Origin of the sequence: Alcaligenes sp. DN25 (assembly GCF_023674485.1) — a bacterium.
GTDB classification, from domain to species: domain Bacteria; phylum Pseudomonadota; class Gammaproteobacteria; order Burkholderiales; family Burkholderiaceae_B; genus Alcaligenes; species Alcaligenes phenolicus.
Map to the genome: position 1 here is coordinate 1,822,642 of NZ_CP098408.1, position 56,874 is coordinate 1,879,515.

General features: G+C 54.2%; 53 protein-coding genes and 1 riboswitch (2 of these 54 cut by a window edge). Of the genes, 29 read left to right on the forward strand and 24 right to left on the reverse strand.

The window, feature by feature from the left end:
* A protein-coding gene (gene purL / locus NBV64_RS08405; protein WP_250757075.1) for a phosphoribosylformylglycinamidine synthase crosses the window boundary here: on the forward strand, positions 1-476 show its final stretch. The gene continues 3,586 nt to the left of window position 1, outside the view; the window shows 476 of its 4,062 coding nt (coding positions 3,587-4,062); the start codon falls outside the window, past its left edge; its stop codon occupies positions 474-476.
* 43 nt (positions 477-519) lie between these two features.
* The gene (guaB, locus tag NBV64_RS08410; RefSeq protein WP_009457979.1) at positions 520-1,980 is read left to right on the forward strand and encodes an IMP dehydrogenase; all 1,461 of its coding nucleotides are present in this window, start codon (positions 520-522) and stop codon (positions 1,978-1,980) included.
* A 474-nt stretch (positions 1,981-2,454) separates the two neighbouring features.
* Here the strand turns inward: guaB and NBV64_RS08415 are convergent, their stop codons facing one another.
* Positions 2,455-3,360: a DMT family transporter gene (locus NBV64_RS08415; protein ID WP_250757076.1), complete on the reverse strand. Its 906-nt coding sequence runs from the start codon at positions 3,358-3,360 to the stop codon at positions 2,455-2,457.
* Between the two features lie 85 nt (positions 3,361-3,445).
* On the opposite strand from NBV64_RS08415, the gene NBV64_RS08420 reads away from it, so the two are divergent.
* Positions 3,446-4,252, forward strand: a complete 807-nt coding sequence (locus tag NBV64_RS08420) for an AraC family transcriptional regulator (RefSeq protein WP_250757077.1) — start codon at positions 3,446-3,448, stop codon at positions 4,250-4,252.
* Here the strand turns inward: NBV64_RS08420 and NBV64_RS08425 are convergent.
* On the reverse strand, positions 4,249-5,136 hold the full coding sequence (locus NBV64_RS08425; RefSeq protein WP_250757078.1) for an alpha/beta fold hydrolase: 888 nt from the start codon (positions 5,134-5,136) through the stop codon (positions 4,249-4,251). The genes NBV64_RS08420 and NBV64_RS08425 overlap by 4 nt on opposite strands.
* Before the next feature lie 161 nt (positions 5,137-5,297).
* Between NBV64_RS08425 and guaA the strand changes: the two genes are divergently transcribed.
* From guaA to NBV64_RS08440, 3 genes are all read left to right on the forward strand, one after another.
* Positions 5,298-6,884, forward strand: a complete 1,587-nt coding sequence (gene guaA / locus NBV64_RS08430; RefSeq protein WP_009457973.1) for a glutamine-hydrolyzing GMP synthase — start codon at positions 5,298-5,300, stop codon at positions 6,882-6,884.
* A 214-nt stretch (positions 6,885-7,098) separates the two neighbouring features.
* Positions 7,099-8,133, forward strand: a complete 1,035-nt coding sequence (locus NBV64_RS08435; protein WP_250757079.1) for a hypothetical protein — start codon at positions 7,099-7,101, stop codon at positions 8,131-8,133.
* Entirely contained in the window at positions 8,126-9,148 is a 1,023-nt protein-coding gene (locus tag NBV64_RS08440; protein ID WP_250757080.1) for a DUF262 domain-containing protein, read from the forward strand. The genes NBV64_RS08435 and NBV64_RS08440 overlap by 8 nt, the downstream gene beginning before the upstream one ends.
* A gap of 209 nt (positions 9,149-9,357) precedes the next feature.
* On the opposite strand, the gene NBV64_RS08445 is transcribed toward NBV64_RS08440, so the two are convergent.
* On the reverse strand, positions 9,358-10,251 hold the full coding sequence (locus NBV64_RS08445) for a LysR family transcriptional regulator (protein WP_250757081.1): 894 nt from the start codon (positions 10,249-10,251) through the stop codon (positions 9,358-9,360).
* A 119-nt stretch (positions 10,252-10,370) separates the two neighbouring features.
* Here NBV64_RS08445 and metE point away from each other — a divergent pair, with 119 nt between their 5' ends.
* From metE to NBV64_RS08470, 5 genes are all read left to right on the forward strand, one after another.
* A complete protein-coding gene (gene metE, locus NBV64_RS08450) occupies positions 10,371-12,662 on the forward strand; it encodes a 5-methyltetrahydropteroyltriglutamate--homocysteine S-methyltransferase (protein ID WP_250757082.1) in 2,292 nt (763 codons plus the stop codon).
* A 240-nt stretch (positions 12,663-12,902) separates the two neighbouring features.
* The gene (locus NBV64_RS08455; protein WP_009454665.1) at positions 12,903-13,880 is read left to right on the forward strand and encodes a DUF1852 domain-containing protein; all 978 of its coding nucleotides are present in this window, start codon (positions 12,903-12,905) and stop codon (positions 13,878-13,880) included.
* Positions 13,881-13,909: 29 nt separating this feature from the next.
* Positions 13,910-14,938 carry a methionine synthase gene (locus NBV64_RS08460; RefSeq protein ID WP_247965528.1) on the forward strand — a complete coding sequence of 343 codons (1,029 nt, stop codon included), beginning with the start codon at positions 13,910-13,912 and terminating at the stop codon, positions 14,936-14,938.
* A gap of 252 nt (positions 14,939-15,190) precedes the next feature.
* Positions 15,191-15,838: a TetR/AcrR family transcriptional regulator gene (locus NBV64_RS08465; protein WP_250757083.1), complete on the forward strand. Its 648-nt coding sequence runs from the start codon at positions 15,191-15,193 to the stop codon at positions 15,836-15,838.
* Between the two features lie 21 nt (positions 15,839-15,859).
* On the forward strand, positions 15,860-17,572 hold the full coding sequence (locus NBV64_RS08470; protein ID WP_250757084.1) for an acyl-CoA dehydrogenase family protein: 1,713 nt from the start codon (positions 15,860-15,862) through the stop codon (positions 17,570-17,572).
* 412 nt (positions 17,573-17,984) lie between these two features.
* Here the strand turns inward: NBV64_RS08470 and NBV64_RS08475 are convergent, their stop codons facing one another.
* Together NBV64_RS08475 and NBV64_RS08480 are read right to left on the reverse strand one after the other, a co-directional pair.
* Positions 17,985-18,554, reverse strand: a complete 570-nt coding sequence (locus NBV64_RS08475; RefSeq protein WP_250757085.1) for a hypothetical protein — start codon at positions 18,552-18,554, stop codon at positions 17,985-17,987.
* 165 nt (positions 18,555-18,719) lie between these two features.
* Positions 18,720-19,385: an EcsC family protein gene (locus NBV64_RS08480; protein ID WP_250757086.1), complete on the reverse strand. Its 666-nt coding sequence runs from the start codon at positions 19,383-19,385 to the stop codon at positions 18,720-18,722.
* Positions 19,386-20,295: 910 nt separating this feature from the next.
* On the opposite strand from NBV64_RS08480, the gene zigA reads away from it, so the two are divergent.
* From zigA to hisI, 7 genes are all read left to right on the forward strand, one after another.
* The gene (gene zigA / locus NBV64_RS08485) at positions 20,296-21,513 is read left to right on the forward strand and encodes a zinc metallochaperone GTPase ZigA (RefSeq protein WP_031232153.1); all 1,218 of its coding nucleotides are present in this window, start codon (positions 20,296-20,298) and stop codon (positions 21,511-21,513) included.
* A 63-nt stretch (positions 21,514-21,576) separates the two neighbouring features.
* Positions 21,577-22,518: a GTP cyclohydrolase FolE2 gene (gene folE2, locus NBV64_RS08490; protein ID WP_250757087.1), complete on the forward strand. Its 942-nt coding sequence runs from the start codon at positions 21,577-21,579 to the stop codon at positions 22,516-22,518.
* A 130-nt stretch (positions 22,519-22,648) separates the two neighbouring features.
* Entirely contained in the window at positions 22,649-22,924 is a 276-nt protein-coding gene (gene yidD, locus NBV64_RS08495) for a membrane protein insertion efficiency factor YidD (RefSeq protein ID WP_137430932.1), read from the forward strand.
* Positions 22,821-23,378: a SufE family protein gene (locus tag NBV64_RS08500; protein ID WP_250757088.1), complete on the forward strand. Its 558-nt coding sequence runs from the start codon at positions 22,821-22,823 to the stop codon at positions 23,376-23,378. The genes yidD and NBV64_RS08500 overlap by 104 nt, the downstream gene beginning before the upstream one ends.
* Positions 23,375-24,769 carry a dihydroorotase gene (locus NBV64_RS08505; protein ID WP_250757089.1) on the forward strand — a complete coding sequence of 465 codons (1,395 nt, stop codon included), beginning with the start codon at positions 23,375-23,377 and terminating at the stop codon, positions 24,767-24,769. The genes NBV64_RS08500 and NBV64_RS08505 overlap by 4 nt, the downstream gene beginning before the upstream one ends.
* Positions 24,770-24,794: 25 nt before the next feature.
* Complete coding sequence (gene fur, locus NBV64_RS08510) at positions 24,795-25,253, forward strand: ferric iron uptake transcriptional regulator (protein WP_115635190.1); 459 nt, start codon at positions 24,795-24,797, stop codon at positions 25,251-25,253.
* A gap of 28 nt (positions 25,254-25,281) precedes the next feature.
* A complete protein-coding gene (gene hisI / locus NBV64_RS08515; protein ID WP_250757090.1) occupies positions 25,282-25,758 on the forward strand; it encodes a phosphoribosyl-AMP cyclohydrolase in 477 nt (158 codons plus the stop codon).
* A 277-nt stretch (positions 25,759-26,035) separates the two neighbouring features.
* On the opposite strand, the gene NBV64_RS08520 is transcribed toward hisI, so the two are convergent.
* The 8 genes from NBV64_RS08520 to NBV64_RS08555 form a co-directional block, all read right to left on the reverse strand.
* Positions 26,036-27,556, reverse strand: coding sequence for a tripartite tricarboxylate transporter permease (locus NBV64_RS08520; protein ID WP_250757091.1), 1,521 nt, complete (start codon positions 27,554-27,556; stop codon positions 26,036-26,038).
* Positions 27,557-27,559: 3 nt separating this feature from the next.
* The gene (locus tag NBV64_RS08525) at positions 27,560-28,009 is read right to left on the reverse strand and encodes a tripartite tricarboxylate transporter TctB family protein (RefSeq protein ID WP_026482781.1); all 450 of its coding nucleotides are present in this window, start codon (positions 28,007-28,009) and stop codon (positions 27,560-27,562) included.
* Between the two features lie 141 nt (positions 28,010-28,150).
* A complete protein-coding gene (locus tag NBV64_RS08530) occupies positions 28,151-29,515 on the reverse strand; it encodes a sensor histidine kinase (RefSeq protein ID WP_250757092.1) in 1,365 nt (454 codons plus the stop codon).
* Positions 29,508-30,227, reverse strand: coding sequence for a response regulator transcription factor (locus tag NBV64_RS08535; RefSeq protein WP_035268013.1), 720 nt, complete (start codon positions 30,225-30,227; stop codon positions 29,508-29,510). Before NBV64_RS08535 ends, NBV64_RS08530 begins: the two co-directional genes overlap by 8 nt.
* Positions 30,228-30,496: 269 nt before the next feature.
* Positions 30,497-31,378: a bifunctional hydroxymethylpyrimidine kinase/phosphomethylpyrimidine kinase gene (gene thiD, locus NBV64_RS08540; RefSeq protein WP_250757093.1), complete on the reverse strand. Its 882-nt coding sequence runs from the start codon at positions 31,376-31,378 to the stop codon at positions 30,497-30,499.
* Positions 31,375-31,848 (reverse strand): NUDIX hydrolase, encoded by a 474-nt coding sequence (locus NBV64_RS08545; protein ID WP_009454635.1) that lies wholly within the window; start codon positions 31,846-31,848, stop codon positions 31,375-31,377. The genes thiD and NBV64_RS08545 overlap by 4 nt, the downstream gene beginning before the upstream one ends.
* Positions 31,849-31,892: 44 nt before the next feature.
* A riboswitch (TPP riboswitch) is annotated at positions 31,893-32,011 on the reverse strand.
* Between the two features lie 45 nt (positions 32,012-32,056).
* On the reverse strand, positions 32,057-32,446 hold the full coding sequence (locus NBV64_RS08550) for a tautomerase family protein (RefSeq protein WP_009454633.1): 390 nt from the start codon (positions 32,444-32,446) through the stop codon (positions 32,057-32,059).
* A gap of 6 nt (positions 32,447-32,452) precedes the next feature.
* Complete coding sequence (locus NBV64_RS08555) at positions 32,453-32,830, reverse strand: globin family protein (protein WP_250757094.1); 378 nt, start codon at positions 32,828-32,830, stop codon at positions 32,453-32,455.
* Positions 32,831-33,422: 592 nt separating this feature from the next.
* On the opposite strand from NBV64_RS08555, the gene NBV64_RS08560 reads away from it, so the two are divergent.
* Together NBV64_RS08560 and NBV64_RS08565 are read left to right on the forward strand one after the other, a co-directional pair.
* Positions 33,423-33,968 carry a cytochrome b gene (locus NBV64_RS08560; RefSeq protein ID WP_009454631.1) on the forward strand — a complete coding sequence of 182 codons (546 nt, stop codon included), beginning with the start codon at positions 33,423-33,425 and terminating at the stop codon, positions 33,966-33,968.
* 3 nt (positions 33,969-33,971) lie between these two features.
* Positions 33,972-34,904, forward strand: coding sequence for an NAD(P)H-dependent flavin oxidoreductase (locus NBV64_RS08565; protein ID WP_250757095.1), 933 nt, complete (start codon positions 33,972-33,974; stop codon positions 34,902-34,904).
* Between the two features lie 57 nt (positions 34,905-34,961).
* Here NBV64_RS08565 and NBV64_RS08570 read toward each other — a convergent pair whose 3' ends face one another.
* Both NBV64_RS08570 and NBV64_RS08575 read right to left on the reverse strand, forming a co-directional pair.
* Positions 34,962-35,870 carry a LysR family transcriptional regulator gene (locus NBV64_RS08570; protein WP_250757096.1) on the reverse strand — a complete coding sequence of 303 codons (909 nt, stop codon included), beginning with the start codon at positions 35,868-35,870 and terminating at the stop codon, positions 34,962-34,964.
* A gap of 99 nt (positions 35,871-35,969) precedes the next feature.
* A complete protein-coding gene (locus NBV64_RS08575; RefSeq protein ID WP_035267993.1) occupies positions 35,970-36,758 on the reverse strand; it encodes an AraC family transcriptional regulator in 789 nt (262 codons plus the stop codon).
* Between the two features lie 93 nt (positions 36,759-36,851).
* Here NBV64_RS08575 and NBV64_RS08580 point away from each other — a divergent pair, with 93 nt between their 5' ends.
* Together NBV64_RS08580 and NBV64_RS08585 are read left to right on the forward strand one after the other, a co-directional pair.
* Positions 36,852-37,106, forward strand: coding sequence for a hypothetical protein (locus tag NBV64_RS08580; protein ID WP_009454626.1), 255 nt, complete (start codon positions 36,852-36,854; stop codon positions 37,104-37,106).
* 156 nt (positions 37,107-37,262) lie between these two features.
* The gene (locus NBV64_RS08585) at positions 37,263-37,649 is read left to right on the forward strand and encodes a hypothetical protein (RefSeq protein WP_031232143.1); all 387 of its coding nucleotides are present in this window, start codon (positions 37,263-37,265) and stop codon (positions 37,647-37,649) included.
* 88 nt (positions 37,650-37,737) lie between these two features.
* On the opposite strand, the gene NBV64_RS08590 is transcribed toward NBV64_RS08585, so the two are convergent.
* From NBV64_RS08590 to NBV64_RS08630, 9 genes are all read right to left on the reverse strand, one after another.
* A complete protein-coding gene (locus NBV64_RS08590) occupies positions 37,738-39,360 on the reverse strand; it encodes a copper resistance CopC/CopD family protein (RefSeq protein ID WP_250757097.1) in 1,623 nt (540 codons plus the stop codon).
* A 47-nt stretch (positions 39,361-39,407) separates the two neighbouring features.
* Positions 39,408-39,944 carry a YcnI family copper-binding membrane protein gene (locus tag NBV64_RS08595; protein ID WP_250757098.1) on the reverse strand — a complete coding sequence of 179 codons (537 nt, stop codon included), beginning with the start codon at positions 39,942-39,944 and terminating at the stop codon, positions 39,408-39,410.
* Positions 39,945-39,995: 51 nt separating this feature from the next.
* Positions 39,996-40,421: a DUF2946 family protein gene (locus NBV64_RS08600; RefSeq protein ID WP_336972337.1), complete on the reverse strand. Its 426-nt coding sequence runs from the start codon at positions 40,419-40,421 to the stop codon at positions 39,996-39,998.
* A 209-nt stretch (positions 40,422-40,630) separates the two neighbouring features.
* Positions 40,631-41,251: a glutathione S-transferase family protein gene (locus NBV64_RS08605; RefSeq protein WP_035267982.1), complete on the reverse strand. Its 621-nt coding sequence runs from the start codon at positions 41,249-41,251 to the stop codon at positions 40,631-40,633.
* Positions 41,252-41,272: 21 nt separating this feature from the next.
* A complete protein-coding gene (locus NBV64_RS08610) occupies positions 41,273-41,875 on the reverse strand; it encodes an ATP-dependent Clp protease proteolytic subunit (protein ID WP_009454612.1) in 603 nt (200 codons plus the stop codon).
* A gap of 454 nt (positions 41,876-42,329) precedes the next feature.
* Entirely contained in the window at positions 42,330-43,775 is a 1,446-nt protein-coding gene (locus NBV64_RS08615; protein ID WP_250757099.1) for a surface lipoprotein assembly modifier, read from the reverse strand.
* Positions 43,776-43,932: 157 nt separating this feature from the next.
* Positions 43,933-44,811 carry a Slam-dependent surface lipoprotein gene (locus NBV64_RS08620; protein ID WP_250757100.1) on the reverse strand — a complete coding sequence of 293 codons (879 nt, stop codon included), beginning with the start codon at positions 44,809-44,811 and terminating at the stop codon, positions 43,933-43,935.
* Positions 44,812-44,875: 64 nt separating this feature from the next.
* Positions 44,876-48,061, reverse strand: coding sequence for a TonB-dependent receptor domain-containing protein (locus NBV64_RS08625; RefSeq protein WP_250757101.1), 3,186 nt, complete (start codon positions 48,059-48,061; stop codon positions 44,876-44,878).
* Positions 48,062-48,377: 316 nt separating this feature from the next.
* Positions 48,378-49,355 carry a helix-turn-helix domain-containing protein gene (locus tag NBV64_RS08630; RefSeq protein ID WP_021446683.1) on the reverse strand — a complete coding sequence of 326 codons (978 nt, stop codon included), beginning with the start codon at positions 49,353-49,355 and terminating at the stop codon, positions 48,378-48,380.
* Between the two features lie 175 nt (positions 49,356-49,530).
* Here NBV64_RS08630 and NBV64_RS08635 point away from each other — a divergent pair, with 175 nt between their 5' ends.
* From NBV64_RS08635 to NBV64_RS08665, 7 genes are all read left to right on the forward strand, one after another.
* The gene (locus NBV64_RS08635; RefSeq protein ID WP_009454606.1) at positions 49,531-50,565 is read left to right on the forward strand and encodes a class I SAM-dependent methyltransferase; all 1,035 of its coding nucleotides are present in this window, start codon (positions 49,531-49,533) and stop codon (positions 50,563-50,565) included.
* A gap of 5 nt (positions 50,566-50,570) precedes the next feature.
* Positions 50,571-51,806 (forward strand): MFS transporter, encoded by a 1,236-nt coding sequence (locus NBV64_RS08640; protein WP_250757102.1) that lies wholly within the window; start codon positions 50,571-50,573, stop codon positions 51,804-51,806.
* Between the two features lie 160 nt (positions 51,807-51,966).
* Entirely contained in the window at positions 51,967-53,139 is a 1,173-nt protein-coding gene (moeB, locus tag NBV64_RS08645) for a molybdopterin-synthase adenylyltransferase MoeB (protein WP_009454603.1), read from the forward strand.
* A 19-nt stretch (positions 53,140-53,158) separates the two neighbouring features.
* Complete coding sequence (locus tag NBV64_RS08650) at positions 53,159-53,566, forward strand: M67 family metallopeptidase (RefSeq protein ID WP_009454601.1); 408 nt, start codon at positions 53,159-53,161, stop codon at positions 53,564-53,566.
* Between the two features lie 74 nt (positions 53,567-53,640).
* On the forward strand, positions 53,641-53,913 hold the full coding sequence (locus NBV64_RS08655; protein ID WP_009454599.1) for a MoaD/ThiS family protein: 273 nt from the start codon (positions 53,641-53,643) through the stop codon (positions 53,911-53,913).
* A gap of 83 nt (positions 53,914-53,996) precedes the next feature.
* Positions 53,997-55,814: a CoA transferase gene (locus tag NBV64_RS08660; protein ID WP_250757103.1), complete on the forward strand. Its 1,818-nt coding sequence runs from the start codon at positions 53,997-53,999 to the stop codon at positions 55,812-55,814.
* Positions 55,811-56,874, forward strand: partial view of an AMP-binding protein gene (locus tag NBV64_RS08665; RefSeq protein ID WP_250757104.1) — the 5' portion only. It continues 598 nt past the right edge of the window; 1,064 of the gene's 1,662 nt are visible here — the first part of the coding sequence; it begins with the start codon at positions 55,811-55,813; its stop codon lies beyond the right edge, outside the window. Before NBV64_RS08660 ends, NBV64_RS08665 begins: the two co-directional genes overlap by 4 nt.

A 56,874-nucleotide genomic window follows, 5' to 3' on the forward strand; every position in this document is an offset into this window, starting at 1 on the left:
CCATGATTCCAGGTGCAGAATTCTGGCCACGCTTTACCCGTAACCAGTCGGAAAAATACGAAGCTCGTTTCTCCAGTGTGGAAATTGCCTCTTCGCCATCCTTGTTCTTCAAGGGTATGGAAGGGACCCGTCTGCCAGTAGCCGTGGCTCACGGTGAAGGCTTTGCCAACTTCCAGCGTCAAGGCGATGCGTCCAAGGTCGCCGCTGCGGTTCACTTTGTGGATCATCGCGGTCAGCGCACCGAACAGTACCCGCTGAACCCCAACGGCAGCCCTTACGGTTTGACCGGCGTAACCACGGCAGATGGCCGCTTTACCATCATGATGCCTCACCCGGAACGCGTGACGCGCAACGTCATGATGTCCTGGACTCCAGAGCAGTGGGGCGCCGCCGATCAGGGTGCTGATCAGATGGCAAATGGTGGGTTTACTCCCTGGATGCGGATGTTTCGCAACGCTCGGGTCTGGATTGCGTAATTGCTTACGCGTATAATCGATTTTTGGACGGAGTTATAAAAGCATGCGTCTCATCAAGAAAGCACTGACCTTCGACGATGTGTTGTTGGTTCCCGCTTACTCCGAGGTTCTGCCTCGCGATACATCCTTGCTCACCCGCTTTACGCGGGACATCACCCTGAATATCCCGCTGGTTTCGGCTGCCATGGACACGGTAACCGAAGCGCGTCTGGCTATTGCCATGGCACAGGAAGGCGGTATCGGGATCATCCACAAGAACCTGACGGCGGATGCTCAAGCACGTGAAGTTGCACGTGTGAAGCGCCACGAGTTCGGTATCGTGATTGACCCGGTTACTGTTACGCCCACCATGAAGGTGCGCGATGCCATCAACCTGCAGCGTCAGCACGGTATTTCCGGTTTGCCTGTGGTTGAGGCCGGCAAACTGGTGGGTATTGTTACCAACCGCGATCTGCGCTTTGAAGACCGCCTGGATCTGCCTTTGCGTGATGTCATGACGCCTCAAGAGCGTCTGATCACCATGCATGAAGGCGCCACGCTGGACGAAGCTCAGGCCCTGATGCACCGCCACCGTCTGGAGCGCGTGCTGATCGTTAACGATCAGTTCCAGCTGCGTGGTCTGGCAACGGTTAAGGATATTGTCAAAAACACCGAGCACCCTCTGGCCAGCAAAGACAGCCACGGTCAGCTGCGCGTCGGCGCTGCGGTTGGTGTGGGTGACGGTACCGAAGAACGTGTCGAGAAACTGGCCGCAGCCGGTGTGGACGTGGTGGTGGTGGACACTGCCCACGGTCACTCCCGTGGTGTTATCGAGCGCGTTCGCTGGGTCAAGAAGAATTTTCCTCGCATTCAGGTTATTGGTGGCAACATTGCTACCGCTGATGCCGCTCGCGCTCTGGTCGAGGCCGGTGCAGATTGTGTCAAGGTCGGTATTGGCCCTGGCTCTATTTGTACGACTCGTATCGTAGCCGGTGTGGGTGTACCTCAAATTACGGCTATTGCTGACGTTGCCAAGGCTTTGGAAGGTACGGGCGTACCTCTGATCGCTGACGGTGGTATCCGCTTCTCCGGCGATGTGTCCAAGGCTTTGGCTGCTGGCGCTTCCGCTTGCATGATGGGCGGTATGTTTGCTGGTACTGAAGAGTCTCCGGGTGAAGTGGTGCTGTTCCAGGGCCGTTCGTACAAGTCCTACCGCGGTATGGGTAGCTTGGGCGCCATGGTCGATGGTTCGGCTGATCGCTACTTCCAGGATCCTTCGAACAACGCTGACAAGCTGGTTCCAGAAGGTATTGAAGGCCGCGTGCCTTACAAGGGCAGTGTGATTGCCATTATTTACCAACTGGTTGGCGGCATCCGTGCTTCCATGGGCTACTGCGGTTGCAAATCCATCGAGGAATTGCACGCCAAGGCCGAGTTCGTGGAAATTACGGCTGCTGGTGTACGTGAGTCCCACGTGCATGATGTGCAGATCACCAAGGAAGCGCCTAACTACCGCGCTGACTGATCTTAGCCAGTCTCTTGCATGCCAGAAACCGCCAGCCTTTGGGTTGGCGGTTTTTTTTGTGTATCGCCTTTGTGTTGTGGGGTAGGGGGTAGTCTCAGGATAGACGCCTCTTGCGGCCTGAGTGGGGCGTGGGGCGGACCGCTTGCCGGTGCTGCGCACCGGTGCCCTTGGCGGTGTCGAGATACGGGCGCACTCTGAACTCACCCGGTGATTGGTCCCCCGGACCAATCACAAGCGTCGGGTTCAAACAGCAGAGTGCTTGCATCCCGTATCCCGACACCGCCCGCGGCAAGCAGTCTGACTCGCCCCACGCCCCCACCCAGGCCGCAAGAGGCTCAGATCGAGAAATACTTAGCCCCGCCTGATTTTTGTGCTTAGGATTTTTGTTGCTGTGTTGGGTTAATTCGCAAACTAATGGCCGATAGCTGGCAAATCAGTTCATAGCAGGAGTTGGGTATAAAACTCCCATATTTCTTATTTGGCAGGGGCTGCTTTGGTTTTGAACAGCCATTGTTGAGGCGGCCATTGAGCCAAAATCACCCCTGCCAGAGTCAGCAATCCACCGCTCACATGGTGTGCGCCCAGTTGTTCGCCCAGCAATGGGATGGCCAGCATGGCGGTCATGAAGGGCAGGATATTCAGGAACAGGCTGCATCGGGCCGGGCCCAAGCGTGTGATGCCTTGGATCCAGCAGTAGGGCAGCAGGACGGAGGCCAGGATGCCTGCGTACAGGATCAGGGGGACTGTTTGCTCATTCAATTGCGTTTGTTCTGCTGGCAGCCAAAAGAAGACAGGCAGCAGGGTGATCAAGGCGCCCCAGGCTTGCAGATAGGTTGATTGCCAGGCTGGCACAGTGATATGCCATTTCTTCAAAAAAACACTGTAGAAGGCATAGCTCAATGCCGCTGTCAGCATCAGCAAGTCGCCAGAGCGGACTCCTTGGCTTAGCAGTTGCATGGGATGGCCGCTGCTAATCAACCAGACTGTTCCAAACAAGGCCAGCAGGGCGCCGGGCAGCATGCCGCGAGGGCCAGAGCCTGGCAGCAGCAGACGTGTGGTCAACAGGGTCAGTAGGGGTGTCAGTGCGGTAATCACGGCCATATTGGTGGCACTGGTGCTGGCTGCTGCCCAATAAGACAGGCACTGATAAAACGCCATACTCAGAAATCCCAGAAACAGCAGTTTGGGTAGTTGAGGACGGATCGAGTGCCAGTGTCGCCAGACAGGGCGAGCGGCAAACAGGCTCATGATGGCCAGCGCCAGCACGACTCGATAAAAACTCATGGCAGGTGCGGCGATCAGGCCGTGCGCCATTTTGGAAACAATGACATTGCCGGACCACAACAGCATGGTCACCAGCGGATAAGCATAGTTGCGCATTGGAAGCATCCATCAATAAGGAAGACGTATGCTCGCTGTAGACCGACTTGCCTGTCTTTCGCTAAACTGACTTGAATTAGCGCAAATGGGACAGCTTGTGCTTGATCCTCTTATTCATATTCCGGTTGAGCTGGCCAAGATGCCTATTAGTGGTTTGGCAGCAGACTATCCGGACGGCCATCTTATTCACGAACATCAGCATGTACGTGCGCAGTTCTTGTACGCCGTGCAAGGGGTGATGGTGATTGATGCCCAGGAAGGGCGCTGGGTGGTTCCTCCTAGCCGTGGCGTTTGGCTGCAACCGGGTCGTCCTCATACGGTTCGCATGCGCGGGCAGGTCAAAATGCGCACGATCTTTGTGGATGAGGATGCTGCTCCGGGCTTGCCGGCGCGTAACTGCGTGCTGGATGTCAGCCCCTTGCTACGGGAGCTGATTCTGGAGGCCAGCCGAATTCCTTTGGTGTATGCGCAAGACAGTCGCGATGGCCGCTTGATGCGTTTATTGCTGGATGAACTGCGCGAGTTGCCTGTATTGCCGTTTCATCTGCCCTGGCCCGAAGAGCCGCGCTTGCTACTGGTGTGTCGACAGCTGGAGGCTAGCCCCGATGATGATAGAGATGCAGATGCCTGGGCCAGGCAACTGGCCATGAGCGTCAAAACTTTCCACCGCCTGTTTCGTCGCCATACCGGCATCAGCTTTGGGCAATGGCGTCAATTCGCTCGATTGTTGGGGTCTTTGGAGGGCTTGGCAGCTGGTGAGCCTGTTGTGCAAGTGGCTTTGCAGCACGGTTACGCCAGCCAAAGCGCATATGCCGCCGTTTTCCGGCGGTATTTTGGGGTTACTCCCAGAGAGTTTTATCGCTCTAAAGACAGCGCGGGCGACGCAGTTTAGTCCGCTAGCTCCAGTAAAAGCCGGGCCAGCATGTCGGGGTGTGTCATCAACGCGCAGTGCCCACTTTCCAACTCTCGGAATTCCCAGTCTTTCTGCTGACGGGCCCATTCGCGCGAGGTATCCACCCCCCTGAACGTAGGCTGTGTGCAGGAGATATAGGAGCAAGGGCGGCCATTGCCGATGACGGGGTTCTGTAAGCGCAGGGAAGAGCGGTAGACGCTAAGCGGCTGTGGTGTCAGGCGGTTACCGACAAAGTGCAGATCTTCTGTGGCATGCAGGCCCAAGGCGCTTAGTGGAGGAGGGGGGACGGCAGGAATGGCGCTTTTCCCGGCAGAGGCCACCATGCTGTCGACAATCTTTTCTGGCAGGGTGTCGAAGGTGCTGGTGCCGCTGGGCAGGATAAAGGCGTCCAGGTAAATCAGTTGTTGAATGCAGCGTGGCATGACGTCGGCGACGCCGCTAATGACCAGTCCTCCAAAGCTGTGGCCCACCAGAACCACGTTGGAGAGTTCCTCCCAACGTATCAAATTAGCGACATCATCTACAAAGGTGTTCAGGGTGATGTCCGCGCTAAGCAAGTGGCTGCGTTCGCCCAGGCCTGTCAGTGTGGGGGTATAGACTTTATGCCCCTTGGCCCGTAGCCGGGCAGCCAGTCTGGACCAGCACCAGCCACCGTGCCAGGCACCGTGAACCAGCACAAAGGTCAGGCTGTCGGAGACTTCGTCCGTATCTTCCTGACATTCGTAGGCAAAGCTGTGCGAGCGGGCACCGGAGGGGCCGGGAGCAGGGATATAGCTGCCGCCTTGTTGTTGTGTGGCCTGTGCAGGTCGGGATTCCTGGTGTTCATTAAGTTCGCTCGGACGAGGGGTACGACTCGAAGACATGCTGAAACTCCCAAAATGGCTGCATGTACTGTAGCTGCCTTGCCGCATGAATGCCAGTGATGCAAGACAATTTCGGCCTGGAGTATTTCTGCGACTCCCTAAGCGGCGCTACACAGCGTAAAATAGATCCTTTACCGCTTTATTATTGGCTCGATACTTTCATGCACCAGCGAATTCTGATTCTTGATTACGGCTCCCAGGTCACCCAGCTTATTGCGCGTCGCGTACGCGAAGCCGGTGCGTACTGTGAAATTCACCCCGGTGATGTCAGCGATGAATTCATCCGTTCCCAAGAAGGCCTGAAAGGGATCATTCTGTCTGGCAGCCATGCCTCGGTCTACGCCGAAGACGCTCTGCAAGTTCCTGCCGCCGCGTTTGAAGCCGGCGTACCCGTTCTGGGCATTTGCTACGGCATGCAAGCCATGGCCCGCCAACTGGGCGGCGTTACCGAAGGTTCGGACAAGCGTGAATTCGGTTACGCCGAAGTCCGCGCCCACGGCCACACCAAGCTGCTGGACGGTATTCAGGATTTCGCTACGGCAGAAGGCCACGGCATGCTCAAAGTCTGGATGAGCCACGGCGACAAAGTTACCGCCTTGCCTCCCGGCTTCAAGCTGATGGCTTCCACGCCTACATGCCCCATCGCCGGTATGGCCGATGAAGATCGCGGCTTCTACGCGGTTCAGTTCCACCCCGAAGTCACCCACACTGTCCAAGGCGCTGCTTTGTTCGAGCGCTTTGTACGCGACATCTGCGGCTGCGTGGGTGATTGGAACATGCCTGACTACGTGCAAGAGGCTATTGCCAATATCCGCGAACAAGTCGGCGACGAAGAAGTTATTCTGGCTCTGTCCGGTGGTGTGGATTCCTCGGTTGCTGCCGCTCTGATCCACCAGGCTATCGGCGACAAGCTGACCTGCGTATTCGTGGACCACGGCCTGCTGCGTCTGAATGAAGCCCAGCAAGTCATGAGCACCTTCGCCGACAATATGGGTTTGAAGATCATCCATATCGACGCTTCCGACCGCTTCCTGGGCAAACTGGCCGGTGTTACCGATCCAGAAGCCAAGCGCAAGATCATTGGCCGTGAATTCGTGGAAATCTTCCAGGAAGAAGCCGCCAAACTCAGCAACGCCCGCTGGTTGGCCCAAGGCACAATCTACCCGGACGTAATCGAGTCCGCCGCCGCTAAATCCGGTAAAGCCACTGGCATCAAATCCCACCACAACGTGGGCGGCCTGCCAGATACGCTGAACCTGAAACTGCTGGAACCCCTGCGCGAGCTGTTCAAGGACGAAGTGCGCAAACTAGGCGTAGCCCTGGGCCTGCCGCCAGCAATGGTCTACCGTCACCCCTTCCCAGGCCCAGGCTTGGGTGTCCGTATTCTGGGTGAAATCAAGCGCGAATACGCAGATCTGCTGCGTCAAGCCGATGCCATCTTCATCGAAGAGCTGCGCAACACGGTTGACGAAGAAACCGGCAAGAACTGGTACGACCTGACTTCCCAGGCCTTCACCGTCTTCCTGCCTGTGAAGAGCGTGGGCGTGATGGGTGATGCGCGTACCTATGAGTACGTTGTTGCCATGCGTGCCGTGCAGACAACAGACTTCATGACGGCTGACTGGGCTGAACTGCCATACTCGTTGTTGAAGCGTACTTCTGGCCGCATCATCAACGAAGTGCGCGGCATTAACCGTGTGACCTACGACGTAAGCAGCAAGCCGCCAGCGACGATTGAGTGGGAGTGATCCATTTATAGTTAAGATGCAATAATGTGTAGTATAAGACCGTTAGGCCTATATAAATGGGTTTAACGGTTTTTTTATTAGCAAGCGATAAGCTGTTGTGAGTAAATTCGCGTGCAGGGTTTTGTCCTACTGATGATATTAGGAGGGGGTTAGCTTCTCTAAGCCTGCGGTTATGACTAAATTATAAAAATATTCTTTAAATGACGGAGAGGTAATGAAGTACTTGTTCGTGTTGGGTAATGGCTTTTCAATGGATTTATTTAACCATTTGGGGAAAAGTACAGATTATCCATTAGGGAATTTAATTTCATATGGTGATAAGCTTTGTTGGCCGTCTAATGGGAGAAGTGCTTTTATCTCATTTAGAAATACGCCTAACTTGTGGTTGCTAGGTGTCAGGTCGAGTAACTCTAATGAGAAAAACACAAAAATAATAGAGAATATAATTACATGCGCAAATGCAATGTATATGAAAAAAGGAAAAGATGGGTTAAGGTCAAAAAATAAAAAAGGGGAAGTCTATAGAAATGCTTATAAAGAACTTGTTTCTTTTCTTAAGTTTTTATTTATTCAGTTTGATGAGGAGGTTGTTTTCGAAAGAAAAGATATTGAAAATTGGCATTGGGCAAGAGTATTTAAAGCAATTTCGGAAAATGAGGAGGTTGAGGAGGTTAATATAATTACGTTTAATTATGATCTTTGGGTGGAGAAAGTGTTAAATGCAATGGGTGTGGATTTTAGAGTTACGGTAATAGAAAATGATGGGGGAGGTAAGTTTTCGATTACTAAGCCTCATGGATCTATTTCTTTCATTCATAAAGCAAGTAGTGATATTTTAGAGTTTAATATAAATTACAATAATGAAATTTCTATATTGGAGGGAGGGGAGGATGATTTTGAATATTCTATGGAGAATTTAAGGCGACACTCCCCTATTATCCCTTTGATTCCACCTGCTGGGGATAGTAGTAGATTTGCCTTAACTTGGGCAGGAAAATTAAAGGCTGAGGCTAATAGAATTGCTGAAGATATAAATGAGAATGATAAAGTTGTTCTTTGCGGGCTGTCATATTGGCATGTGGATAGAAATGAAATAGACGAGATATTATTAGGGATTAATAGTCAATGTGAAATATCATATATAAACCCAAACCCACCAGAAGCTCTTGATGCGGTTTTAACTTCTTTGTTTGATAATTACGAACATTACATTAGTTCTGAAAGATTTGCGGGAGGCCAATATGTCTGATTTTCTTCAACGTGAAAGCAATACCATTACGATTGCTAACTTTTATGAGGCTTATAAATTAGGTAAATATAATTTTGAGCCAGAATATCAAAGGAAAAGCATCTGGTCAGAAGAGAAAAAATCTTTTTTGATTAATAGTATAGTGAGAAATTTTCCGATTCCGCCTATATTCTTACATCAAAAAATAGATAATGAAACAGGATCGACTAAATATGATGTTATCGATGGAAAGCAAAGGCTGACCGCGATAATAGAATTTCTTGATAATCAATTGGCGATTTCTGATGAGGATGATGATGAAAAATTAGCAGGACTTTATTTTGAAGACTTAGGGAAGCCCCAGTATGCAGAGTATAAGAAAAGATTCTGGAGATATACTCTGTCTATCGAATATATAGACACAGCTGATAGAAATATAATCGATTCTATATTTGATCGCTTAAATAGAAACGGCGAGCCTCTCACAGGGCAGGAGTTAAGAAATGCGAATTATTACAATTCTCAACTACTGAAAAAAGTTGAGAATGCTAGCAAGATCGTATTTTGGGAAAATAGACTGGAGGTTGTGGATAGGGCAAGAATGGAGGATTTAGAGTTTATTAGCGAGCTTTTCTTCTTTATAGCTGAGGGAGTGGAGTTGACTGCTAATCAAGCTCAGATGGATGATATGTATAGGAAATATTCAGAAAAAAGTGAAGATGAAATAAATAATATATATATGCAGTTTTGCGAGGTTACAGGCTTTTTGGAAAATCTAAATTTGGACTATTCTGGATTTAAGATTGGTGGGGTTAGTCATCTTTATGGATTATTTGCATTTTCTAAATATTGCATAGATGAGAATATTGATGCTGGGGTTGTTGCTGAGAAATTAAAGAGATTTTATTCTGAGCTTCGTGATAGAAGTTTTAAAGACGAAAATATTCAAAAGTATAAAAACAGTATGTCAGCAAGAACGAAAGATTCTTTTTCAAGAAGAAAAAGAAAAGAATCGCTTATTGCTTATTGCCAATAGTTTATTGTGAGGTTTGGTTTATTTGGGGTGGTTTTAATAGATTTGTGGCTTTTTGGGGCGTATTGTTTTTGTTTCACGCAGGGATGCTTATTGTTGATCTGCGTGATTGTTTCTAGTTTTTTGTTGTTCTTGGTTTCTTGGGATATTATCTATGATTTGATATTCAATGTATGGCAATATGCAAGGGGAGATATTATTTCGATATTAGGCTATAAAGAATTAGAAGGGGTTCGAGCCAGCTCCATAAACGCCTGCAGATAATCAATCACCGTTTCCGTCTCCCTCATCCCCAGAAAAATCTGCTTGGCGATGCCGTGCTTGCCTAACTTGACCGGCACCACATCCAGCTTCTCTGCATATTCTTCCACCAGCCATCGCGGCAGCGCCGCTACGCCACGGCCACTGGCAACCATCTGCATCATGATGTCCGTCGTCTCAATCGTTTTATGACGTCGGGGGGCGATACCAGCAGGCAGCAGAAACTGGTTGTAGATATCCAGCCGGTCTATGTCCACCGGATAGGAAATCAGTATTTCCCTGTCCAGGTCCTTAGGCTTGGCATAGTCCACATTCGCCAGGGCATGGGCCTTGTTCACTACCAGCACCTGCTCGTAGTCGAAGACGGGCTCGAATTTCAGGCCTGGCTTATAGAGCGGGTCTGGGGTGACCAGCAGATCAATTTCATACCCAAATAGCGCACCGATCCCGCCAAACTGAAATTTCTGCTTCACATCCACATCCACGTCTGGCCAGGCGCTAAGGTACGGCGAGACGATCTTAAGCAGCCATTGATAGCAGGGGTGGCATTCCATGCCGATGCGCAGTGATCCTCGCTCGCCTTGGGCGAACTGGCCCAGGCGTTCTTCTGCCAGATCCAGCTGCGGCAGGACGCGGTTGGCGACGGCCAGCAGATACTGCCCGGCTTGAGTCAGTTGCAGGCTACGGCCTTCGCGACGCCAGATTTCTGTGCCCAGTTGCTGTTCCAGTTTCCGCATGGTGTGGCTAAGGGCAGATTGGGTAACGTGCAGCACGGCAGCGGCGGCGGTCAGGGACCCTTGCTTGTCAACTTGCTGCACAACGGCCAGGTGGATGCGCTCTAACATGATACGTGAATGATATTCATGGGTTGGTGAGATAAGACCATTTTACTTCATTGATACGGCTTCCTACAATGCAAGTCATTCATTCATTCATTCATCCACTGGCCTTTAGAGAGCAGCACATGACGACGATTCATAATCTTGGCTTTCCGCGCATTGGCGCCAAACGGGAACTGAAGTTCGCCTTGGAGTCTTACTGGAAGGGCGAATCATCGCGTGACGAACTCAAGGCTCTGGGCGCCCAGCTGCGTCAGCGTCATTGGGAAAATCAGGCAGGTCTGGATCTGGTGCCCGTTGGAGATTTTTCTTTTTACGATCAGGTGCTGGATGCCAGCTTCTTGCTGGGCAACTTGCCTGAACGTGTGCAGGACTTTCATGGTGACGAGCTGGATAACTATTTCCGCGTAGCGCGCGGTCGTTCGGCCAAGGGGCTGGAAGATCACAGCGCTTGCTGCGGTGGCGTGGCTGCCGGTGAAATGACCAAATGGTTCGACACCAACTATCACTACATCGTCCCCGAATTTACGGCTGACACCCAGTTCAAGCTTGATGCCTCGCGTTTGTTGGAGCAACTGGCTGAAGCCAAGGTTCAAGGCGTGAAAGCCAAGCCTGTGATTATTGGCCCCGTGACTTATCTGGCACTGGGCAAAGCCAAGGATGAATCCAACAAGCTGGCTCTGCTGGATCGCTTGTTGCCCGTGTATGTCCAATTGCTGGAGACGCTGGCTAAAGCCGGTGTGGAGTGGGTGCAGATTGACGAGCCTATTCTGGTTACCGAGCTGGATGCCGATTGGCAGCAGGCGTTCAAGACCGCTTATCAGCAACTGAAAGCTGCTGGCGTGAAGTTGCTGGTAGCCACTTACTTTGGTCAGTTGCTGGAAAATGCTGCTTTGGCCGCCAGCTTGCCTGTTGCCGGTTTGCATGTGGATGCCATCAATGATCGTGATGGTGTGGATGCACTGCTCAAGCTTTTGGGTGACGACAAGGTCTTGTCCCTGGGCGTGATCAATGGTCGCAATATCTGGAAAACAGATTTGACCGCTGTACTGGACTGGGTTGAGCCCATCGCCAAGCAACTGGGTGATCGTTTGTGGATTGCTCCTTCCTGCTCGCTGCTGCATGTGCCGGTTGATCTGGACAGCGAAGAAAAGCTGGATGCCGATGTGAAGTCCTGGTTGGCCTTTGCTTTGCAAAAGCTGGATGAACTGCGTGTATTGGGTAAAGCCTTGAGCCAAGGGCGTGATGCCGTCAAGGCAGAGCTGGCCGATAACCTGGCCGCTTTGACGGCGCGTCGCAACTCGCCTCGTGTCAACAATCCTGCTGTGAAAGCAGCGGTGGCGCGCATCTCGGCCGAGCTGGGCAAGCGCAAGAGCGTTTACGAACAGCGTGCTTCCAAGCAAGCTGAATTCCTGAAACTGCCCGCATTCCCCACCACCACAATTGGTTCTTTCCCGCAAACGGCAGAAATCCGCCGTGCTCGTAGCGAGTTCAAGGCCGGTCGTCTGGACGAAAACAGCTACCAGGCCGCAATGCGTGCCGAGATTGAGCGCAGCGTGCGTGAGCAGGAAAAACTGGGTCTGGACGTGTTGGTGCACGGCGAAGCCGAGCGTAACGACATGGTCGAGTACTTTGGTGAGCAGCTGGACGGCTACGCATTCAGCCAGTTCGGTTGGGTGCAGTCTTACGGTTCGCGCTGCGTGAAACCACCCATCCTGTTTGGTGACATCAGCCGTCCTCAAGCCATGACGGTGGAATGGATCACCTACGCCCAGTCGCTAACTCAAAAACCCATGAAGGGTATGTTGACCGGCCCCGTGACGATCTTGAACTGGTCCTTTGTGCGTGATGACCAGCCTCGCTCGGCCTCTTGCCTGCAACTGGCGCTGGCCATTCGCGAAGAAGTGCTGGATCTGGAAAAGGCCGGTGTGCATGTGATCCAGATCGACGAAGCTGCCTTGCGTGAAGGCTTGCCACTGCGTAAATCGCAATGGCAGAGCTACCTGGACTGGGCCGTGGAAAGCTTCCGCATCGCCGCCAACGGCGTGGGCGACGAGACGCAAATCCATACACATATGTGTTACTCGGAATTCAACGACATCATTTCCTCCATCGCTGATATGGATGCGGACGTGATCACCATTGAAACCAGCCGCTCGGACATGGAGTTGCTGGAAGCCTTCGAGAACTTCCAGTACCCCAATGAGATCGGCCCCGGCGTGTACGACATTCACTCGCCTAACATTCCGACCGAGCAGCACATTGTGAATTTGATGAAAAAAGCCGCCGAGCGCGTGCCAGCAGAACGTCTGTGGGTGAACCCCGACTGCGGCTTGAAGACACGTCAATGGGCTGAGGTGATTCCCGCTTTAACAAATATGGTGGCCGCAGCGAAAGTTTTGCGGGCAGGTGCCTGATCAGATCAGGAGCTGAGTTTGGCGGAAAGTCCCGGCCAAATGTCGGGACTTTTTTGAGGCTGATTCAAGCCTGTTTTCTGGCTTTACCAGGAAGAAGAGAGCAAGCAGTGCAGCCCCCCGAAACAGCTCAGACAATCAGCACAGAGTGTACATAAATAAGATGAATTTATTTTTCAAGATCAATGACTTGGCTCGAAAATAAATTCGAGATTGAAATCAGAAATTAGGGCATACATAAAAATGAATAAAGAATTCGCGTTCAGCATCAGAAGCATCCGTTTTGATGAAAACTACCGTCCAGCCAATAACACACGTATCACCACTAACTTTGCCAATTTGGCCCGTGGTGAAAGCCGTCAGCAAAACCTGCGCAATACTCTGAAGATGATCGACAATCGCTTCAATAGTTTGGCGCATTGGGACAACCCGAATGGGGACCGTTATTCAGTTGAACTGGATATTGTCTCTGTTGATATTGATGTTGAAGGCAATGGTTCTACGTTTCCGACCATCGAAATTCTGAAAACCAGTATCGTTGATCGGAAAGAAAACAAGCGTATTGAAGGGATTGTGGGTAACAACTTCTCTTCGTATGTGCGTGACTACGATTTCAGTGTGGTTCTGCTGGAGCACAACAAGAACAAAAATGGTTTCAGCGCCCCGGAAGGCTTTGGTGATTTGCATGGCAAATTGTTCAAGGCTTTTGTGAACTCCACGCTGTATCAGGAAAACTTCAACAAATCCCCCGTGATTTGCCTGAGCGTATCCAGCAGCAAGGTCTACCACCGTACAGGTAATCAGCATCCCGTATTGGGCGTTGAATACCAGCAAAACGAGTTCTCGCCGACCGATGAGTACTTCGCGAAAATGGGCTTGCAGGTTCGTTATTTCATGCCGCCAAATAGCGTGGCGCCTTTGGCCTTTTACTTCCGTGGTGATTTGCTCAGTGACTACACGAATCTGGAATTGATCAGTACCATCAGCACGATGGAGACATTCCAGAAAATCTACCGCCCCGAGATTTACAATGCCAATTCGGCAGCAGGAATGCGCTATCAGCCCAGCCTGAAAAATGCGGATCATTCGGTTACGCAAATTGTCTACGATCGTGAAGAACGTAGCCGTCTGGCGGTTGAGCAGGGCCGGTTTACCGAAGAGAGTTTTATCAAGCCATACAAAGTTATTCTTGATCAATGGGCAGCCAGTTACGCGCTTTGATTCATCAAAAACAACAAGGTTATTTAATTATGAAAAAATTGCTACCCACCTCCACCGCTGGCAGTTTGCCTAAACCCTCCTGGCTTGCTGAACCCGAGAAACTGTGGTCGCCCTGGAGACTGGAAGGTGAGGACCTGGTCGAAGGCAAGAAAGATGCACTGCGCTTGTCCTTGCAAGAACAATTGCACGCCGGTATCGATCTGATTAGCGACGGCGAGCAAACCCGCCAGCACTTTGTCACTACCTTCATCGAACATCTGGAAGGCGTGGACTTTGAAAAGCGTGAGACCGTGCGTATTCGTGACCGTTACGATGCCAGCGTTCCAAGCGTTGTCGGTGCTGTCAATCGCCCCAAGTCCGTGTTTGTGGATGATGCCAAGTTCCTGCGCCAGCAAACCTCGCAGCCGATCAAATGGGCGCTGCCTGGCCCCATGACCATGATCGATACGCTGTATGACAACCACTACAAGAGCCGTGAGAAATTGGCATGGGAATTTGCCAAGATCCTGAACCAGGAAGCCAAAGAGCTGGAAGCCGCAGGCGTGGATATCATCCAGTTTGACGAACCTGCTTTCAACGTGTTCTTTGACGAAGTGAATGACTGGGGTATTGCTACGCTGGAACGTGCCATTGAAGGTCTGAAGTGCGAAACCGCCGTGCACATTTGCTACGGTTACGGCATCAAGGCCAACACCGATTGGAAAAAGACCCTGGGTTCGGAATGGCGTCAGTACGAAGAGTCCTTCCCGAAGCTGCAGCAATCCAAGATCGACATCATTTCGCTGGAATGCCAGAACTCCCACGTTCCTATGGATTTGATCGAACTGATCCGTGGCAAGAAAGTGATGGTTGGCGCCATTGACGTGGCCACCAACGTGATTGAAACCGCTGACGACGTGGCCAACACACTGCGCAAGGCGCTGAAGTTTGTGGACGCTGACAAGCTGTACCCTTCCACCAACTGCGGGATGGCACCGTTGCCACGCGCCGTGGCTCGTGGCAAGCTGCACGCCCTGAGCGCCGGTGCTGAAATCGTTCGCAAGGAACTGTCGGCCTGATAGGTTTGATACCTTCGCGCTAGCTAGTTTCAGACAGCCCCCAGCAAACAGTATTGATGGCTTTGCCATCGCTGTTGCTGGGGGCAGTTTTATTGGGGCTGCTGATCGTGTTGCTTTAAATAACAGATGCTCCCAAGCCGCCTGCAATGCCAGGAGGCGAGTATTTTGACACCTCTGCTTAACGAAATTCTTGTCCACCACAAAGAAATGAACTAGGATTCACTCATGTAATGAATCAGAGTTCACTTCTTTATGGCCTATCGTCAAACCCCCGCCGTTGAAGCTCGTCTGCAAGACAATCGCGGCCGTATTCTGGAAGCGGCTCGCGTTTTGGTCAGTGAAGGTGGCTGGCAGGAAGCGCAGGTAGCCAGTGTGGCGGCCGCAGCCGGTATTGCCACCGGGACGGTCTATCGTTACTTCCCCTCCAAGGCCGAGCTGTTTGCAGAAGTCCTGTCGTTGGTGTCACAGCGTGAGGTGGATGTGCTCACGGACATTGCGCAGGCTGACGGAGCCTCCATGCTGCGCCTGCATGCCGCAGTCTCAACATTCGTAAAACGCGCCATGCGTAATCCTCGTCTGGCGTATGCCTTGATTGCCGAGCCATGCGATAAGGAAATCGACGCGGCTCGTCTGGTGTATCGCGCCGCGATCAGCCAGGTCATTCACTCCATTGTTTCCATGGGGCAAGATGCCCAGGAAATGCGCCAGGATGTGCAGCCCGATATTGCGGCTACCGTCATTGTGGGCGGTTTCATGGAAGGGCTGATTGGCCCGCTTTCTCCTTTAAGCCGTCAGCAGCACGATGGCACGGACAGTTACCAGCGCCAAGTGGCTGCGCTGGCTGACCAGATTGCCCAGATGGCGTGCGCCAGTGTGGCAGTCCTTTCTGCCACGCCTTAGAAAAACAGTTTGGAGACAACCATGAACCAAGCGCTTCCCCCCAGCATTTTGAATGCGCCCGAGGATCGTTACAGCACGCATCAGGTTTTGAATCAGGCTCAGCCCGCCAGTGGTTTCAATGCTTTTACGGGCGATCAGGTTTTAACTGAGGCCATTCGCCGCGAAGCTCCGTGGGCCGAATCGCGTTGTCAGGCTTTGGGGGCGGTGTCTGGTGATGAAAATGTTCAGGAGTTGGCCCGTTTGGCGAACCGTCATATCCCTGAACTTAAAACGCATGATCGCTTCGGCAACCGGATTGATTGGCTGGAATGTCACCCCAGCTGGCATGAATTGATGACCCTGGCCTGGCAGCACGAGGTGCCGAATTTAAGCTGGCGTACGCAAGAGAAAAACGGCCACTTCGCTCGTGCGGTCTTGTCCTATCTGTGGAATCAGGTGGAGCATGGTACGGGTTGTCCGACTGGCATGGCGTATGCGGCGTATGCCGGTTTCGAGGCTGAACCTGCTTTGGCGATCTGGGCGGACAAGCTCAACGGGACGCGCTACGAATACAGTCGTCGCGAAGTGGGGGATAAACCCTCGGTGGTCATTGGCTATGCGATGACAGAAAAGCAGGGCGGTTCGGATCTGCGTGAGACGCAGACTACTGCGCGCTTCTCCCATAGCGCGGATTATCACGGCGCTACAGCGCATTGGTATGAGCTGACGGGGCATAAGTGGTTTTGTTCAGTGCCGCAGTCTGATGGTTTTTTTACGCTGGCTAAAGTCAATGGCGGTGTTACCTGTTTCTTTTTGCCCCGTACCTTGCCGGACGGCAGCTATAACCGCTTTTTTGTACAACGCCTGAAGGACAAGGCGGGCAATCGTTCCAACGCGTCCAGTGAAGTGGAGTATGCGGGCACGCTGGCAATTCGGGTTGGGGAAGAAGGGCGCGGTATTCGGGAAATTCTGTCGCACTCGCATTTGACACGTCTGGATTTTGCGATTGGCTCGGCGGGTTTGATGCGACAGGCGCTGACCTTGGCCCTGCGTCACACGACATCACGCAAGGCTTTTGGAACCTCCATTGCCGATCGGCCCATGATGAGCAATGTGCTGGCGGATATGGCGGTAGAAGTGGAAGCGGCAACCTTGATGTCCTTGCGCGTGGCCAAGGCCACTGACCTGATGCAGAGCAGTGACCACGAAAGGCTGCTGGCTCGGGTGGCCACGCCTGCGGCTAAGTACTTCAATTGCTCGCGCGCCCCCTCCATTGCGAATGAGGCTTTGCAATGTCACGGCGGCAATGGCTTTATTGAAGAAAACCCCATGGCCCGTGTGTATCGAGAGGCCCCCTTGAACAGCGTTTGGGAAGGGACGGCGAATATGATGTGCATGGATGTGCGGCGCGCCATGATCAGAGATCCGCTTACGGTGGAGGCGGTTTTCAATGAAATCAGACCCTTGGCCGGGCAAGACAAGCGATTCGATGCACTGGTACAGCACACTGAGCGTTTGGTTCGGGCGGCAATCGAGGATGAGTTCCTGGCCCGCCCCATGACCGAAGCCGTCGCCCGCGTCTTGCAGGCGGCCGAGCTGCTGCGCTATAGCTCTCAAGAAGTGGCGGATGTGTTTTTAAGTACGCGTAGCGGCGGGGAAGTGGGGGCTTGGGGAGCGCATTACGGTACTTTGGGAATGATTATCTCGTCGGAGACTGCACAGAATATTATGCGACGGGCGATGGTGTTAGATTGAATAGCTTGAGTTCTGCGATGTGATGGTTTTGGGCAAGATTTATTTGAAGATGAGTCAGTACACTAGTTTTTTAAGGCCATTTTGATTTATTCGAATCTTTGCGTTTTTATTCAAACGACCGAGTTAGGTAAGGTTCCTTTAGGTCGTGTGTTAATACTGTTTGTTTGATTTTGGGGGCTCTCCGTTGGTTGCTGGAGTTCTATCGTACTCATCCCTATTCCTGGGAGCAGTGGTGTATGCCAACGTGGCCCGCTCGAGGAGGGAGGGCTGCCATCCGAGAGGTGGTCGGATGGCTTTGTCTCAGTAGTGACAACTTAGGGGGAAAAGATCGGGGGGTACGAATATCAAGAATTGGCGTTAATAAGCATGTACATGAGCCAAGCAGTATTGGGGTTTTTTATGACTTTAATTATTAATTTTTCTTAAATATGTTTTTTGTTATTTCTTTTGCCCTTAATCCTTGGCCGCTGGGTTGAGTTACTACTCTGATTGATTCATCAAGCGTAACAGGGTTTTTTTTGCTGTCTTCTCCAATAATATATTTAGGGGAGAATGGAGCAAGAGCTTTAGAGAATATTTCTATAAAATCATTTTGATTTTTTTTGGGGATATTTTCAGTGTTAATCATTTCTGAAATTATGGAGCAATCAATCATAACCCCGGTTAGCCATTCACTACTGGAAGAATAGCCACAGCACCAATACAGATTCGTGCCTTGCAAGGTGGACTGGGGAGACGCCATGTTTGCTCCTGTAAAACAGGATCCGAGCATTAGACCTGTAATGTTAGATTTTTTTGAGTATTCTCCAATTTTTGAAAAAATATCATTCAGTTTTACATTTCCAATGTGCTTCTCATTGCCGTGCGCAGCAATGTAAATAATGGCATTTTCAAACCGTACGCTGCATAGTATGGAGAGAGCTTTTATGAAACTATTTTTATCATAAAAATTAGCGTGGAAAACATCTGTTCCTCCGGCCATCTTAGCGATCCCTTCTACAAATGGCAGTACGCTACTTCGATTACTATCTTGCTCGTCTAATATCCATGGGCACTCGAGAACTAAGATGGCCTGATTTGCGTTGTGATGTAGTTTTGTTCTTCGTGTTTGTTGCATAGTGGTGGAGTTAATCAATCTAAATGGAATTTAGACAATGGTTGGGGTACGGCCCGCCCCATTACCCGCAGATAGAGGGGCAGGGTTCTTAACGAAGAGGTCTCTAGCGATATTACCGATTGTATTGGTCGTTACGGAATCAAAGGTTGCGCCAACGACTCCACCGAACAAAGGCACAGCTTTTCCAATATTAATGGCTCCTGTTGTGCCGAATTTAGTTAGCAACCGAAACCCTACTGCTTGGTTAATTTTAATTAAAGTGGCACCACTGATTTTGCTAACGTAGTTAGTGGCAACTTTAGTTGCAATCACAATACCAACATCTTTCAAAATGTCTTTCGCTGCATTTCCAGCTAGGCAGGCATAGACCAGAGCTTTGACTCGATCGTCCGTTGGGTCATAGCCTCCAAGGTAGGCAATAGCAGTAATCATTCTCAACTGCACGTACATAACGCTCGCAACGTTTGCGGGAATAGCTACAGGCAGAGTCACAATACCTCCCAATCCAGTTAGGAACCCTGAAGTAGCTGCTTTGGTATTTTGCCAACGAATCATCGAGTTGGCGGCATCCAACTTATTGTTATTGTTCTTGTGATACTCATCCGCGAACTCTTTGGCTGTGCCAGTTCCAGGGATGCCATTCATTGCTTTGTCGTAGGCCCAGTCTAATGCATCGTTGAGTTTGCTCAACGTCATGTTGTTCGCCACATGCGCTCCTAAATTTTTCTTTTTGCCTAGTTAGGCTGCTTATAAAATGTCATTGTGTAACTTTTTGTGGCCGAATGATGACATAAAAAAGCGATATGTGGCTAGTTTGTAAGTTACTTTGTTGGTGTTTGTAGTCGGGGATTCAAGACTGTTCACGAGAGGGTGGACTCTTTACTAGTTACAATTACCTGTTCAGGAAGGGATATTTTTGATGAGGCTTGTAGAGCTTGAAGTCGAGCCTATCGGATTGATTGTGTCTTCTTGCTTCAACGCACTTCTGGCTTGTTTTATTTTTATGAAATTTGGTGCCCTCTGCGAGGTTCAAGTCCCAGCTTTCGCTGATTATTAGTGCTCTAGAATGAGTTGCTCAGGTCCAGCCTCATAGGGCACGGAAGACGTCTTCCTTTACCATAGGCCCAGCAGCACCGAGCTGGGAATGTTAGACGGTATCACGTTGTTTATATTGAATAAGTTGCTATTCGTGTAATAAGACTTAAGCTGATAAAGCATAGCGTGGTGGGGGAGAGGAAGAACACCGACAGGCGAGACATCTACGTGCCGATCAAAGGGACGTTCAGTACTTTCGACAAAGCTCCACCTATCCATCATCTAGAAATCGGCGTTCAGATACTAGAGCATCTTGATGTGCTTAATTATCATGCGCGGGTATGGCTGCCTTGTTCAACTAGTGGCAAATAGTGCAAACAGGCTTAGAGTACGTGTCATACACTTGCGAAATCGTCCCGTGAGAACCCGTTTCTCCGTCCTGGTCGTCAAGCCCTCCTTGTAAGAGGGTTTTTTCTTGGTCAATTATTGTTATGTTATAACATCTCAAATTTGACAGAAGTCCTCTGCAAGGAACTGCCCATTGATGCCTCAAGGAAGAAGAGAAATGACGATGAACCTCGATAACACGCCAGTCGATCCCGCAGCCCGCATTCCCGTAACGGTTTTGTCCGGTTTTCTGGGTGCGGGCAAGACGACTTTGCTGAACCACATCCTGAACAATCGCGAAGGCCGCCGCGTGGCCGTCATCGTGAACGATATGAGCGAGGTCAATATTGATGCCGCTTTGGTTCGTGACGGTGGTGCCGAGCTATCGCGCACCGATGAAAAGCTGGTGGAAATGAGCAACGGCTGTATTTGCTGCACCTTGCGCGAGGACTTGTTGTTGGAGGTGGACCGTCTGGCCAAGGAAGGGCGTTTTGATCAGTTGGTCATTGAATCCACCGGCATTTCAGAGCCACTGCCCGTGGCTGAAACGTTCACCTTTGAGGGCGAGGACGGCCGCTGCCTGGGTGAAGTCGCGCGCTTGGACACTATGGTCACGGTAGTGGACGCCTTTAACTTTCTGCGCGATTACAGCTCGCAAGACAGCATCCAGTCCCGTGGCGAATCTTTGGGTGAAGAAGATGCGCGTACCGTTGTGGACCTGTTAATTGAGCAGATCGAGTTCTGTGATGTGCTGGTTCTGAACAAGATTGATTTGATCAGCGAGCCAGAACGCGAGCACCTGATGGCCATTCTGAACAGTCTGAATCCCCGTGCTCGTATTGAAACAGCCGAGTTCGGCCAGGTGCCCTTGGACCGCGTTCTGAACACCGGCTTGTTCGATTTTGAAGAGGCTTCCAAGGCCCCAGGCTGGCTGCAGGAATTGCGTGGCACTCATACCCCGGAAACCGAAGAGTACGGCATAGGCAATTTTGTTTACCGCGCCCGCCGTCCATTCCACCCGCAGCGTTTCAAGGAACTGGTCGAAAGCGAATGGCCTGGGGTGGTGCGCTCCAAAGGCTTTTTCTGGTTGGCGAACTTCCCGACTCTGGCGGGCTCCTGGTCACAGGCTGGCGCGGTGGCTCGCTATCACGTGGCGGGTTACTGGTGGGCGTCCATGCCGCCTGAACGCTGGCCGGAGGATCCCGAAGCGGTAGCGCTGATCAAGGAAAAATGGGACGAACGAGTAGGGGATGCGCGTCAGGAGTTGGTTCTGATTGGCATGGATATGGACGAGGAAGCACTGCGCGCCCGTTTCGATGCCTGCCTGTTAAGCGATGAAGAAATGGCCAGCGGCCCCAGCACCTGGACAACATGGACGAATCCGTTTTCAGACTGGCCTTGATAGCGTTGAGGTCTTGCCAGGTCTTTGCCAGCGTGAGCAAGGCCTTTTGATTGGATGTTGAGTATGACTGTTGTACTTCCCGACCCGGCTTTGAATGATTCCTCCCATGGCCTGACTCCGCTTTCCTGGGTGGGTATGGAGGGAGTCGACCTGCCCATTACCGTGCTTGAACGAGGCTATAAGCAGCAGCTCCATGCGCGGGTGGATGCTCAGGTTGATTTGCCCTTGGCACATGTAAAAGGGATACATATGTCCAGGCTGTACCGCTTGCTGAATGACTTGCCGCCAGAACAGTCCTTGTCACCGTTAGGGCTGCGGCGTCTTTTGCAAGGCATGGTGGATAGCCAGCAGGACTGTGGAACGCGCAGTGCACGACTGTGTTTTCGCTTTGATTTATTGGTGCGACGGCCTGCCTTGGTCACGCAGGGTCTGGCCGGCTGGAAATCCTATCCCGTCGCGCTGGAGGCCAGACTTTTGGACGGTATCTTTATATGCAAGGTGCAGGTTCAGATAGCTTATTCATCGACCTGTCCTTGTTCGGCTGCGCTGGCTCGGCAGTTGATTGAACAGGGCTTTATGCAGGCCTTTGGAAAGCAGCCTGTCTTGCATGCAGATGAGGTAGCTGCCTGGTTGCACAAGCACGCCAGTCTGGCCACTCCACATAGTCAGCGTAGTCAGGCTCTGGTTCACATCCAAGTATCGGAAGACAGTGAGGATTTTGGGTTTTTGACGCTGATTGATCGCATTGAAGAGTCATTGGCAACACCCTTGCAAACCGCCGTTAAACGAGCAGACGAGCAAGCCTTTGCCGCCTTGAATGGTCAGAACCTGATGTTTGTGGAAGACGCGGCGCGTCGTATAGAAGCGGCCTTGGGGGGCTATCAGAATCCTGGTGTTCAGGTCCGACATCTGGAGAGTCTGCATCCCCATGATGCAGTGGCGTTCAAAACTCCTTCATCGGAAGGGATGCCTTTTTTGCGGCTGAGCGGGGGCGTAGCGCCATGAGTGTTCTAGTCCTTGCTGTCTCGTGCCAGACCCACTCCATGGGTCAAACTTTCTTGCTATTGGCGCAGCCAAGCAAGCTCGCGATATGTCCATTTGAGCGGGTATGTTGCTCCCATGCTTGGGAGCTGCGATGAAAACCGTTCTTGTCTCTGTTCTGGTCCTGCTTGTTCGCGGCTATCAGCTTTTTATTAGCCCATTGCTGGGGCCACGTTGCCGCTTTTATCCAACTTGCTCCCAGTATGCGATTCAGGCTTTGCAGGTGCATGGCCCCCTCAAAGGAACTTGGCTGGCTGCACGGCGCCTTGTCCGTTGTCACCCTTGGCATCCGGGCGGGCATGACCCTGTTCCAGCTCTTGATGATCGGGGTAGGCAATCGCTCAAGCAAGCAGGAGAAGACCGTGGGTAAGGATGCAGCACCAGAAGAGTCCATAGTTCAAGCCCAGCAAGCCATTGTGGAGAGTTTCCAGTTCCTGGGGAACTGGATGGCCCGCTACGAATATTTGATTGATCTGGGGCGCTCCTTGCCGGACTTCCCGGACGAATGGCGTACCGAGACGAACCGTTTGCATGGCTGTCAGGCACAGGTCTGGATGGTGTCTGAATTGCGTGATCACAAGTTGTTTTTTCAGGCCCGTAGTGATTCCGCCATCGTCACCGGCTTGTTGGCTTTATTGATGCAGGTGTACTCGGGGCGTTTACCGCAAGAAATCCTGTCTCATCCCCCTGACTTTTTACGGGCAATTGAACTGGAGCAGCACTTGTCACCGAATCGCGCTAATGGCCTGTTTCACATGATGGAGCGGATTCGTTTGACGGCACAAGACGCTCTGGATGTAGAAGCCGAAAAGGTAAAACCATGACGCCAGAAATCCCGAAGGCCTCTACCTCCCGGACGGCAGAAACCGCCAGGCAGCATAATTTGCGCCATGCCGATTTGCTGCTCTGTGGCGCTACGGTAATGACTCCTAATGGGGCCGAGCGTATCGACATCGCCTGTGCGCAAGGCCGGATTACGGCTCTTGGTGATTTGTTGCCCGGTTGGAGTGCAGACTGTGTGCTGGACCTTAATGGCTTGCATGTTTTGCCGGGGGTGATAGACAGTCAGGTGCATTTCCGAGAGCCGGGGCTGGAGCACAAAGAGAATCTGGAAGCGGGTACACGGGGCGCAGTCCTGGGCGGCGTGACGGCGGTTTTTGAAATGCCCAACACCTATCCCTTGACCTTGGGTGCTGCCGATTTGCAAGCCAAGCTGGATGCTGCTCAAGGCCGAAGCTGGTGTGATCACGCCTTTTATATCGGTGGTTCTGCCTTGAATGCCGATTCCTTGCAGGAACTGGAACAGCTCCCAGGTTGCGCAGGCATCAAGGTCTTTATGGGCAGCTCCTTTGGAGACCTATTAGCGGATGAGGACGACGTGCTGCGTCGCATCTTGCGTCATGGTCGCAGACGGCTGGCAGTACACGCCGAGGATGAGACCAGACTGCGTGAACGCAAATATATCGCCCTGGATAGTGGCGACGTGCGCCAACACCCGGTTTGGCGTGATGTGGAAAGTGCCTTGAAGGCAAGCCAACGCATTGTTCGTCTGGCGGCAGAGGTGAAGCGCCGATTGCACGTGTTGCATGTGTCTACCGCAGAGGAAATGCAGTTTCTGGCCGCGCACAAAGATCGCGTAACGGTAGAAGTGACCCCACACCATCTCAGTCTGCAAGCCCCCGACTGTTATGAGCGTCTGGGCAGCCTGGCGCAAATGAATCCCCCGGTGCGCGGGCAGGTCCATCAAGACGCGCTGTGGCAGGCGATTCGTTCGGGCGTGGTGGATGTCATTGGCAGCGATCATGCACCTCATACCTTGCAGGAAAAGTCTCAAGCCTATCCCGCCTCACCCAGTGGCATGACTGGCGTGCAAACCTTGCTGCCCGTGATGTTGAACCATGTACACGCAGGCCGCCTGAGTTTGCAGCGACTGGTGGATTTGACCAGTGCCGGACCTGCCCGGGTTTTTGGACTGGAAGGCAAGGGGCGCATAGCCCTGGGTTTTGATGCGGATTTCAGTATTGTGGATTTGAAGGCACGCCGCCGCGTCCGCAATGACTGGATTGCCAGCGTCAGCGGCTGGTCTCCCTACGACGGCATGCCAGTTGTGGGCTGGCCGATTCACACCATTGTGCGCGGCCATTGTGTTGTTCGTGATGAAGTCCTGGAAGGGCAGGCTCAAGGCAGGCCGCTGCGTTTTCTGGAAGTCCCTTAACCGCCCGTTCAGCAAGGAGTACGTCGTGACGGATTCAAAAGAGCTTAAAGAGCGAGGCCTGAAGGTGACGACGGCTCGTATCCAGATTCTTGAGATATTCCAGGCCCCCGGCATTCGTCATTTGACGGCAGACGATGTGTATCGCCAACTGATCCGGCAAGGCAGTGAGATTGGCCTGGCGACTGTCTACCGTGTACTGACCCAGCTGCAACAGGCAGGCTTGCTAAAGCAGGTTTATTTTGAATCCGGCCGGGCGCTGTATGAGCTGGACGATGGCGAACACCATGATCACCTGATTTGCACGGACTGCGGGCGTGTGCAGGAGTTTCATGATCAGACGATCGAGCAGCAGCAAAAAATGATTGCTCAGGAGCGGGGCTTTCAGGTTATGGAACATAGTCATGTGGTGTACGGACGCTGCCTGAATCCGGATTGTGAATATCGCCCGGAACCCATGATGACAAGGAGAAAACATGAAGGCTAAAGGACAAGACACAAGATCTGCTGACAATATGGCAGTACAAATAAACCGCCGAATCTCGGTAGAGCAGGTGGAGGAGGGCCACGAACTGGCCCCCAAATTTGACGAACAGGGCCTGATTGCCTGCATCACGACAGACGCTAACAATGGCGAGGTCTTGATGCTGGGTTACATGAACCGGGAAGCCCTGGAAAAGACCATACAGACCGGTGAAGCTCATTACTGGAGTCGCTCGCGTCAAATGCTCTGGCATAAAGGTGCCAGCAGTGGACTGGTGCAGACGGTAGAGGAAATGCGTATCGACGACGACCAGGATGCGGTGTGGTTACGTGTGCGGGTAGCCGGTTCCGGGGCCAGTTGCCACGTAGGCTATCACTCCTGTTTCTACAGACAGGTGCCGGTTGGTGTCGAGCATAGCAAGGGTCAGGATCTGGTCTTTGTGGAGTCCGCCAAGACCTTTGATCCCAAAGACGTGTATGGGGATGTGCCCAATCCCACTGTGCTTTAAAGGGTGCTCATGCAACGGTTCCTATCGAGGCGGTTCATGCAGCCCTGATTGCCGGTTTTGGCTGGGTCATGATGTACGGTGCGCTAACTGCCTTTGCTTTGGCGGCCTTAAGTCATCTGGTGTTTGGTTCCGCCAGGAAGAGTGCACAGGCGTGTTGCAGTCCTGGATAGGGGCAGGCACAAAAAAGCCGGGCAAATGAGCCCGGCTTTTTCTTATGGAGGCTGCGGTAAAAGCATTGCGTTTAGCCGATCCCCCATGGCTAGTGGTTGCCAGTGCTTCAAGCCTTGGCCAGGGCTCCCAGCTTCTTCTGGTTGTTCGAGCGCCAGAACGAGTAGCTCAGTCCCAGCATCAGCAAGATGCACGCAATGATAAAGACCATGCTGATCGGGCGCTCCAGGAAGATCATCGGATCACCACGCGAGAGCAGCAGGGCGCGGCGGAAGTTTTCTTCTACCATCGGTCCCAAGACAAAGCCCAGCAGCAAGGGGGCCGCCTCAAAGCGCAGGCGCATGAAGAAGTAACCCAGCACCCCAAACAGCAGCACGATATTCACATCGAACAGGTTGTTGTTGGTGCTATAGACACCCACGCACACAAAGAACAGGGCAGCGGGGTACAGGTACTTGAAGGGCACGGACAGCAGGCGAACCCACATGCCGATCAAGGGCAGGTTCAGCACCAGCAGCAGGATGTTGCCCACCCAGAAACTGGCGATCAGGCCCCAGAACATATCGGCGTGCTCGACCACCATTTGCGGGCCAGGCTGGATGCCGTGAATGATCAGCGCGCCCAGCATCAAGGCCATGACCGGGTCGCCGGGAATGCCCAGGCTCAGGGTAGGAATGAAGCTGGTCTGGGTAGAGGCACTGGTGGCGGCTTCGGGCGAAGCAATGCCCTCAATCGCACCACGTCCAAAGCGCTCGGGGTTCTTGGCAACTTTCTTTTCCGTGGCGTAGGCAATGAAAGACGCAATGGTCGGGCCAGTGCCGGGCAGAATCCCGAAAGCCGCACCAATCGCAGTACCGCGCACCAGAGCGCCTTTGGATTGCTTGATATCGCCTTTTTCCGGACGCAGGGAACGGGTGGAGACTTTACCAATGGCCTTGGTGTGGCCGCTATTGATCCGGTTGATGTTCTTGAGGAAGTCCGCAATACCGAACAGGCCCATGGCCAGCGCCACAATTTGCAAGCCGTCCTGCAGTTCCGGAATATTGAAATCAAAGCGCGATACACCACTGTTCACATCCGTACCGACCACGCCAAAGATCAAACCCATGACGACCATGGCCACGCCCTTGATGGCAGAACCTTTGGCCAGTGTGGCGCCGGCCAGCAGGCCCAGCATCATCATGGAAAAGTATTCAGCCGGGCCGAATTTGAAGGCAATATCGACCAGCGCGGGCGAGAACAGAATCATGGCCAGAATGCCAATGGTGGCTCCAAAAAAGGAGGACAACATCAACATGAACAGGGCCGATCCGGCCTTGCCGTTGCGGGCCATGGGGTTGCCGTCCAGACACGCCACCGCGTGCGAGGCGGTACCGGGCAGATTCAGCATGATGGAAGTAATACCGCCACCGTACTGGGAGCCATAGTAAATACCGGCCAACATAATCAGGGCGGCGGTCGGGGTCATGGCGTAGGTCAGGGGCAGCAGGATGGAGATGGCTGCCAGCACACCCATGCCGGGCAGCACCCCGATCAGGTTCCCCATGAACACGCCAAACACGGCCCACATCAGGTTGTCCAGTTGAAAGGCAACGCTAAAGCCGTGCATCAGGTTAGATAGAATTTCCATGGCTTAGCCCCAAGTAAACAGGGGGAATTGCAGCTCCAGCCCCCAGGAGAAAATAACCACACCCAGCAGTGTCACGAAAATGGACAGCAGCAGGGCGGTGAGCCAGGAATGTTCCTTGTCGCCCATGGCAGAGATGAACACCAGGGCAAAGGTGGCGGGAACCAGTCCGCCGTAGCGACCCAGAATAATGAAGGCGATGATGCCACCCACAATCGCCATCCAGCCACGCCATTGCGGCGGGCCGTAGTCCTCCTCCTGCTCATCGTCGTGCGCGGCGGTCTCTACAAACAGGTACAGAGCGCCCAGCACAATCATCACGATGCCCAGCAGAAACGGGAAGTAGCCCGGTCCCATGCGGGCCATGGTGCCCAAGGAGTATTTCTGTCCCATCAGGACGGTAAATACGCCTACTCCCACCATCAGGCCGGCTGAATAATATTTTTGTCTGCTCATGAATCTCCTCATTCCCCTAAAGCAAGCATGATTTTTATAAACCCTGAAAAAGAGCGATTAAAAATGAGGCTAGCTTAGCGGAGCAGGAGAGGGCTTAGGGTGACAGTTTCATTACCTTTTGGTCATGTTTGAATGGCTTGGTCAGGCTTGAAAAGGCAGCACAATGGTGACTTTCAAGCCGGATACTCCTTTGGAGAAAATCAGCTGGCCCCGGTGCAATTCAATAATGGCGGCAACGCTGGTTAATCCCAATCCAAATCCTTCACTATCATTATTGAATCTATAAAAATACTTGCCTACGTTTTCATATTCGCTTTCTGGTAATCCCGGGCCATCATCTTCCACAATGATGGAGATTTTATTGTCAAAGCGTTTTTTAATTTCAACGCTGGCATGGGAATGGGCGTATTTAACAGCGTTATCCACCAGATTGGCTAAAGCACTGGCTAATAAATTGCTGTCGCCATTAATAATGACTCTGTCGATTTTCTTTTTCTGCAGCGTGACGCCTTTTTCTTCAGCGAAAAAGCTGTACAGGTCCAGAACGTCTTCGGCAATCACTTCCAGATTGCAGGCCTTGAAGTTCTGTCTTTGCACACCGGCATTCAGCTCGGCAATTTGTAGCAGCTTGCCCAGCAGCACGCTCAGGTTCTCTACTTCTTCAATCGCGTCTTGCTGTGCTTGCCGGACATGCGGGGGGACGCCGGGCAAGTTCTGGGTTTCACGCAGCTTGCCAACGATGCGGGTGAGCGGGGTGCGGATATTGTGGGCCACGGTATCGGAGATATGCCGCGCGCCTTGCATCAGGCTCTCGATCTTGTCCAGCATGCGGTTGATGTCGTGGTGGATCAGACCAAAGACGTCCTCGCTCTCGGAGGTGATGCGCTTGGAAATATCCCCCGCACCCACCTGTTCCGTCAGCAGGCGGATGCGGCCTACGCGGTATTTCAGCTCATTGCTAAAGACATAGGCGCCCAGAATTACCAGCATCAAGGCCAGGATCATGGAGGTGACGATGATGCGGCTAAGCATGGCGCGCAGCTCGATCAAGGTGCCCAGCTCGTGGCCGACCACCAGGGTTTCGCCGCCGGACAGTTTGGTGACGCGGACATTGCCTTCGGATAGCGCGTCGATATGCTTGATCTGCACTTCCACCACCTGTCGTTCTGGCAGGTTGTTCAAGCCGGGGATCTCGCTGATATTGCCCACCAGGGTGTGATTGAATTCGTCCAGCAGCAGATAGATTTCCTGGCCCGAATCAATCCGGTCCGAGAGGGTTAGCTCGATCATGCGCAGGATCTCTTCGCGCCCGCCGACTTCGTAGGCAATGCTAAGACGCTGTACGGCGACGTTGATTTGCCGCAGGTGCTCATCGCGCAAGGCTCCAAACACCTGAACGTAGAAGAAGCCGATTAAAAAGAGCGTGGTGAAGATGGCCAGGATGCTGTAGTTCAAGGTCAGCCGGAAGGAGGTGGACTCCCACAGGCGTTTGATGAAATCAATCATCGCAGCGCTTTAGCTTGAAACCGTCGATGCTGTCCTTGTCGCTAAGTACATAGCCACGGCCACGCACGGTATGGATCAGGGGCGTGGCGCCTTCCTTGTCCACCTTGCGCCGCAAACGACTGACCAGCACATCAATCACATTGGATTGCGGGTCGAAGTTGTAGCCCCAGACCACTTCCAGCAGCATGGTGCGGGTAACGATCTTGTGGCTGTTCATCAGCAGGTAGGACAGCAGCTTGATTTCGCGAGGCTGCAGCTCCAGCACCTCGTCGCCACGGGAGATTTTCTGGTTGCGGATATTCATGACCAGATCATCCACCTGCAGATTCTTGATTTCTGCATTGTCACTGCTGCGGCGTATCAGGGCATGCAAGCGGGCGGCCAATTCCTGAAAGGAAAAGGGCTTGATTAAATAATCATCGCCACCGGCTTTCAAACCATCAACTTTGTCGTCTACGCCGGATAAGGCACTTAATACCAGTACAGGGACTTTTTTACCTAAAGATCGCAAAGTAAAAAGAATGGACAGGCCATCGACATTATTGGGTAGCATGCGATCCAGGATAATCACATCCCATACGTCTTTCATGGCATTTTCCAAACCGGAAACGCCGTCATGACTGGTCACCACCGAATAGCCCAGCTCGGATAAGCCATTCACTAAATACCGGGCATTTTCCCGGTCGTCTTCAATCAGTAAGCAATTCCACATTTGGCTTCTCGGAGATTTATGAAGTGGCAGACTCATCCATTCCAGAAATGGATTGATCAAAAAGGCTGATCCCGACTATGAGGTGAACATGACAAAACGGTAATGTTTGATGTCAGGAAATATAAATATTGATTCATCCTGTTAACACCGTCATGTGCTCTGAATTATAGGAGTAATTAGTCAGCACATTACTCTAATAAAAATCTCAGGGCTGTCGGGCTAGAAATCCAGAAATGCGCCGGAAATTGTCTGGGATGTTTGTCCATTGGCTAAAAAATGCGGGTGGCGCTATGAGGCACAATACAAGGTGGACTCTGATCCTGGATTGGAGAGGTCGCCTTACGCTCTGCTGGTGACCACAAAGCATGGAAGTGATGGACTGGACCTTGCCCCAAGCCGATCTGCAATTGGTTGGCAGCAGCCAAAGCGCCATTCAAATATTCCTTGGCCAAGCCTACCGCAGCCGGCACGCTGCGGCCCGGTAGCAGGGCAGCAATGGCGGAGGACAGTGAACAGCCCGTGCCATGCGTGTTGCGTGTCGGGATGCGAGGCGACTGAAAAACATGGTTTTGCCCCTGACCTTGCAGCAAATCCACACTGTCCGGGCCATCCAGATGACCGCCCTTGAGTAGCGCCCACTCAGGGCCCAGCAAGCACAGTTCGCTTAAGGTGCTGTGCATCTCTTGCAGTGAGGCGGGTTCCGGTTTGTGCAGCAGATCGCCCGCTTCGGGCAAGTTGGGGGTAAGCAGGGTACACATGGGCAGCAGCCTGTCGCGCACGACGAACACGGCTTCGGGGCTGAGCAAACGATCCCCGCTTTTAGCGACCATGACCGGGTCCAGCACAATCGGGCAGTCCAGACCGTGATGGTGCAGGCGGTCTGCAATTGCTTCCGCAATCCCTGCATTGGCGATCATGCCGATCTTGATGGCATCCACGCGCACATCCTCAAACACCGCATCCAACTGGTCCGCCACAAAGTCCGGCTCCAGCGCCACAAAACACCGCACACCCTGGGTGTTTTGCGCGACCACGGCGGTAATCACGCTCATGCCATAAGCGCCCAAGGCATACATGGCTTTCAGATCAGCCTGAATACCGGCACCGCTGGTCGGGTCCGTGCCCGCAATACTCAAGACATTGGGAATCATGCTTGGCCTGCTTGATCTTGAGTGGTAGCCAATGCCAGTGCCCGACGGGCAACTCGTACTACATCAAAGCTGTGTGCCACATCCAGACTGTCCAGTTCCGCATTGCTGAACCAGCGCGCGTCCAGAGCGTCATCGCCTGCTTGCGGCTCACCTTGCTGCCAGCGAAACAGCACGGCAATCAGAATGAAATGCGAATAGGCCAAAGGTCTGGCGCTGGGTTCGCGGTCAAATACATCCAGCGCATCAAAGAGCTGCATGGCCTGGCCTTGTACGCCGGTTTCTTCGGTCAGTTCCCGATGGGCCGCCGCCATGATGGTTTCGCCCGCGCGAATCTTGCCACCCGGAAAGGCCCAGCGTCCTGCATCGGGGCGATTGGCGCGGCGTATCAGCAAAATCCGGTCTTGATGGATGACGGCAGCCAGGGTGGCGGCAACCGGGCCGATGGGGGATGGAGAGTGGTCAGAAGACAAGATAGCAACTCCTAGTCAAGGATAGCCATCCGGCAGCAAGCGGCGAGCAGGTACAGACCCGTCCCTTCGCCGGCATGACCCGGATCAGGTTCAACGGGTCACTGCGGTGCAATCTGCTCGGGCAGTTTCTCAGCCTGCTCGCCAGGCTCCCCTCGGTGAAAAGACCGTTTCTGTAAAAACGGTCTGGGCGAGTATACCTGTCTTTAGCCTATAACTCCCCCGTCAAAAACTGCGCCCGCCCACGCCCGAAGGACCAGTCTGCATCGCTGTTTTCTACCAGAGCGATGATCAGGTCATTGGGCGACACGCCACAGTTCTGTTCCAGCCGTTCTGCCAGCAAGCGGTAGAACTGGACTTTCTGACTCTCGCTGCGGGGGCGGGACACGATGTGCAGCAGTACCACCTTGTCGCTACGCGGATAGCCCAGGCCGGTGTCTTCCAGTATCAGCTCGCCGGGACGGTGCTGGGTCACGCACTGGTAGCGGTCGCTGGCGGGAACATCAAAGGCTTGCACCATGGCTTGATGCGCGGTGTCCAGCAGCAGGCGCAGCTCTTTGTCGTTGCGGCCTTGGATCAGATCAAATTTCAGTAATGGCATGATGGTTCATTCTTGATTGGTACTGCGGTCTGCAAGGCCGCTGGAACTGATAGCCATATCGTCGTAAATCAGACGTTCGGCTTCGATTAGCAAATTCGACAACTGTTGATAGGCGGCGACCCATCCATCTATGAGCTCGTTGCCTGTCATCCTCGCGATCAGCTCTTCGCGTATGGCCTGCAGCTGGCAAGTGCTCATCATTGGGTCATGCTCGGGCTGGATCTGTAGAGCGAGGTGATTGTTGGCGATCTGGCTGACCAAGGGGCTCATCGGTGGGGAGTCGCGCAGTATCAATTCATAAAAATAGGTGGTCAGGGCTTTGTCGCCGCTTGCCAGCAGCGGGGCAGCGGTCCTGATGATGTCGCGTTGAGCGTCCGTCACCATACGATTAAAAAGCCGGGCAAGACGTGGCTTTTTTTACAGTGTTCAAGATAGACAGCTGGGCGAGTCATGGTTTCAGTCTCCTGGTTTGAGGGCGGGATAGCAGGGCTATCGATAGGGAAGATAGAAGACTGATTGGATCAAGTAAAATGATGAATAATGATTATATGAATCACTAATAATGATAAAAAAGCGATTCATGTAGGCGAGGCCTGGATGAGCCTGCGGTTTCTTGCGAACGATCAGCGGGTGTTACTTGTTGCCCTTGGATGGCTTGATGATGAAGGTTGCACGCCTGTCGCTTGGCGTTCTGAGAAGAACTTTCTGTTTATCAATCACTAAAAAAGATTTTATTAATCAGTATTCATCATTTTACTTGATCTGTTGCTGCGCCTATCGTCAGGGCTTCTAAACGACGGTTCTTGGCACAGCCAAGGCTCTGAGGCCACTGTGACACAGGCCCAGGCCTGCAGGCGACAAGGTGACTGCCGACACTGGCCGCTTGTACCTGTTGTGCAAGTGGCTCACGACGTATCACTCTCGGTATTGCACTGTAGAGGACTTGCCCCCCGGTGACCTTTTCAAGGAGCTAATCATGCAATTGCGAGACAACGGACTCAGGTTCTCGCCCATCACTATTGTGCTGCACTGGCTTGTAGCGGCCTTGCTGTTTTCCATTCTGGGCTTGGGGGTGGCCCTGGCCCAAAGCCCCGGCGATGTGCGATTGGTGCAGCTGCAAAATCTGCTGGGGACGCTGCTGTTCCTGATTTCCATCTACCGCTTCTGGGCGCGGGTGACCTCTTTTCACCCCTTGCCGGTGGGCTCGCCCAACCCGGTGGAAGTAATAGTGGCCCGCTCCGTGGCGACAGCCCTGGCCTTGGCGATGGTGCTGCTGCCCGTCGCCGTCTGGCTATCCCGTGCGGCGGCTGGCGTGGCGGTGGAGTTGCCCGGTGGCCTGGCGTTACCGACCGTGATCAGCCCGAATGAGCAGGTCAAAGCCGTGGTTGATGTGCTGTTCAATATTGGCGCCACAGCCTTTTTGGCAGGGCTGGCCTTGCACCTTTTCGGGGCATTCAAGAATCATTTTGTACTGAAGAATCTGGCCTTGCGTCGCATCTTGGGCAAACAGGTGGAGTTGTAAATCATGAGCGGAGCAAATCGAGACTTTGCGGGCAATGTCATTACGGATATGTGCGGAGTGCAGTACCCGATTTTTCTGGCGGGCATGGCTGCGATTTCCGGGCCGCAATTGGTGGCGGCGGTAGCGAACGCGGGTGGGATGGGTGTGCTGGGTGGCTTGCGTCTGGCTCCCTTGATGCTGCGTAAGTGGCTGCGGGAAACCAGGGCACTGACGGACCAGCCTTTCGGGGTGAATGTGGTGCCGCAGTTTGGTGGCCCGGAGGTGTTCGAGGCCCAGTTTCAAGTGATCTTGCAGGAGCGGCCTCGCATCCTGTCGCTGTTCTATGCCGAGGACTATTCCGCCGACATGATTCCCCGCGCCAAAGACGCCGGCATGATTGTGATGGTGCAAACCGGCACGGTGGCTCTGGCTCGTAAAGCGATTGCGCATGGGGCCGACATTATCGTGGCCCAAGGCAGTGAGGGTGGTGGCCATCTGAATCGCGGCACCATTGGCCTGATGTCTTTACTACCCGCGATTCTGGACTGTGCGCAAGGTCGTCCCGTACTGGCGGCAGGCGGGATTACGACCCGCCAGGATGTCAGGGCGGCCATGAGCCTGGGGGCTTCCGGCGTATTGGTGGGCACGGCCTTTCTGGCCAGCGAGGAGTCCAACGCGCATCCGCTCTACAAGCAAAAGATTCTGGAAGCCAGCACGGATGATACGGAATATCGCACCGGCTATTCGTTTGGCTGGACCTATGGCACGCCGCATCGCGTGATTCCCAACCGTGACAAGTGGAATGTGCTGCGTCTGGTCGGGGGTGGGGCGCGGGCAATTGATAAGGACAGAATGGCCAGGAAACTGTCTTTGTATGCCGGTCAGGGCGTGGGCAAGATCCACAGCATTGTGCCTGCGGCAGAGCGGGTCGAGGAGCTGGTTTTGGGCTTGTCCTGACGCTTTACTGCGGCATAGCCTGTGCGGAGCGGCTGGACAGACCCACAGGCTGACCGGTCAACTCAACAGTGCGGTTTCGCCTTGATCCAGTTTGGGTAATTGGGCGAACTGCGCTTGAGCCAGGGCCACAAAGCTGCGCAGGGCCGAGCCAGGATTGGCATCAGCACGACGGATAAACACGGTTTTTACCCGCGCAAGGTCAGGCGGCAGTTCGTGGCACTGCACGGGCAGGCGCAAGCTGCTGTTCTGGGCGACCGCTTTGGGCAGCAGGGTAATGCCCATGCCCGAGGCTACGCAGGACAGAATGCCGTCCAGTGTGCCCATTTCCATGATCTGGTTGGGCACCAGCCCAGCCTGATAAAACCAGTGTTCCAGCGTAGAGCGGTAAAAGCAGCCGGTTCTAAAGACCAGTACGGTTTGTTGGGGAATTTTTTCAATCAGGGCAGGCAGGGATTCCACCGCCTTGCTGCTGACCAGCACCAGTTCTTCTTCAAACACTTCTTCTTGAGTCAGGGCGGCGTTTTGATGAAAGCCACCGACAAACGCACCATCGAGCTGGTGGGTCTCAATGGCCTTGATCAGCTCGGCCGTGGTGCCGGTTTGCAAGGACAACTGAACCTGGGGATAGCGTTCGCGGTATTGGGTCAAAACCTGGGGCAGACGGATGGCGGCCGTGGTCTCCATGGAGCCCAGACGCAGCAGACCGCTGGGAGTGCCGGTGTCTTGCAGGGCGGCACGGCTTTCTTCGGTCAGTTGCAAGATACGGCGGGCGTAGGCCAGAAAGGTATGGCCAGCCGGAGTCAGCACCACACCACTTTTCTGGCGTATGAACAATGGCTGTTCCAGTTCGGCCTCCAGTTCTTTGATGCGCATGGTGACGTTCGATTGCACGGTGTGCACCTTCTGGGCAGCGGCAGTAAAGCTGCCATGCTCGGCAACCGCACAAAAAATCTGTAATTGACGCATTTCCATCTCGGCCATTCCATTTCTGAAAGTGATGTGTGGATTTCTAATCAATCACTTTATGGCATTCTTGATGAGTCGTAAAGCGCTTTGGGGGGGGGCTTACAGTTGATTGCGGTAGTTCGCCGGGGTGTGACCAAAGCTGCGTCTGAACAGGCTGATAAAGGCACTGGGACTGGAATACCCCAGATCATAGGCAATGGTGGCGACAGGGGCACCGGCTGCCAGCATTTCCAGGGAGCGCATCAGGCGGGCGCGTTGACGCCAGGCGGTGAAGTTAAAGCCGGTTTCTGTCACGAAACGGCGGCTTAAAGTGCGCAGGCTGACCGCCGCCCAGTCGGCCCAATGTTCCATGCCCTGATTGTTGCTGGGGTCGGCAATCAGGGCGCGGGCAATGCGTTGTAAACGCGGGTCCTGGGGGAGCGGGAGCCCAAAAGGTTCGATGGGCAGACTGCGGATTTCATCCAGGATGACGGAGGCAATATGAGCCTGGGCTTGGGGCAAGGGCGCGGCGGGAATCAAATCCCAGGAGCAGGCGCGCAGCACGGCTTCACGCAGCAGGCCGGAAGTGCGCAAGGTGCAGGCCTGGGAAGGCAGATCGGCGCAGGCTGCTTCGTCTATATAGACGCTCCAGCCATGAAAAGGGCCATGCGATTGGCCCGAGTGCAGGACGTGCGGCGGCAGCCAGACGGCATGGATGGCGGGTACTACCCAAACGGCGTCCTCCACTCCAACGGACAGCAGGCCGCGCAGGGAGCCGAACAACTGCCCGCGAGCGTGTTGATGGGGGCGCGAGGACAGCTCCGAGTCATGGTTGCCGGTGACGGCGAACAGGACGGGGTGCTCGGGAAAGTTCAGAAAATCATGCAAACCAATCTTGCGTTCAGGCATGGCGTAATTTTGTTATCTATTGACCGATATAGTGTACAGCTGCCAAAACCTTTCTGCTTACACTGAAAACCTTGATGAATAAAGGAGTGACACATGCAAGCCCATGACATTCTTCCCGATCACGCCAGTGAAGTTCAGATTGATGGCACCACCATTCGTAAAGGCACGGTAGGCGCGTTTCTGGCTAATGCTGCCGCCTTGCGCCAGCCTGATGTCAGCGACGCTCAACGCCAGCGCGCCTTGAACGATATTGTGGCGGCCTTGCCGGCTCTGAAAGCACTAGGCTTGTTTGATGCCTTGGAGATTCGAGATCCTCAACTGCGAGATTTTGTGGAGTCCAGACTGTGATGAGAGGTGAAGGCGCAACGGTTCGACCGTATTTGTTGCGCGATACCGCTTGGCTGTATTTACCTAGCGGCTTGATGCATGCTTTCGGAAGCCCTCCGCATCTGGGCGTGCGCCGCTTCGATGTTGGCTGTCTTTACTGATGGCAAGGAGCCGCTTATGCAAGTTGATGACACGCAGTTTCCATTGGTGTTTCTAAGAGAACACAGCTCGCAGCAAACGCCGCAACAGGCGCAGGATCAATTGGAGGCCTTGTTGAATCGGGGCCAACGCTTTGTCTTGCTGACTGACAGGTTGGGCGGTGGGGACCATGCCCATGAGGAAAGCCACGAGGATCGCAAGCAACGCGCCTTGTTCTTCAAGCAGAACAAGCAGCGCTTGAAGGATTTGTGCGCTGGCATGGTGGTGATCAGCAAAGGGCGGGCCATTCCTGCCGCCGCACGCCTGGCACAGCAGACCTTGGGCCGGGTGCTGGGCCTGCAATTCAGCTTTGTCGTTGATGAAGGCGAAGCCAGGCTTGAGGCCAGTCGGTTACTGGCCCGTTAAATTGCGGGCGGCATGGCTGCCAGAAAGAGGGTATCCGATCAAAAGAGGGACCACAGGCCGTGTGACGCGGCCTGTTTTTGTGTGCGCTTTAGTTGGCTTGCAAATCCAGCGTGCTATCCAGGTGTATGCGTTCAAAGTCTGAAATCAGCACCTGAATACGAATATTCCAGCTGGCCAGATGCGGTAGCTCGACATTACTCACTTCCCATTGATCCTGCCGCGTGAGTTCCGCCGGAAAGGTAATGGACTCCACCCCGGCTTGCGGGTTGCTGAAAATCACCTCCACTTCTTGAGCCTTCAGGGGACTGAAATCCGGCTCGTATAAAGCGACGGTCAGAATGGCCGGGTGCTGGGTGGTGGCCGGGATGTATAACAGATCCGCCATGCCGGCTTCGGTATGGATATGACTGGAAACGCTGGGTGGGACTAGCTGGGCCAAGGCGCGTGGAGGCGGGGTGAAGCGCCACAAAGCGGCTACGGCCAAGATCAGCACCGCCAGCACATATTCCAGACGCACTATACGTCGCAGAGCCTGTCGGGCATCGCTACGCTGTTGCAAGACGGCTTGAGTCAGACGATAGCGGTTGTAGGCTCCCAAAACCAGCAAGAGCAGGACCAGAATCAGCTTGGCACTGAGCACTTGTCCATATCGGCTTTCCCATAGCGAAGCGAGTTGACCGAATTGCACGTAGATCAGCGCGGCTCCGCTCAGGACCAGAACCAGCAGGACAGCGGGAATCCAGCGCGAGAACAGCGTCAGCAAGCGGGATTCTTGAGCATGCTGAAGTGCATAAACCAAAGGCAGGAAGGAACCAATCCACAGTGTCAGCGCCACGACATGCAGCCAGACACTGGGCCGAGATAGCCAGACGGGATCTGCTGTGCTGGCATGTCCGCTGGACGCCAGGGAAGCTCCCAGAAGAATCAGCGCCAAAGCAGCCAGCCATTTCTGGCTAGCGGAGTGTGTCGCTTTCCAGGATAAGGCGGCACAGGCCAGAGCTAGCCAGCCCAGCAGCACCGCCAGGCCCATGGAGGTCGATGCAGCCGTTTGCCAGGCGGCCGTGCCGAACAGGGCGGACAGAGGCAAGTCCAGGGCATCGACACCCACCAAGCCCAGGTTCAGCAATAAGGCGACGGCCCCTAAAGTCAGCATGCGTGGTGCGATATGAGCTTGACTCGCTGATGTGTTGTTTGATGCTGGAGCCAAGGCGCGGTAGACCACCCAAGCTATCCCTGTAAACAGGCCCACATAGCCCAGAAGTCGGGCCAGCCAGATCAGTCCATTTCTGAGGGGATTGCTGTGGGTGCTGTCCACCAGATTTGAGCTGGGCGCCCCAATGGAAAATGTCAGTGTTCCGCCTACGGGATGGCCGTCAGCAGAAATAACCCGCCAGCTCAGCCCATACGTGCCTTCGGTTTCCATGGTCGGCAAGGCCAGTTCCAGTCGCTGGTCTTGTGTCAGAACGTCCTCCAGCTCCTTGGAGGAACCGTCGGGACGAATCAACTTCATCAGCAGGGGCGATACGGACTCATTGAAGCTCAGGCTGGCTGTACTGGGAGCCTGGGCCAGCACCGTGCCGCTATCGGGTTTGCTGGCGACCAAGGAGGCATGGGCATACAGCACCGGCGCCCAGGCCAGCAACAGCAAGGCAAGCAGTAACACGAGCAGTGGGTGGCAAGCTGCCTGCCTACGCAGGGTATGCGTTTGCATAAGATCTCCTTCAGGCTGATGCCCAAAGGCATCAGCCGCCTGGGTGTTTAAGGCTTGGGCAAAAGTTGCAACGCAGGAGCGGGGGCGTCGGAATGGTCTGCCGCTTCCTTGGTGCCAGGCGCTGCCTGATCAATCCAGCGCTCCACGCCTTGTTCGCATTCCTGAACAACCGGGAAGTAGAGCGTGCTATTGGGCTTGAGCTCATCGGCCAGGTAGCTGATGAACACGAACTCGTCATAGTGCTCGTCCTGCAAAGGGCCGCCAGTCCAGACCACTTCCTGAACACCGGAACTGACCTTGGCACCCCAACGCGTGTAAGCCTGCTTGTAGTCACCTTTTACTGTTTCCAGCGTCCAGCCTGCTTTGGGTTGTGGTTTGACACCGACCACACCTTCAGGAATACGGACACGGATTTTGGTGGTGGCAGAGCCTTTGCAACCATGCGGCACGGACAGAATTGCCTTGTAGCTGCTGCCCACCGGGGCTTGCTTGGTTTGCAGGGAAACGTGTGCCACAGCGGAAGACGCGAACAGCACGGCAGCCATGCCCAGAGTGGCACGGAAAGACGTAGAAGAAATCGACATTGAAAACCTCGGCTAGATAAAAAAGAGAAACCGTCAAAGGACGGGAACACATCAAGCGAGGAATAAAGGCGGGGCGCGTGAACCTAAAGGAGGGCCTTGTGCCGGCAGCGGTGGCAGGGTTTGGTTGCTCTGGGCTAACAAAACCGGCCGGTACCTGATCAGGCTGATCAGAACAGGCGCATCCAGGGTCGGCAACAAGGCGGGGGAGGCCGCGATACCAAAGGGGCAGTCCTGTTGATTGTGATGCGTATCGGAATCCGCCTGGCCATCCTGGCCGACCAGATCAATCCAGAGCGTATTGGCAGCATTGCCAGCCGTACAGAAGGTAATGGCAAAGCCATTGTCTTGTCCTGAGCGGGTAGGCATGTAGCCTGCCGGGACGATGGCGCGACAGACGTAGGCCAGCAGAGCCAGGCAAAACAGAAGTTGCCAAACTCGGATTTCGCGGGAAACGAAACGGGGACCCAGGGCGCGCATGCGGAAAAGTATATTACAAAACCGACGGCCGACAGATGAGGTATTTCCCAGTTATCTGGCGCCAAATTTTAAGTAGATTTGGATTTGGAGTTTGCTGGTTTTCCGTTGCCGTTTTGGTAAAAAGGCGTCAAGCATCCCGCTGTTCAGCCAAGCATAAAAAAAGCCGCGAACACAGCGGGCGGCTTTGGTCAGGCAAGGCAACGCAGTGCTTAGGGAAAACCGGCACATTGCTTTATAAAGGCAGGCCGCGCGGCCAGGCGGTGGTAGTAGTCTTCGACTGCCTTGAGTACCGGGCGATCAAACGGCGTATTCAGCCAGCGGTGAATGGACAGGCCCAGAATGATATCGGCCAGGGTGAATTCCGTTCCGGCGGCATAGGCCTGGGTCTGCGCCAAGTGTTTTTCCAAAATTCCCATTACCTGGGTCCAGGCAGCCAAGGATGCCTGAACCTGTGCGGCGTCCTGATGCTTGGGCGATTGACGCACCAAACTCCAGAACGCATATGTCCAGGTCGGGTTCAGCTCGGAGGCCTGCCAGTCCAGCCACTGATCCACCTTGGCTCTTTGCCAGGCATCTTGCGGATACAAGGCCGTCGGTGCCTGGCGGTTGGCCAGATAACGCACAATGGTATGGGATTCCCACAGTACACGTTCCCCATCCAGCAGGACGGGGATTTTTGCGTTGGGGTTCAGCGCACGGAATTCGTCCGTGTTGACGTCCTTGAAGCCTATGCCCCAATCCTGCCGCTCAAATTCCAGATTCAACTCCGCGCAGGTCCACATGACTTTGCGCACATTGATGGAGGATTCTCTGCCAAGAATAGTCAGCATGATGGGGCCCTCAAATGGTCATTACTTGCTGGCAGGCAGCAGTTCGTCACGGCGTTCGATAATGCGTGAGATCAGGCCATATTCAATGGCTTCCTCGGCACTCATCCATTTGTCGCGCTCGATATCGTCACGCACACGCTCGATAGGCTGGCCGGTTTCACGGGCAATTACCTGGGCGATACGTTCACGCGCTTTCATGATTTCCTGGGCTTGAATGGCCATATCGCTGGCCTGACCACCGGCGCCACCGCTGGGTTGGTGAATCAGAAAACGGGTTTGAGGCAGGCACACACGACGCTCGCGGGCGGCACCCAGGAACAGGTGGGTAGCAGCACTGCCCACCCAGCCGGTACCCACCATGGTGACGGGCGAGGAAATGAAGCGCACCACATCATGGATGGCGTCGCCGGACTCCAGGTGACCACCGGGCGAGGACACGATCATGGTGATAGGGGCGGTGGATTCGGCATCCAGCGCCAGCAGCTTGCGCACGGTTTCCGAGGCGAGCTTATCCGTGATGGTGCCAAAGACCAGCACAGTACGGGCGCGGAAGGCTTTTTCTTCCAGAAAGGCGCTGTCTTGAGGGCTGGTATCAGAGCGAGTTTCTTTTTCTTGGCCAAGCATGGGGAAAGACTCCAAGGGATAAGTATTCTGTCTGCTAAGGAAAATCGATTGCTCGACTATATCCCGGCTGATGGTCAACCGGGCTTTCACTTGGCAATTTTTGTGGTTTTTTTTGTCTGCGCTGGGGGCGCAATAGGTCGCAACGCAAGCAGACAAGGCAAATGCAGGGCGGTCTGCCCCGCAAGTTCATATAGTCTCATGCTTGTTAAGTGTTTGATCCAGGGAATAAGACCTTATCGTCCTGTCTCCTAGAGCAGCATCACGGGAAGGGCTGATCTACACGCTGCCGCTGGGCCTTGAGACCTGCCACAGAACCTCGATACCTCATTGAAAACGCTTCTTTCAACAGTGGCACGACGCTCCCTGTCACTAAAAAAGATACCTGTCGCTTCAGGAGCCTGATGCTAAAAGGGGACGGCACCCGATCAGTTGCCAAGGTCGAAGGAGTCCCTGCTTAAAAACGCTTTTCCAGTTTCAGCGCGACTTCGGTTTGCTTGTATTTGAAAGCCCAGTCGATATTGCTGTTGTTGAAGGTGTGCTTCACATACAAATTGGGTGTAATGCCTTTGAACGCAAAGCGCGGCATGCCTACGTTCAGGATATAAATCTGCTGACGGTCCTTGCGCAGCCCGCCCAGGAACAAGTCCTCGGCATCGTGTCGGGTCTGCCGGTATAGTGCCGTGGCGTTGATATTGAAACCCGCATCAAAGGCCCTGTAAATTCCCAAGTTTGCCATATAGCTGCGGCTTTGCGCGGTTTGCTGAGACTGCAGATTACGGGTGTAATTCAGGCCCCCGTAGACCACGGTTTTGGCATCAATCAGATACGAGCCGTACAAGCCTATCTGGTTCTCTTTGACTTCTTCAAAGTACTGCCGTAAATCGCCTTTGTAGGACAGGCTCTTGTGCTGGGCATTCACGCCTACTTGCAGCCTGTCGCTAAGATTGTGCTTCCAGTCCACGCGCCCGCCCCAGGACTGATAGCTGGTGCGACGGTTGGTGTAATTGTTCTCGAACAAGGGCGTAATCGACAGATCGTTTTTAGCGTCCTGATAGTTGTAGCCCGCGTAAATAATGCTGGTGTTGTCGCTGTAATAAATGTCCTTGGGCTCGGCTTCCTTATGCTTGTCGTAAAGATTGCCGTAGCTCAGGCCGCGCAGTAGTAGGTTGTGGTTGCCGCTTAGCTGGAAACGCCGGTTCAAGGTCAGGTCGTAGACCATGGCGGTGGATTTGACCGGGTCCGGCATCTTGCGCACTGACGGAAAGCACCCAAAGAAATAGCAGGTAAAGAAGGTGTCTTGCTGGCCGTTTTCTTTGTTGATATTGCTGTTGTAGCCCAAGCCAATCGAGGCGGAACCGTGCCAGGCATTGCGGTCCTGCAAGGCACCCTGGAAGCCTTCAATTACGGGCCGTACTTCATCAGGAATACCGGCAGAGGAAATCTGGCTGAACAGTTCTTTCGCTTCGCTGGATTGATAGTCCTCGAACAGTACGCGGGCCAGCTCCAGCTTGGCGCGCATCATAGTGGGATCGCTTTCCTGAGCCTGGCGCAGCTTGCTGATCGCCAGGCTGTGATTGTCCTTGCTACGGGCCACCACTCCTTGAGCCATCAGCACCAGGGCAGGGTTGTGGCCGGGCAGCTCCTGATATTTTTCTACAAACTGATCCACCTTGGCCCACTGTTGCAGATTGATGGCGACATAAATGGCCGGTTCCAGATCGGTCAGTGTGGCATCGACGCTATAAGTTGTGCCGTTGATGGTGATCAGGGCCGATGGGTCCACATCAGGCGGGGTTTCTTCCACTAAATGGGAGCGTTCGCGTTCGTTCAGATTGCGGTCGATTTGATTCAGAAGTCGGCGCGTATCGTCGTCGTTGGCTTGCACCGCGCTGGATGCCATGACCAGCAGCAGGCACAAAAGGGGAAGGGCTCGCCCATGCATGAATGAAAACCTTGCAAGAAAAAGGGGAGATGGACGCAGGGTCCGGAGAGAAAGGGGATCGAGTTTGTCGATCCCCTTTTTCTTATGGCAACACTAGCGTGTTGTCAGAGGCGGATTACTGCTTGGCACCGCCGAAGGCCATGTCATTGGCACCGTTGGCTGGGTTGTAGTAAATCCCGGCCAAGGCGTCAGCGGCTGCGCCGTAGAATTGGCCCTCAATTTTGGCTGTACTACCGCTAAAGTTTTTAGCGAAAGAGCCATCGGAAGCAATGGTTGTGCCATTAAACAAAACAGTGCCAACCAGACCAGCCAGAGTACCTGTACCACCACCGTAGTTGGCGGTCAGGGTGCCTTTGGAGATACCAGCCTGGGTGCCGGGGTTGTATTGGTTGACACCTACAACGTCGTACTTGGCATTGACCAGGTTAGGCATGGCTGTAGTTGGGTTTTCGCCGGTGTAGAACACAGTGCGGTCAGCATGGCTCAGGTTCAGATCCGTGCTGCTTGCTGGAGGTGTACCGGCTATGCGGGGAGCCCACTCACCAAAATACACTTCTTGGCCGGAAACCTTGGCAACTACTTCGCCACCGAAGTGGGGGTAGCCCGGCAGAGGATTGTTCAGTTGGCGATAGGCGTAAATTTGAGTGCCTGCTCCTACACCGCTGGTGATGGTATGGCGCCATGTTTCAGCAATGTTTGTTCCCAAGGGCATTTGAATATATCCATTGCCATCGGCACCACCCAGCACTTGATTGGTTTGCCAAAGAGGACCGCTTTTGAAGCTCACCACACCCGATTGTTTGGTGGCGTCATAAGGGTCAGTACCTGGCATGGAGATACCAGCTTCGCCCTGAGCCATCATTGTGGACGGCTTATCCGCCACTACGAATGCTTTCGAGGAACCACCAGCTACGGGGGCAGCGAAGCTGCTGGCGGAGGCCAGCAGGAAAGCCGAAACAATAGCCAGTTTTTGTACATTCAGACTTGCTTTCATTACGAACTCCATTAAGTGAAGAAAAAGGGCGTTTTTACGAAAACGACCAAAAAAACCGATTTACTTAAAAACGTGCTGTCATACCGACGCGCACCGTTCGTCCGGGGGCCGGCATAGAAGTGCGGGCCATGGGGTCCAGGTAGTACTGATTAGTTAGATTGCTGATTGCCACGTCCACATTCAGGTTTTTCTGTACCTGATAGCTGGCGTAGGCATCGAAGACCAAAATGGGGTTCCAGTAGTTCGTTCTGTTAAATGCCCAGCCAAGGCCACCAAAATGCCCTTCATCTTTGTTTTTTGCGGCGCTGTGATACACCGCACGTGCTCCGAGCAGTAGTTTCTTTTCCAGCAAGCGTGCACCGACATCCAGGTTCAGGGAGTACTGCGGTTGCAGACTGGTTCTGGCAAAGGTGCGAGGGAAGCCGCCATCAACGCAGGCAGGAATGTTGTCGCTTCCTGCGGCTCCGGGGATGGGCATAAACGTCTGGGCGTAGTCGGCATCGCATAGCTGCTGCTTTAAGCGGTAGGTTCCGCCAAAGTTGGCAAAGTATTTGCCGCTGTCTACGCGAGCTTGCAGTTCAATACCTGACATTTTCTTCTCGGCAAACTGCACGGTATTGAAGTCCCAGTCCCGGTCTATGTAGTCTTTGATCCGGTTATTGAAGTAGTTGATCTTGAGGTCTGCATAGTCCAGGCTTGGGAAGTAGCTGCTCAGATTGTGGACATAGCCGATTTCCCAGTTGTAGGCGTGTTCAGGACGAGTAGCTGCCCCGGTCGAGCGCTTGCTGCCGCCAGCCAATGCCATGGAGGATTCAAACAGGCTTGGAAAACGTACAAATTCGTTGTAACGGGCATAGAGACGAATATCGTCTGTAATGAAGGCTGTCAGCCCGATGTGAGGAACCCAAGCATGGTCTTTTTGTTTTTTAGGTTCTTCCCATTTATTGGGTATTTCAGATTCGTCTTGGTAAACAGGTTTGCGATTGCTTACCGAGGCAATGTATTTGTCTACTGTGCCCTTTTGCCCCTGCGCATCGGTGACTTGCTCTGTTGAGTCAATTTCGCCATTGGTAAAGGGGTTATTGGCAGTAAAACCTTTGTGACTTTCGCCAGAGGGAACAAAAACCGTTTCTTTGGTATAGCGATAGCCGTTAATTTTTCCTTTATGAAATGAATCGCCTAGCATTTCTTCAAATGATTTTTTGCTTGTATGCCCGAAAACGGCCTCCAGCATGCTCGGATCTAAATCGGAAATGAACTGCCAGTCTTCTTCATATTGCTTGTACAGCGGGAGTTCTCTTTCAATGATTTGGCCTTCGTAATCCGCAACTTCCTGGTTGCTCATTAAGCGCTGAACCTGGTAGTTATAGCCTTTCAGGGCAGGCTGAATAGCCCAGTCCTTATGTTGCTGGCTACGCATCTCGGCCAGCTTGTCGTCGTACGACCAGTAGTCGCTATAGCGTGCACCAGCATTCACCTGAAGCCAGTCCACAGGCCGCCAGTCGAAGTTAAAACCAAAATTCCATTGCTGCCGGGTGCCTGATCGAGGCCCCATGTGGTTCACACCCCAGGTCAGTTCGTTCAGATTCTCGAGCTTCTCCGAAGCGTCATGCTGCTTGAGCTTTTCTCGTGTGAAATCAGCCGATAAGCTTAGATCCAGAGTTGGGTGCAAAGTCATGGCGTTGCTAAGGTTCAGCCCACTACGCCTATGGTCGGTAATTTGCAAAGCTCTGGGGATGATGTTGAACCGCCCATCTGTATTGGGCAGCTTTTCTGGGGCGGTAGGAGGTACCCAAGCGCATTCAGAGCCGTTTGTGCCCAGGACATGGCAATTTGTGTAGTTGTCCCAGTCACCATCGCGTCCGTTGTTCAAGCCCTGGCCTTGGATCCCGTAAATGATGTCGCCATTCTGATGACGCTCACTATCGCTTTGGGTAATCCAGGCTCCGGCCTTCAAGTTGATGAAACGACTGCCTTCGGGATTCCAGGAGTAGTTCAGGTTCCAGGTGTCTTGTTTGACCTTGCTATACGGGTTTTCGGTTTGGAGGATATTTTTTTCACCATAGCCATCCAGGGCATGGATTGCCCAGACCACGTTCCATGGCACGTTTTCGCCAAAGGTATGGTTGCTGCGCATGTAGCTCATATCAATGGCTTGATCGTGAGGTAGGCGCAAAGTGCCTTTCAGCAGCGTGGTTTCCAGTTCGCTGGATGTGTTCAGAACTTCCTCACCAGGACGGTAGTACTTGGCGATGTAGCTCACTCTGGGGAAGGAGTACGACGGGTTGTAGTCGCTATTTGCGTCCTCTTGCCAGGTGTCGTTCTCGTACTTGTCACTACCTTTCTTACCGCTGTAATAGTTGCCGCGACTGCGGTAGCTGTATGCGGCTAGCAGATCAAAATTTTCTTGTTGTGTGGCGATGGCCAGGCGGTAGGAGTGGTCTTCAAAATTGAAGTTCTTGCCGCTATTCCCGACTTTCGGCATACGGTCTGGAGAAATGTGGTCAGGTAGAACAACGCCGTTGCTGCCTCCTCTATCAAAGACCGCCCCTGGAATATCGCGATAGTCCTTTCCGAAAATCCCAAAAGCCCGCTCATTCGGCTTGGTTGAGTTCGTCGCCGTCTCCGCCTTCAGCTCGATCCCGAAGGTCTCGCCCGGTTTGACAATATCTTCAACCTGCAGCGTGCGGATCTGCACCGATCCGCCAATCCCGCTGGCTCCCGACGTTGCCGACACGCCTTTTTCCACCAGAATGCTGCTGATCATATTGGGATCAACATAGTTGCGGTTGGCCACCCCGGCCGGTCCTAGCCAGACTGATGTTGCCTGTTCCGTGCCGTCAATCGTCAGGGGAATACGGCCTTCACCCTGGATACCGCGAATGTTCGGGTCCAGCGCGCCGCTATTGCGCGAGTCCCCCGCATACACACCGTTCAGGCCCTTGAACAAATCCCCCACGGAGCTGCCCTTGTACAGCTCGATCTCTTCCTTGCCGGCGTACACATTGGAGACGTCTTTCTCGAATACATCGGTTTTACCCGCCTCATCGCGGGTTTCACGTACGACGGTAATGGTGTCCAGGCGAGTGGCTCTGTCCGTATCGTCCTGGCGCTCGTCCTGACGGGAGAAGGGTGGGGCGCTGCCCACGCTCTGGGCTTGTGTCTGCCCGGCCCAGGAGGCCAGAATCAAGGCATACACCAGCGGCTTGAGCGCGTGTTTTTTTGTGTAGGGTGAAAGGGTAGCGGACATAAAACGAACCAGGGCTCCGTGCGAAAAATAACAATCTGTCGTGGGGAAATACTTCCCGTTTGTTGGCCAGGCTCACCACTTGTCTCAAAAGGTGAGGAAAGGCACGGGGATATTATTCACATTAATGAGAATAATTATCACTTAGATTGATATGCAGGACGGAGCAATTCCTATGCAGGACCGGAAATCCGCGGCAACTGCAGGAATTTGTCAAAGCAGGAGGGGAACTTTTCAGGGAGAGGGCCGCAGGGGGCGGCCTGAAAGAAGGGTGGGCCTCTATGAATGCAGAGGCCGAAAACAGCGGAAATACAAAGGTTTAGGCGCGCTTGTTGCCAAAAATGGATTTGGGTGAGCGGCCAAAGTAGCGCGTAAAGGCGACGGAAAAATTATTGGGGTATTTGTAGCCGACTTGCCAGGCGGCCTGGGCCACTTGTTGGCCGGACTCCAGCAAGGTATAGGCTTTGCGCATACGCAGTTCAAGCAGCAGGCCGATAGGCGTGTTGTCGTACAGATAGCGAAAACCTTCTTTAAGTTTGTGCTCGTTAATGCCTACCGTCGTGGCCAGATACTCCACCGTGATTTGCTGGTCCAGTTGCGAGCTGAGCAAATCGCGTGCTCGCTCGACCCGTTGAATATCATCCACCGACAGCGGGGCGCTGTTGGGGGCGTCGGGTGGGGCCAGGCGGTTGAACTGCTCGGCCAGCAAGCTGAGTGCATGGATTTGCAGATTCAGTCTGTGGTGATGAATGGGCTGCTCCGGGGTGCACGGCTGCATATAGCGTGCCAGTGCCGCCGCATGGGCCATGGTGGCCTGGCTGCTGGCATGAAAGGACAGACGGTGCAGTCCCACGCAATCCATCAACTGGGTGGCGCGTTCCGGGCCCACGTATTTGTTCAAGGCCGCCTCGCTGATGACCAGCCGTAATTGCGATACGGATTGGTCCTCTTGATAGTGGCGTTCCCCCCGCAGGGATCGAAAAGCCGTCACCGTGGTATGGCCTGCCTTGAACAGCAGATCTGAGCTCTCCCGACCCTGATAGGCCGACTGTCCTTGCAGACCCACCGTAACCACAATGACACGGCCCGCATGGGGGCCGTTGCTCTCTTCAACCAGCGATCGGCTGGGGTGATAGTGCAAGCGGCCCAACAAGAACCCTTGTTCCAGTTCCACGCATTCGGAATAGCAGTGGCCCAGTTCTTCGGGTAGTTGCAGCCGGACTCGGCCATCGCTCAGAGCGCGGCATGACCTGGGTTCATCCGTGGTTAAGCGATAGCCAAATTTGCGCGTGTTCATCATTTCTCCTGCTAAAAGCGCCTCGCATATGAATTGCTCCGTTCAGCATAGATCTTAATGCAAATAATTCTCATTAAATATATATCATTTCTAGCTGTGATGGCAGAGGGAAGGGCCATTGTGAAATTCACGGAGGTAAAAAACAGTGCTGGATCGATCGCTAGGAGATGTCGTTTTGTCGGAGCAATTGCTGGAGTCGCATGCTCTGCAAGCCTGTTGGGACGCGCAATTGGCGGGTTTAAGTGCAGATGCCTTGAACCTGGCTTTGGGGTATGGCGTGTTTGCGCATCTGGATAAGTTTATCGCTGCTGAGGAACTTGCGCTTGTGCTCAAGTGGGACGTCGACAACACCGCCTACCTATTGGAGTTGTTGTGGAGTCTGGAGCTGCTGGAGTGTCAGTGGACCTGTCCGCGACGCTATCGCAGCCTGCCGCAAACGGCACGTTATCTGAATCCGGGTTCGGCGCAATATTGTGGCGATGCCTTGCTGTTTCGGCATGGCGTCTTGCGTCAGGTGGGCAATCAGCTCGATGAGCTGCTGCGTAATGGCAAATCGCCTCCAGCGGATCCGGCATTGATTCAGCAAGGCTGGGCAGCAGCGGCGCGCTCGCAAATTGCTCAGGAACAAACGGCGGTGACGGCCGAGGTGGCCTGTGAAATTTTTGGAGCCGTGCCGGAGTTCTGGCAGGCGCAACGTTTGCTGGATTTGGGCGGTGGGCCAGGACTGGTAACCATCGCCTTGGCGCAACAGCAGCGGGACTTGAATGCCGTGGTGTTCGAGTACGAAGCGGCGGCGGCCGTCGCCCAGCAAAAAATTCTTGATGCCGGTCTGGAAGCGCGTATCAGCACCTTGGCCGGTGATCTGCTGGTGGACGATTTCGGGGCGGATTATGACCTGATCTGGTGCTCTTCCGTGCTGCATTTTGTACCGGATATTCCTGCTTTGCTGGCCCGTCTGTATCGCGCGCTCCGCCCCGGTGGGGTGCTGGTGTGCTGTCACGCCGAAGTGCATACCGAGGTCAGCAAGGCCAAACGGATTTTGCATTACTACCTGCATATGCGCATGCAAGGCCGCCATGTGCTGCCGGAAGGGCAGTTGGCCCAGTTGCTGGAACAAGCCGGATTTGATGATGTTCAGCAGTTTGATGAGGTGCGCTTTCCGGTTGCGCCCGTCACTGCATTGATTGCGCGCAAGGCGTGCAAAGGGTGATGAGAATGAAGACGTGGAAAGCATGGGGGGCGCAGCTGCTGTTTGGCTGGATGAATCTGGTGCTGGCCGTCCCCAGTATTTACCTGATGCTGGGCATGCCCCTGGTGATGCGACAGCATGGCTGGTCCGGCACCGAGATAGGCTTGTTCCAGCTGGCGGCCTTGCCCGCCATTTTCAAGCTGGTGCTGGCCATGCCGGTACAGCGTGTCCGCCTGGGTGGCGGACATTTTGTGCATTGGCTGTGGTTGATGGCGATCTTGTTGTTGGCTTTGTATGTAGGCATAGGCCGCGAGAATCTGATTGATCAGCGGACCCTGCTGTTTGCCCTGACCTTTGCCATCAGCATTGTGGCGACCTGGATGGACATCCCCTTGAATGCCTTGGCGGTGCAATACCTGCCGCGTGACGAGCAGTTGCGTGCAGGCAGTATTCGTTCTGCCGCCTTGTTTCTGGGCGCGATCGTCGGGGCGGGCGTGATGGTGCTGGTGCAGGCCCGTTGGGGTTGGCAGGCACCGTTTGCCTTGATGGGCTTGGGGCTGGTGATTGGTTGTTTGCCCTTTGTCTTCTTGCGTTCCAAAGCCGGTTTGCAAGCGGCTGATACCGAGCAGGCACCGCCCGGTTTTGTTGCCGATTGGGTCAGCTTCTTCGGGCAGGAAGGGGCCCGGCAGTGGACCAGCCTGCTACTGACCAGCTTCCCCTTTATTGGCGCTGTCTGGTTCTACTTGAAACCCTTGATGCTGGACCAGGGCATGCCTTTGGAAGAGGTGGCCTGGACGGTAGGGATTGCCGGTGGCATTACCGGTGCCGTGTTCAGCCTGATTGGCGGACGTTTGGCGTCATTTCTGGGTGCCGCGCGTGCCATTCCGATTTATCTGCTGGCGGCCTTGCTGTCTCTGATTCTGTTGATGGTTTCCGTCTGGGCCAAGCTGGGGCCGGTGTGGCTGATCAGCAGCGCCCTGTTGATTGCGGCCAGCATGGGGGCTGTGTCGGCATTGCTTTTTGGGCTGACCATGTTCTTTACCCGTAGACAGCGCAATGCATCGGACTACGGTTTGCAGTCGACCATCTTCACCTTGGCCCGTATGGCCGTTCCCATTGTCGCCGGCATCGTGCTGGACCGTTTCGGTCAGGTTGTCATGCTGGGCGTGCTCACCTTGGGTGTTCTGTTCGCCTTTGTACTGGCTTGGCGCGTTCGCCACAGCGTCGGTGCCAGCACCGAAGTTTTGCTGCGTAGCCAGTAAGTCAGGGTCTGAAAACGCCAGCGTGTGCAGGTTGCGCTGGCGTTCATCGTTTTTGCTCCGTTTCGCATAGAAATTAGGGCCCGAAGGCTATTGTGTCATTTTCAGTCATATTTGAGAATAAGTCTTGTTCGTATTCATATGTATTTAACCAGGAGTCATTATGACCTTGCCCCCATTAGTTGAGCCCGGTGAGCCTTTAAGCCGCGAAGAGGTTAACCGTTATAGCCGTCACCTCTTGATTCCCAATGTGGGCATGGAAGGCCAGCGCCGCATCAAAAATGCCAAAGTGCTGGTTATCGGAGCAGGGGGCTTGGGTTCGCCCACCTTGCTGTACTTGGCCGCAGCCGGGGTGGGCACACTGGGCATCATCGACTTTGACCGGGTGGATGAGTCCAATCTGCAGCGCCAGATCATTCACACCGTAGACAGCATTGACGAGCTGAAAGTGGAAAGCGCCAAGCGTGCGATTCACAAGCTGAACCCCCATATCAAGGTAGAAACGTATACCGACAGATTGGAACCGGACATGGCGGTCGAGCTGTTCTCGCGCTACGACCTGATTCTGGACGGCACCGACAACTTTGCGACCCGCTATCTGGTCAATGATGCGTGCATGCTGGCCGATAAACCCTATGTCTGGGGTTCGATCTTCCGCTTTGAAGGCCAGGTCTCGGTGTTTTGGGAAAACGCGCCCGGTGGCATAGGTTTGAACTACCGCGACCTGTACCCCGAGCCCCCACCGCCCGAGCTGGCTCCGTCTTGCGCGCAGGGCGGTGTGTTTGGTGTCTTGTGCGCCTCGATTGCCTCCATCATGTCCACCGAAGCCATCAAGCTGATTACCGGCATTGGCGATCCTTTGATCGGCCGCCTGATCGCTTATGACGCACTGGATATGTGCTACCGCGAACTGCCCATCCGCCGCCTGCCCAATCGCAAGCCCGTGACCGAGCTGGGCGATTACCAAACTTTCTGCGGCCTGAATCCACCGGCTGATGCCATGGCCATCCCCGTGCCTGTCATGACTGTGCTGGAGCTGAAAGAGCTGCTGGACCAAGAGCAGGCCCCTGTCCTGGTGGACGTGCGCGATCCCAATGAATGGGAAATCGTGAATATTCCTGGCGCGATTCTGATGCCCAAATCGCCCACCGTCGCCGCCGAGATTCTGGCTGCCTTTGGTCCGAATGCGGATCTGGTGATTTCGTGCCGCTCCGGTGCGCGTTCCAGGACCGTGTGCGAAGAGCTGATCAAGTTGAAGGCCCCCAAGGTGCGCAATCTGGAAGGCGGCGTGCTGGCTTGGGTGGAGCAGGTCGCTCCCGAATTGGCGTCTTACTAAGTTCGGGAGGAAGCACATTATGGCCTTGCAGATTCGTCGTTCTGCTCTGGAGCAAGTTCTGAATCATGCCAAGCAGGATCACCCCATCGAGGCATGCGGACTGATCGCCGCCAAGGAGGGTTCACTGGTGGCCGAGCGTGTGCTGCCCATGCAAAACCGGGCGGCCTCGGAGGTGTTTTATCAGTTCGATTCGCGTGAGCAATTTCAGGTCTACCGCCGTCTGGATGAGGACGATCAGGAGTGTTGCGTGATCTATCACTCTCATACCGCCAGCCAGGCTTTCCCGAGCAAGGATGACATTGATTTTGCGGGCCATCCCGAACTGCATTACTTGATCGTGTCCACCTGGGATCAGGCCACCGTGCCGGTTCGATCCTTCCGGATTATCGACGGCGGTGTGACCGAAGAAACCATCGTGATTGTCTAGGGAGCAGCGTCGCTCCCCCAAGGGGAGCGTGTATCCCGGCTGTTGGAAACCACTATTTCAAAGGAGTTTTAAGCATGTCCATTTCAGTCTCTATTCCGACCTTGCTGCGTCCACTGACGAACGGCGAGAAGAAAGTCCAGGCCCAGGGCGCTTCGGTAGGCGAAGTGATCGAGCATCTTGAAGGCCAGTTTCCCGGCATCAAGGCGCGCCTGATGAGCGGCGAAGACCTGCACCGTTTCGTGAATATTTACGTGAACGAAGAGGACATCCGTTTCAGTGATGGCCTGAAAACCACTACTCGTGCTGGTGACAGCCTGACCGTACTGCCTGCCGTAGCAGGGGGCTAAGACCATCTGGTCTGGATTTTCATGGTGCAAGTGCTGGTTTCTGCAATCAGCACTTGGCGTGCGCATCACTCTGGTTTGGAACTATGTCTGAATTACTACATGGCTGCGGATTACGTTGGCAGATGGGCTCACAGCCCCCGTATTGGCCGGGCTTGCCTGCTGCCTTGAGCCGTCAGGCTCGATTGCTGGGTTTATCTGAACAAGGACAATCCGCAGGCCATCAAGACGAAGCAGCATTCAGCCTGTATTCGCCTGATTTTGGAACGATTAGCACGCATCTGGAAACCGAGGCGGGCGGCATGACGCAAGCCGCGATCAGCGAGCTGAGCATGCAGGCTGCCAGCGGTATCTTGTCCGTGCATGGACGCTCCAGTGGCCTGTCGGGCACGCTGGGCCTGGATTATCTGGCCGTGCTCAGTTCAGCCATGACCCTGCAAGCGACCTTGGCGGCGGCCTTGGGCCAATTGCGCGGCGGGCGTTTCTCTACGGTGTCGGTTTCGCCCTTGGGCTGCGGCCTGCTCAGTATCGGGCAGTATCTGGCCGGGGCAACGGCGGCTCAAGATCCCGAACAGTTATTGGCGGGTAGTTACGATCCCGGCTTGCGGCCTCCCTTTGTTTCGCAAGACGGCGTGGTCTTTGAACTGGAAACCTTGGACCCGCGACCCTGGCGCGCTTTTTGGGAAACAGTGGGCGTACCGGCCGATCTGGCTGGTCAGGCCTGGAAAGCATTTCTGCTGCGCTATGCCAAAGCGGTGTGCCCCATGCCCGCGGCGTGTTTAAGTAGTCTGCAAGCCCTGAACTTTGCCCGTTTGCAGGAACTGGCCTTGCAGACCGGCATGGCCATCTTGCCGGTACGTACACCGGCTCAACGCCAGAGCGATAGTGATTACGCGGCCTTGGCCGGTCTGTGGCAGCATCAGATTCATGCCGCGCCCGGCTCATTGAGCACCTTGCCATCCAAGGCCGATTTGCCCCTGCGTGGTTTGCGGGTGGTGGAGTCCTGCCGTCGGATTCAAGGGCCTATTGCCGGTCACTTGCTGGCGCTGCTGGGGGCCGAAGTGATTCGTCTGGAACCGCCCGGTGGTGATCCCTTGCGTGCCATGCCACCGTGCGTGGATGGCTGCTCGGTGCGCTTTGATGCGCTTAATCAATTCAAGATGGTGCAGGAAGTGGACATCAAATCGGCTCAAGGCCGCCAGGCCATTTACGAATTGGTGAGCCAGTCTGATGTATTTCTGCATAACTGGGCACCCGGCAAGGCGGCCGAGCTGCAACTGGATGCCCAGGACTTGCACGCGGTGCGCCCGGATCTGGTCTACGCCTATGCGGGCGGTTGGGGCCAGGAGCAAGTGGATGCGCCGGGGACGGACTTCACGGTGCAAGCCTGGTCGGGCATTGCTCACACCATATCTCAAACCTCGGATGCACGGGGCGGGTCGTTGTTTACGGTGCTGGATGTGCTGGGCGGGGTGATGGCCGCGCTGGGTATCAGTGCCGCCTTGCTGCGCCGGGGCCTGAGCGGGTCGGGCTTGCGGGTAGACAGCTCCTTGTTAGCCACGGCCGATCATCTGGCCCAGGCCATTTCTCCCATCAGTAAAACTGGCGTGTCGGCGGTGTTCCAGACGGGCGAGGGCTTCATCGTCATCGACTGCCAGGATCAAACGCATCTGCATGTCCTGGCCGGGTGGCTGAATGTGTCGCCCGATGCTGTCTGGACGGTCTTGCCGGATCGTCTTCTGTCCCAGTCTGCCCGTAGCCTGGAAACGCAACTGGATGTGCTGGGCATACCGGCCCGCCGCGTCCATAGCAATCTGGCGCAACTGCGTGCTGATCCACGTCTGACGTCTCATTTCCATGACAAGGGCTATTCGTCTGTTAATTCTCCCTGGAGGTTTTTATGAATCACGCTGGCATCATCGATCTGGTCCCTGCGTCATTGCGCCAACGCTGGATAGAGGACGGTACCTACCCGAACAAGCCGGTCTTTACGCTGTTTGCGGAAAAAGCTCAGGCTCATCCGGACAAACTGGCGGTGCTCTCGCCCGAAGGCAATATCAGTTATAGCGCCTTGATGGACGCGGCTCTGCGTCTGGCAGGCAGCTTGCGTCGGGCAGGGATTATGGCGGGAGACGTGGTGGCGTATCAGCTCAGCAACCATTGGGTGTGCTGCGCCATTGACCTGGCCGCCGCTGCTTTGGGGGCGATTGTGGCGCCTTTCCCACCCGGACGGGGCAAGCTGGATATTCAGTCGCTGGTGCGTCGTTGCGATGCACGGGCGGTGATTGTGCCGCATGAATATGCAGGCATTGATTTGTGCGAAGTGATCGAATCCTTGCGGCCTACGCTGCTGTCCTTGCGTGTCCTGATTGTGCAAGGCCCATCGCGTCCGGGCTGGATGACTTTGGATTCTCTGTTCGAGGGCGAACCCCTGTCCTTGTCCGAATTGCCGGTGGTGTCCCCCAATTCGCCAGTGCGTTTGCTGGTGTCCTCGGGCACCGAGTCCGAGCCCAAGCTGGTGGCCTATTCGCATAATGCGCTGGTGGGTGGGCGGGGCCGATTCCTGCAACGCATTTCCCCCAATGATGTGGAGTTCCGGGGCATGTATCTGGTGCCGCTGGGTTCTTCATTTGGCTCTACGGCCACCTTCGGTGTGCTGTGCTGGTTGGGAGGTTCTTTGGTGGTCTTGCCCAAGTTTGATGTGCCTAGTGCGATTGCCGCCATCAATGCCTTCAAACCCAGCTTTATTCTGGGCGTGCCCACCATGTTCCAGCGTATTGCGGCAGCGCCTGAGCTGGAGAAGGCCGATAAAGCCAGTTTGCGCGGCTTGATTGTGGGCGGTTCAGTCATTGACGAAGCTACGGTACGCCGTTGCGTGGAAGCGTTTGGGTGCGGCTTTATCAGCCTGTACGGCTCAGCCGATGGGGTGAACTGCCACAACACGCTGGACGATCCCATCGAAGT

Excerpts from the sequence above, each read along its gene's own strand:
- guaB (WP_009457979.1), top strand. The coding sequence starts at position 520 with ATGCGTCTCATCAAGAAAGCACTGACCTTCGACGATGTGTTGTTGGTT.
- NBV64_RS08415 (WP_250757076.1), bottom strand. The coding sequence starts at position 3,360 with ATGCGCAACTATGCTTATCCGCTGGTGACCATGCTGTTGTGGTCCGGC.
- NBV64_RS08420 (WP_250757077.1), top strand. The coding sequence starts at position 3,446 with ATGGGACAGCTTGTGCTTGATCCTCTTATTCATATTCCGGTTGAGCTG.
- NBV64_RS08425 (WP_250757078.1), bottom strand. The coding sequence starts at position 5,136 with ATGTCTTCGAGTCGTACCCCTCGTCCGAGCGAACTTAATGAACACCAG.
- guaA (WP_009457973.1), top strand. The coding sequence starts at position 5,298 with ATGCACCAGCGAATTCTGATTCTTGATTACGGCTCCCAGGTCACCCAG.
- NBV64_RS08435 (WP_250757079.1), top strand. The coding sequence starts at position 7,099 with ATGAAGTACTTGTTCGTGTTGGGTAATGGCTTTTCAATGGATTTATTT.
- NBV64_RS08440 (WP_250757080.1), top strand. The coding sequence starts at position 8,126 with ATGTCTGATTTTCTTCAACGTGAAAGCAATACCATTACGATTGCTAAC.
- NBV64_RS08445 (WP_250757081.1), bottom strand. The coding sequence starts at position 10,251 with ATGTTAGAGCGCATCCACCTGGCCGTTGTGCAGCAAGTTGACAAGCAA.
- metE (WP_250757082.1), top strand. The coding sequence starts at position 10,371 with ATGACGACGATTCATAATCTTGGCTTTCCGCGCATTGGCGCCAAACGG.
- NBV64_RS08455 (WP_009454665.1), top strand. The coding sequence starts at position 12,903 with ATGAATAAAGAATTCGCGTTCAGCATCAGAAGCATCCGTTTTGATGAA.
- NBV64_RS08460 (WP_247965528.1), top strand. The coding sequence starts at position 13,910 with ATGAAAAAATTGCTACCCACCTCCACCGCTGGCAGTTTGCCTAAACCC.
- NBV64_RS08465 (WP_250757083.1), top strand. The coding sequence starts at position 15,191 with ATGGCCTATCGTCAAACCCCCGCCGTTGAAGCTCGTCTGCAAGACAAT.
- NBV64_RS08470 (WP_250757084.1), top strand. The coding sequence starts at position 15,860 with ATGAACCAAGCGCTTCCCCCCAGCATTTTGAATGCGCCCGAGGATCGT.
- NBV64_RS08475 (WP_250757085.1), bottom strand. The coding sequence starts at position 18,554 with ATGGCCGGAGGAACAGATGTTTTCCACGCTAATTTTTATGATAAAAAT.
- NBV64_RS08480 (WP_250757086.1), bottom strand. The coding sequence starts at position 19,385 with ATGACGTTGAGCAAACTCAACGATGCATTAGACTGGGCCTACGACAAA.
- zigA (WP_031232153.1), top strand. The coding sequence starts at position 20,296 with ATGAACCTCGATAACACGCCAGTCGATCCCGCAGCCCGCATTCCCGTA.
- folE2 (WP_250757087.1), top strand. The coding sequence starts at position 21,577 with ATGACTGTTGTACTTCCCGACCCGGCTTTGAATGATTCCTCCCATGGC.
- yidD (WP_137430932.1), top strand. The coding sequence starts at position 22,649 with ATGAAAACCGTTCTTGTCTCTGTTCTGGTCCTGCTTGTTCGCGGCTAT.
- NBV64_RS08505 (WP_250757089.1), top strand. The coding sequence starts at position 23,375 with ATGACGCCAGAAATCCCGAAGGCCTCTACCTCCCGGACGGCAGAAACC.
- hisI (WP_250757090.1), top strand. The coding sequence starts at position 25,282 with ATGGCAGTACAAATAAACCGCCGAATCTCGGTAGAGCAGGTGGAGGAG.
- NBV64_RS08520 (WP_250757091.1), bottom strand. The coding sequence starts at position 27,556 with ATGGAAATTCTATCTAACCTGATGCACGGCTTTAGCGTTGCCTTTCAA.
- NBV64_RS08525 (WP_026482781.1), bottom strand. The coding sequence starts at position 28,009 with ATGAGCAGACAAAAATATTATTCAGCCGGCCTGATGGTGGGAGTAGGC.
- NBV64_RS08530 (WP_250757092.1), bottom strand. The coding sequence starts at position 29,515 with ATGATTGATTTCATCAAACGCCTGTGGGAGTCCACCTCCTTCCGGCTG.
- NBV64_RS08535 (WP_035268013.1), bottom strand. The coding sequence starts at position 30,227 with ATGTGGAATTGCTTACTGATTGAAGACGACCGGGAAAATGCCCGGTAT.
- thiD (WP_250757093.1), bottom strand. The coding sequence starts at position 31,378 with ATGATTCCCAATGTCTTGAGTATTGCGGGCACGGACCCGACCAGCGGT.
- NBV64_RS08550 (WP_009454633.1), bottom strand. The coding sequence starts at position 32,446 with ATGCCATTACTGAAATTTGATCTGATCCAAGGCCGCAACGACAAAGAG.
- NBV64_RS08555 (WP_250757094.1), bottom strand. The coding sequence starts at position 32,830 with ATGGTGACGGACGCTCAACGCGACATCATCAGGACCGCTGCCCCGCTG.
- NBV64_RS08560 (WP_009454631.1), top strand. The coding sequence starts at position 33,423 with ATGCAATTGCGAGACAACGGACTCAGGTTCTCGCCCATCACTATTGTG.
- NBV64_RS08565 (WP_250757095.1), top strand. The coding sequence starts at position 33,972 with ATGAGCGGAGCAAATCGAGACTTTGCGGGCAATGTCATTACGGATATG.
- NBV64_RS08570 (WP_250757096.1), bottom strand. The coding sequence starts at position 35,870 with ATGCGTCAATTACAGATTTTTTGTGCGGTTGCCGAGCATGGCAGCTTT.
- NBV64_RS08575 (WP_035267993.1), bottom strand. The coding sequence starts at position 36,758 with ATGCCTGAACGCAAGATTGGTTTGCATGATTTTCTGAACTTTCCCGAG.
- NBV64_RS08580 (WP_009454626.1), top strand. The coding sequence starts at position 36,852 with ATGCAAGCCCATGACATTCTTCCCGATCACGCCAGTGAAGTTCAGATT.
- NBV64_RS08585 (WP_031232143.1), top strand. The coding sequence starts at position 37,263 with ATGCAAGTTGATGACACGCAGTTTCCATTGGTGTTTCTAAGAGAACAC.
- NBV64_RS08590 (WP_250757097.1), bottom strand. The coding sequence starts at position 39,360 with ATGCAAACGCATACCCTGCGTAGGCAGGCAGCTTGCCACCCACTGCTC.
- NBV64_RS08595 (WP_250757098.1), bottom strand. The coding sequence starts at position 39,944 with ATGTCGATTTCTTCTACGTCTTTCCGTGCCACTCTGGGCATGGCTGCC.
- NBV64_RS08600 (WP_336972337.1), bottom strand. The coding sequence starts at position 40,421 with ATGCGCGCCCTGGGTCCCCGTTTCGTTTCCCGCGAAATCCGAGTTTGG.
- NBV64_RS08605 (WP_035267982.1), bottom strand. The coding sequence starts at position 41,251 with ATGCTGACTATTCTTGGCAGAGAATCCTCCATCAATGTGCGCAAAGTC.
- NBV64_RS08610 (WP_009454612.1), bottom strand. The coding sequence starts at position 41,875 with ATGCTTGGCCAAGAAAAAGAAACTCGCTCTGATACCAGCCCTCAAGAC.
- NBV64_RS08615 (WP_250757099.1), bottom strand. The coding sequence starts at position 43,775 with ATGGCATCCAGCGCGGTGCAAGCCAACGACGACGATACGCGCCGACTT.
- NBV64_RS08620 (WP_250757100.1), bottom strand. The coding sequence starts at position 44,811 with ATGAAAGCAAGTCTGAATGTACAAAAACTGGCTATTGTTTCGGCTTTC.
- NBV64_RS08625 (WP_250757101.1), bottom strand. The coding sequence starts at position 48,061 with ATGTCCGCTACCCTTTCACCCTACACAAAAAAACACGCGCTCAAGCCG.
- NBV64_RS08630 (WP_021446683.1), bottom strand. The coding sequence starts at position 49,355 with ATGAACACGCGCAAATTTGGCTATCGCTTAACCACGGATGAACCCAGG.
- NBV64_RS08640 (WP_250757102.1), top strand. The coding sequence starts at position 50,571 with ATGAAGACGTGGAAAGCATGGGGGGCGCAGCTGCTGTTTGGCTGGATG.
- moeB (WP_009454603.1), top strand. The coding sequence starts at position 51,967 with ATGACCTTGCCCCCATTAGTTGAGCCCGGTGAGCCTTTAAGCCGCGAA.
- NBV64_RS08650 (WP_009454601.1), top strand. The coding sequence starts at position 53,159 with ATGGCCTTGCAGATTCGTCGTTCTGCTCTGGAGCAAGTTCTGAATCAT.
- NBV64_RS08655 (WP_009454599.1), top strand. The coding sequence starts at position 53,641 with ATGTCCATTTCAGTCTCTATTCCGACCTTGCTGCGTCCACTGACGAAC.
- NBV64_RS08660 (WP_250757103.1), top strand. The coding sequence starts at position 53,997 with ATGTCTGAATTACTACATGGCTGCGGATTACGTTGGCAGATGGGCTCA.